The organism is Streptomyces sp. NPDC005803 (assembly GCF_040630435.1).
Classification (GTDB): domain Bacteria; phylum Actinomycetota; class Actinomycetes; order Streptomycetales; family Streptomycetaceae; genus Streptomyces.
Genome location: NZ_JBEXXO010000023.1, coordinates 758 through 57,818 on the forward strand (window position 1 = coordinate 758; position 57,061 = coordinate 57,818).

General features: G+C 72.4%; 51 protein-coding genes (1 of these 51 only partly in view). 40 read left to right on the forward strand and 11 right to left on the reverse strand.

The genetic code is table 11. The features are described from left to right. Positions 1 to 1,325, forward strand: a 1,325-nt coding sequence (locus ABZ454_RS28380) for a hypothetical protein (protein ID WP_359542123.1), incomplete at its 5' end; no start/stop codon positions are given. Then, entirely contained in the window at positions 1,325 to 2,065 is a 741-nt protein-coding gene (locus ABZ454_RS28385) for a tetratricopeptide repeat protein (protein ID WP_359542126.1), read from the forward strand. The genes ABZ454_RS28380 and ABZ454_RS28385, both read left to right, overlap by 1 nt. A gap of 61 nt (positions 2,066 to 2,126) precedes the next feature. On the opposite strand, the gene ABZ454_RS28390 is transcribed toward ABZ454_RS28385, so the two are convergent. Continuing rightward, on the reverse strand, positions 2,127 to 3,404 hold the full coding sequence (locus tag ABZ454_RS28390; RefSeq protein WP_356324729.1) for a DUF1015 domain-containing protein: 1,278 nt from the start codon (positions 3,402 to 3,404) through the stop codon (positions 2,127 to 2,129). 71 nt (positions 3,405 to 3,475) lie between these two features. Here ABZ454_RS28390 and ABZ454_RS28395 point away from each other — a divergent pair, with 71 nt between their 5' ends. From ABZ454_RS28395 to ABZ454_RS28410, 4 genes are all read left to right on the forward strand, one after another. Further along, positions 3,476 to 4,504, forward strand: coding sequence for an HAD hydrolase-like protein (locus ABZ454_RS28395; RefSeq protein ID WP_356324731.1), 1,029 nt, complete (start codon positions 3,476 to 3,478; stop codon positions 4,502 to 4,504). Between the two features lie 166 nt (positions 4,505 to 4,670). Then, entirely contained in the window at positions 4,671 to 5,693 is a 1,023-nt protein-coding gene (locus ABZ454_RS28400) for an iron chelate uptake ABC transporter family permease subunit (RefSeq protein ID WP_356324757.1), read from the forward strand. After that, entirely contained in the window at positions 5,693 to 6,772 is a 1,080-nt protein-coding gene (locus ABZ454_RS28405; protein ID WP_359542129.1) for an iron chelate uptake ABC transporter family permease subunit, read from the forward strand. The genes ABZ454_RS28400 and ABZ454_RS28405 overlap by 1 nt, the downstream gene beginning before the upstream one ends. A gap of 80 nt (positions 6,773 to 6,852) precedes the next feature. After that, entirely contained in the window at positions 6,853 to 7,665 is an 813-nt protein-coding gene (locus ABZ454_RS28410; RefSeq protein WP_359542131.1) for an ABC transporter ATP-binding protein, read from the forward strand. Positions 7,666 to 7,741: 76 nt separating this feature from the next. Here ABZ454_RS28410 and ABZ454_RS28415 read toward each other — a convergent pair whose 3' ends face one another. Beyond that, positions 7,742 to 8,089, reverse strand: a complete 348-nt coding sequence (locus tag ABZ454_RS28415; RefSeq protein WP_356324737.1) for an SCP2 sterol-binding domain-containing protein — start codon at positions 8,087 to 8,089, stop codon at positions 7,742 to 7,744. A 97-nt stretch (positions 8,090 to 8,186) separates the two neighbouring features. Between ABZ454_RS28415 and ABZ454_RS28420 the strand changes: the two genes are divergently transcribed. The 5 genes from ABZ454_RS28420 (at position 8,187) to ABZ454_RS28440 (ending at position 13,614) form a co-directional block, all read left to right on the forward strand. Next, positions 8,187 to 8,462, forward strand: a complete 276-nt coding sequence (locus tag ABZ454_RS28420) for a hypothetical protein (RefSeq protein WP_359542275.1) — start codon at positions 8,187 to 8,189, stop codon at positions 8,460 to 8,462. A 7-nt stretch (positions 8,463 to 8,469) separates the two neighbouring features. After that, complete coding sequence (locus tag ABZ454_RS28425; RefSeq protein ID WP_356324739.1) at positions 8,470 to 9,285, forward strand: TlyA family RNA methyltransferase; 816 nt, start codon at positions 8,470 to 8,472, stop codon at positions 9,283 to 9,285. Then, entirely contained in the window at positions 9,282 to 10,187 is a 906-nt protein-coding gene (locus ABZ454_RS28430) for an NAD kinase (protein WP_356324741.1), read from the forward strand. Before ABZ454_RS28425 ends, ABZ454_RS28430 begins: the two co-directional genes overlap by 4 nt. Positions 10,188 to 10,270: 83 nt before the next feature. Further along, entirely contained in the window at positions 10,271 to 12,016 is a 1,746-nt protein-coding gene (recN, locus tag ABZ454_RS28435; protein ID WP_359542134.1) for a DNA repair protein RecN, read from the forward strand. Between the two features lie 500 nt (positions 12,017 to 12,516). Further along, positions 12,517 to 13,614, forward strand: a complete 1,098-nt coding sequence (locus ABZ454_RS28440) for a glycosyltransferase family 4 protein (protein WP_359542137.1) — start codon at positions 12,517 to 12,519, stop codon at positions 13,612 to 13,614. Between the two features lie 44 nt (positions 13,615 to 13,658). Here ABZ454_RS28440 and ABZ454_RS28445 read toward each other — a convergent pair whose 3' ends face one another. Next, a complete protein-coding gene (locus tag ABZ454_RS28445) occupies positions 13,659 to 15,284 on the reverse strand; it encodes a PucR family transcriptional regulator (RefSeq protein WP_359542139.1) in 1,626 nt (541 codons plus the stop codon). Between the two features lie 295 nt (positions 15,285 to 15,579). Here ABZ454_RS28445 and ABZ454_RS28450 point away from each other — a divergent pair, with 295 nt between their 5' ends. Then, positions 15,580 to 16,410, forward strand: a complete 831-nt coding sequence (locus ABZ454_RS28450) for a sulfurtransferase (RefSeq protein ID WP_359542277.1) — start codon at positions 15,580 to 15,582, stop codon at positions 16,408 to 16,410. A gap of 213 nt (positions 16,411 to 16,623) precedes the next feature. Here ABZ454_RS28450 and ABZ454_RS28455 read toward each other — a convergent pair whose 3' ends face one another. Next, positions 16,624 to 17,751: an MFS transporter gene (locus ABZ454_RS28455; RefSeq protein WP_359542279.1), complete on the reverse strand. Its 1,128-nt coding sequence runs from the start codon at positions 17,749 to 17,751 to the stop codon at positions 16,624 to 16,626. Positions 17,752 to 18,117: 366 nt separating this feature from the next. Further along, positions 18,118 to 19,920, reverse strand: coding sequence for a glycoside hydrolase family 15 protein (locus ABZ454_RS28460; protein WP_356324766.1), 1,803 nt, complete (start codon positions 19,918 to 19,920; stop codon positions 18,118 to 18,120). A gap of 406 nt (positions 19,921 to 20,326) precedes the next feature. On the opposite strand from ABZ454_RS28460, the gene ABZ454_RS28465 reads away from it, so the two are divergent. The 14 genes from ABZ454_RS28465 to ABZ454_RS28530 all read left to right on the forward strand — a co-directional run bounded on the left by ABZ454_RS28465 (position 20,327) and on the right by ABZ454_RS28530 (position 35,899). Continuing rightward, on the forward strand, positions 20,327 to 21,988 hold the full coding sequence (locus ABZ454_RS28465) for a CTP synthase (protein ID WP_356324749.1): 1,662 nt from the start codon (positions 20,327 to 20,329) through the stop codon (positions 21,986 to 21,988). A gap of 88 nt (positions 21,989 to 22,076) precedes the next feature. Continuing rightward, positions 22,077 to 22,703, forward strand: a complete 627-nt coding sequence (locus ABZ454_RS28470; RefSeq protein ID WP_356324751.1) for an NUDIX hydrolase — start codon at positions 22,077 to 22,079, stop codon at positions 22,701 to 22,703. Between the two features lie 240 nt (positions 22,704 to 22,943). Next, complete coding sequence (locus tag ABZ454_RS28475) at positions 22,944 to 25,007, forward strand: tetratricopeptide repeat protein (RefSeq protein ID WP_359542143.1); 2,064 nt, start codon at positions 22,944 to 22,946, stop codon at positions 25,005 to 25,007. Between the two features lie 143 nt (positions 25,008 to 25,150). Further along, positions 25,151 to 26,266: an alanine dehydrogenase gene (gene ald / locus ABZ454_RS28480; RefSeq protein ID WP_356324768.1), complete on the forward strand. Its 1,116-nt coding sequence runs from the start codon at positions 25,151 to 25,153 to the stop codon at positions 26,264 to 26,266. 367 nt (positions 26,267 to 26,633) lie between these two features. Further along, the gene (locus ABZ454_RS28485; RefSeq protein WP_356322614.1) at positions 26,634 to 27,752 is read left to right on the forward strand and encodes a ParA family protein; all 1,119 of its coding nucleotides are present in this window, start codon (positions 26,634 to 26,636) and stop codon (positions 27,750 to 27,752) included. Further along, complete coding sequence (locus ABZ454_RS28490) at positions 27,749 to 28,348, forward strand: hypothetical protein (RefSeq protein WP_356322617.1); 600 nt, start codon at positions 27,749 to 27,751, stop codon at positions 28,346 to 28,348. The genes ABZ454_RS28485 and ABZ454_RS28490 overlap by 4 nt, the downstream gene beginning before the upstream one ends. Before the next feature lie 111 nt (positions 28,349 to 28,459). Next, on the forward strand, positions 28,460 to 29,671 hold the full coding sequence (locus ABZ454_RS28495; protein WP_359542148.1) for a segregation/condensation protein A: 1,212 nt from the start codon (positions 28,460 to 28,462) through the stop codon (positions 29,669 to 29,671). Continuing rightward, positions 29,668 to 30,315, forward strand: coding sequence for an SMC-Scp complex subunit ScpB (gene scpB, locus ABZ454_RS28500; protein ID WP_356322612.1), 648 nt, complete (start codon positions 29,668 to 29,670; stop codon positions 30,313 to 30,315). The genes ABZ454_RS28495 and scpB overlap by 4 nt, the downstream gene beginning before the upstream one ends. Then, positions 30,315 to 31,481: a pseudouridine synthase gene (locus ABZ454_RS28505; RefSeq protein ID WP_359542151.1), complete on the forward strand. Its 1,167-nt coding sequence runs from the start codon at positions 30,315 to 30,317 to the stop codon at positions 31,479 to 31,481. The genes scpB and ABZ454_RS28505 overlap by 1 nt, the downstream gene beginning before the upstream one ends. A 132-nt stretch (positions 31,482 to 31,613) precedes the next feature. Next, positions 31,614 to 32,267: a nicotinamide riboside transporter PnuC gene (gene pnuC, locus ABZ454_RS28510; protein ID WP_359542153.1), complete on the forward strand. Its 654-nt coding sequence runs from the start codon at positions 31,614 to 31,616 to the stop codon at positions 32,265 to 32,267. After that, positions 32,264 to 33,343, forward strand: coding sequence for an AAA family ATPase (locus tag ABZ454_RS28515; RefSeq protein ID WP_356322609.1), 1,080 nt, complete (start codon positions 32,264 to 32,266; stop codon positions 33,341 to 33,343). Before pnuC ends, ABZ454_RS28515 begins: the two co-directional genes overlap by 4 nt. Next, positions 33,340 to 34,074: an NUDIX domain-containing protein gene (locus tag ABZ454_RS28520; RefSeq protein ID WP_356322608.1), complete on the forward strand. Its 735-nt coding sequence runs from the start codon at positions 33,340 to 33,342 to the stop codon at positions 34,072 to 34,074. Before ABZ454_RS28515 ends, ABZ454_RS28520 begins: the two co-directional genes overlap by 4 nt. Next, positions 34,071 to 35,093: an ADP-ribosylglycohydrolase family protein gene (locus tag ABZ454_RS28525; RefSeq protein ID WP_356322607.1), complete on the forward strand. Its 1,023-nt coding sequence runs from the start codon at positions 34,071 to 34,073 to the stop codon at positions 35,091 to 35,093. Before ABZ454_RS28520 ends, ABZ454_RS28525 begins: the two co-directional genes overlap by 4 nt. A gap of 20 nt (positions 35,094 to 35,113) precedes the next feature. Then, a complete protein-coding gene (locus ABZ454_RS28530; protein ID WP_359542155.1) occupies positions 35,114 to 35,899 on the forward strand; it encodes a nucleotidyltransferase domain-containing protein in 786 nt (261 codons plus the stop codon). 21 nt (positions 35,900 to 35,920) lie between these two features. Here the strand turns inward: ABZ454_RS28530 and ABZ454_RS28535 are convergent, their stop codons facing one another. Then, positions 35,921 to 36,643 (reverse strand): nucleotidyltransferase domain-containing protein, encoded by a 723-nt coding sequence (locus ABZ454_RS28535; RefSeq protein ID WP_359542158.1) that lies wholly within the window; start codon positions 36,641 to 36,643, stop codon positions 35,921 to 35,923. A 172-nt stretch (positions 36,644 to 36,815) separates the two neighbouring features. Here ABZ454_RS28535 and aroH point away from each other — a divergent pair, with 172 nt between their 5' ends. From aroH to der, 5 genes are all read left to right on the forward strand, one after another. Then, on the forward strand, positions 36,816 to 37,178 hold the full coding sequence (gene aroH, locus ABZ454_RS28540) for a chorismate mutase (RefSeq protein ID WP_356322604.1): 363 nt from the start codon (positions 36,816 to 36,818) through the stop codon (positions 37,176 to 37,178). After that, a complete protein-coding gene (locus tag ABZ454_RS28545; protein ID WP_356322603.1) occupies positions 37,175 to 38,260 on the forward strand; it encodes a prephenate dehydrogenase in 1,086 nt (361 codons plus the stop codon). Before aroH ends, ABZ454_RS28545 begins: the two co-directional genes overlap by 4 nt. Before the next feature lie 151 nt (positions 38,261 to 38,411). After that, positions 38,412 to 39,128, forward strand: coding sequence for a (d)CMP kinase (cmk, locus tag ABZ454_RS28550; RefSeq protein WP_356322602.1), 717 nt, complete (start codon positions 38,412 to 38,414; stop codon positions 39,126 to 39,128). Beyond that, complete coding sequence (locus tag ABZ454_RS28555; RefSeq protein WP_356322601.1) at positions 39,125 to 39,787, forward strand: lysophospholipid acyltransferase family protein; 663 nt, start codon at positions 39,125 to 39,127, stop codon at positions 39,785 to 39,787. Before cmk ends, ABZ454_RS28555 begins: the two co-directional genes overlap by 4 nt. A gap of 65 nt (positions 39,788 to 39,852) precedes the next feature. Next, positions 39,853 to 41,322 carry a ribosome biogenesis GTPase Der gene (der, locus tag ABZ454_RS28560; protein ID WP_356322600.1) on the forward strand — a complete coding sequence of 490 codons (1,470 nt, stop codon included), beginning with the start codon at positions 39,853 to 39,855 and terminating at the stop codon, positions 41,320 to 41,322. Between the two features lie 237 nt (positions 41,323 to 41,559). On the opposite strand, the gene ABZ454_RS28565 is transcribed toward der, so the two are convergent. Together ABZ454_RS28565 and ABZ454_RS28570 are read right to left on the reverse strand one after the other, a co-directional pair. Continuing rightward, positions 41,560 to 41,907 (reverse strand): hypothetical protein, encoded by a 348-nt coding sequence (locus ABZ454_RS28565; RefSeq protein WP_356322599.1) that lies wholly within the window; start codon positions 41,905 to 41,907, stop codon positions 41,560 to 41,562. Between the two features lie 137 nt (positions 41,908 to 42,044). Beyond that, the gene (locus tag ABZ454_RS28570) at positions 42,045 to 42,827 is read right to left on the reverse strand and encodes a hypothetical protein (protein WP_356322598.1); all 783 of its coding nucleotides are present in this window, start codon (positions 42,825 to 42,827) and stop codon (positions 42,045 to 42,047) included. A 718-nt stretch (positions 42,828 to 43,545) separates the two neighbouring features. Here ABZ454_RS28570 and ABZ454_RS28575 point away from each other — a divergent pair. After that, positions 43,546 to 43,761 carry an I78 family peptidase inhibitor gene (locus ABZ454_RS28575; protein ID WP_356322597.1) on the forward strand — a complete coding sequence of 72 codons (216 nt, stop codon included), beginning with the start codon at positions 43,546 to 43,548 and terminating at the stop codon, positions 43,759 to 43,761. Positions 43,762 to 43,902: 141 nt separating this feature from the next. Here the strand turns inward: ABZ454_RS28575 and ABZ454_RS28580 are convergent, their stop codons facing one another. Continuing rightward, positions 43,903 to 44,940 carry a phosphatase PAP2 family protein gene (locus ABZ454_RS28580; RefSeq protein WP_356322596.1) on the reverse strand — a complete coding sequence of 346 codons (1,038 nt, stop codon included), beginning with the start codon at positions 44,938 to 44,940 and terminating at the stop codon, positions 43,903 to 43,905. A gap of 555 nt (positions 44,941 to 45,495) precedes the next feature. On the opposite strand from ABZ454_RS28580, the gene ABZ454_RS28585 reads away from it, so the two are divergent. Next, a complete protein-coding gene (locus ABZ454_RS28585) occupies positions 45,496 to 47,235 on the forward strand; it encodes an MFS transporter (protein ID WP_359542167.1) in 1,740 nt (579 codons plus the stop codon). A gap of 94 nt (positions 47,236 to 47,329) precedes the next feature. Next, a complete protein-coding gene (locus ABZ454_RS28590) occupies positions 47,330 to 48,541 on the forward strand; it encodes an acyl-CoA dehydrogenase family protein (RefSeq protein WP_359542170.1) in 1,212 nt (403 codons plus the stop codon). Positions 48,542 to 48,578: 37 nt separating this feature from the next. Here the strand turns inward: ABZ454_RS28590 and sepF are convergent, their stop codons facing one another. Further along, positions 48,579 to 49,022, reverse strand: a complete 444-nt coding sequence (gene sepF, locus ABZ454_RS28595; RefSeq protein ID WP_356322593.1) for a cell division protein SepF — start codon at positions 49,020 to 49,022, stop codon at positions 48,579 to 48,581. A gap of 307 nt (positions 49,023 to 49,329) precedes the next feature. Between sepF and ABZ454_RS28600 the strand changes: the two genes are divergently transcribed. The 4 genes from ABZ454_RS28600 (at position 49,330) to ABZ454_RS28615 (ending at position 53,612) form a co-directional block, all read left to right on the forward strand. Next, entirely contained in the window at positions 49,330 to 50,574 is a 1,245-nt protein-coding gene (locus tag ABZ454_RS28600) for a DUF5685 family protein (RefSeq protein WP_356322616.1), read from the forward strand. A gap of 365 nt (positions 50,575 to 50,939) precedes the next feature. Beyond that, positions 50,940 to 51,740, forward strand: a complete 801-nt coding sequence (locus tag ABZ454_RS28605) for a DUF1684 domain-containing protein (protein ID WP_359542173.1) — start codon at positions 50,940 to 50,942, stop codon at positions 51,738 to 51,740. 262 nt (positions 51,741 to 52,002) lie between these two features. Further along, positions 52,003 to 52,902 (forward strand): S1 family peptidase, encoded by a 900-nt coding sequence (locus ABZ454_RS28610; RefSeq protein ID WP_356322591.1) that lies wholly within the window; start codon positions 52,003 to 52,005, stop codon positions 52,900 to 52,902. Between the two features lie 230 nt (positions 52,903 to 53,132). Next, complete coding sequence (locus ABZ454_RS28615) at positions 53,133 to 53,612, forward strand: hypothetical protein (RefSeq protein WP_356322590.1); 480 nt, start codon at positions 53,133 to 53,135, stop codon at positions 53,610 to 53,612. A gap of 30 nt (positions 53,613 to 53,642) precedes the next feature. On the opposite strand, the gene ABZ454_RS28620 is transcribed toward ABZ454_RS28615, so the two are convergent. Then, the gene (locus ABZ454_RS28620; protein ID WP_359542177.1) at positions 53,643 to 54,569 is read right to left on the reverse strand and encodes a DUF4231 domain-containing protein; all 927 of its coding nucleotides are present in this window, start codon (positions 54,567 to 54,569) and stop codon (positions 53,643 to 53,645) included. A gap of 226 nt (positions 54,570 to 54,795) precedes the next feature. On the opposite strand from ABZ454_RS28620, the gene fxsA reads away from it, so the two are divergent. Both fxsA and fxsB read left to right on the forward strand, forming a co-directional pair. Continuing rightward, the gene (gene fxsA / locus ABZ454_RS28625; protein WP_356322588.1) at positions 54,796 to 54,963 is read left to right on the forward strand and encodes an FxSxx-COOH cyclophane-containing RiPP peptide; all 168 of its coding nucleotides are present in this window, start codon (positions 54,796 to 54,798) and stop codon (positions 54,961 to 54,963) included. Between the two features lie 74 nt (positions 54,964 to 55,037). Continuing rightward, a protein-coding gene (gene fxsB / locus ABZ454_RS28630) for a radical SAM/SPASM protein FxsB, inactivated metallohydrolase extension form (protein WP_359542180.1) crosses the window boundary here: on the forward strand, positions 55,038 to 57,061 show its 5' portion. It continues 223 nt past the right edge of the window; 2,024 of the gene's 2,247 nt are visible here — the first part of the coding sequence; the start codon lies at positions 55,038 to 55,040; the stop codon falls past the right edge of the window.

Consider the following 57,061-nt stretch of genomic DNA (forward strand, 5'->3'; position numbering starts at 1 on the left):
TCGTGACGACAGCCGTGGTGGTTCGTCCGGTGGTGGGTTCCGTCGTGACGACAGTCGTGGTGGTTCGTCCGGTGGTGGGTTCCGTCGTGACGACAGTCGTGGTGGTTCGTCCGGTGGTGGGTTCCGTCGTGACGACAACCGTGGCCCTTCCTCCGGCGGTGGGTTCCGTCGTGATGACCGGGCTCCGCGTCGGGATGATGACCGTGGTGGGCGTCCGGGTGGTGGCTTCGAGCGCCGCGACGACCGGCCGCGCGGGCCGCGTCGCGATGACGACAACCGCAGCGGTGGCTTCCGCCGTGACGACAGCCGTGGCGGTTCGTCCGGCGGCGGTTTCCGCCGTGACGACAGCCGTGGCGGTTCTGCCGGCGGTGGCTTCCGCCGTGATGACAGTCGTGGTGGTTCGTCGGGCGGTGGGTTCCGTCGTGACGACAACCGTGGCCCTTCCTCCGGCGGTGGGTTCCGTCGTGATGACCGGGCTCCGCGTCGGGATGATGACCGTGGTGGGCGTCCGGGTGGTGGCTTCGAGCGCCGCGACGACCGGCCGCGCGGGCCGCGTCGCGATGACGACAACCGCAGCGGTGGCTTCCGCCGTGACGACAGCCGTGGCGGTTCGTCCGGTGGTGGGTTCCGCCGTGACGACAGCCGTGGCGGTTCGTCCGGTGGTGGGTTCCGCCGTGACGACAGCCGTGGCGGTTCGTCCGGTGGTGGGTTCCGTCGTGATGACCGGGCTCCGCGTCGGGATGATGACCGTGGTGGGCGTCCGGGTGGTGGCTTCGAGCGCCGCGACGACCGGCCGCGCGGGCCGCGTCGCGATGACGACAACCGCAGCGGTGGCTTCCGTCGCGATGACAACCGTGGCGGTTCTGCCGGCGGTGGCTTCCGCCGTGACGACAACCGAGGCCCTTCCTCCGGCGGTGGGTTCCGTCGAGATGACCGGGCTCCGCGTCGGGATGATGACCGTGGTGGGCGTCCGGGTGGTGGCTTCGAGCGCCGCGACGACCGGCCGCGCGGCCCGCGTCGCGATGACGACAACCGCAGCGGTGGCTTCCGCCGTGACGACAGCCGTGGCGGTTCGTCGGGCGGTGGGTTCCGTCGCGATGACAGTCGTGGCGGTTCGTCCGGTGGTGGGTTCCGTCGTGACGACAGCCGTGGCGGTGGATTCCGTGGTCAGCGGGACGACCGGGACCGTGGTGGCTACCGTGGGCGCGACGACCGTGGTGGGTACGAGCGGCGGGACGACCGGGACCGTGAGCCCATCAAGCGGCTCCCCATCCCTGACGACGTCACCGGCCACGAGATCGACGGGGACGTCCGCCAGGAGCTGATGAGCCTCCCGAAGACTCTGGCCGAGGACGTCGCCAGGAACCTGGTCATGGTGGCGCGGCTCATCGACGAGGACCCCGAGCAGGCGTACGCGTACTCGCGCATCGCCCTGCGACTGGCCTCGCGTGTGGCCGCCGTGCGGGAGGCGGCGGGCTTCGCCGCCTACGCCACCCAGAAGTACGCGGAGGCCCTGGCGGAGTTCCGGGCGTCCCGGCGGATGACCGGTTCCGTGGAGCTGTGGCCCGTCATGGCCGACTGCGAGCGCGGACTGGGCCGGCCCGAGCGGGCCCTGGCCATGGCGGGCGAGCCCGAGGTGCAGAAGCTGGACAAGGCCGGTCAGGTCGAGATGCGTCTGGTGGCTGCCGGAGCCCGCCGGGACATGGGGCAGATCGACGCCGCCATCGTGACGCTGCAGAGCTCCGAGCTCGCGTCCAGTGCCGTGCACCCGTGGACGCCGCGTCTGCGTTACGCCTACGCGGACGCGCTGCTGGCCGCAGGGCGCGAGGACGAGGCGCGCGAGTGGTTCGGGAAGGCCCTGGAGGCCGACAAGGACGGTTCCACGGACGCGTCGGACCGCCTCGCCGAGCTGGACGGTGTCGAGTTCGTCGACGCCCTCGGTGACGACGAGGACGATGCCGTCACCACCGACGTGACGGCGCCGGTCGGGGATGACGCGGATGACGACATCGACGACGAGGACGACGACGATGACGACGAGGACGACGGTCCCGTCAAGGCGTAACGCGTAGGAAGAGGGCGGCACCCCACAGGGGGTGCCGCCCTCTTCCGCGTCCGGGGGCGGGTCAGCCGAGAGTCAGGCTGCGCAGGACCAGGCCCGTGGCCGGCTTGGGGCCGAAGGAGGTCGACTTACGTGGCATGGTCACGCCCTGCCGGGCCAGGTCACGGACGAGCTCTTCGCGCACCGGGTGCATCAGCACCGCCGTGGAGTCGTGGCGCTCGGCCTGCTCGACGGCTGCCTCCGTGTCGTGGATGTAAGCGATGTGGGCCGGGTCGTCGGGGATCTGCCAGACGTGGTCGAGCAGTGCCGAGTGCAGGACCGTCGCATCGAGGGTGCGCCAGGCGACCGGCCGGTCCGCGGGAACGGTACGGGCCAGCAGAGCCTCGTCCGGGCGGTCGACCAGGTGGAAGCCGCCGGTGCCCGCGAGCAGGAAGGCGTTGCCCTCGGCGGCCGCCTCGGCCAGGGTCTCCAGTGCCCGGGGGAGTGGCCCCTCGACGGCGCGGACGCGGAACAGGCCGTCCAGCGCGGCGAGCGCCTCGGCGACGGGCAGGCCGTGCAGCAGCCGGTGGATGGAGCGGACCCGGAGCGGGTAACGGGCCGTGTCGACCAGGAGGACCAGGCCGAAGTCCCAGGGGCCGGGCACCGTGTGTTCCTGCTGGAGCCGGAGGTAGGTGGCCCAGCGGTGGTGGCCGTCGGCGATCAGCGCCTGGTGACCGGCCAGGTCCGCTTCGATCTCCGCACGGTCGGCGGGGTCGGTGACCGCCCACAGCCGGTGGCCGTAGCCGTCCTCGGTGGTGGTGGCGAGCAGCGGCGGGCGGTGGATGGTCCGCTCGATGACCGCGGTCGCACCCGTGGGGCCGCCGTCGCTGCGGTAGGTCAGCAGCAGCGGTTCGAGGTGCGCCGCGGTGGTCCGCATCAAGTCGGCGCGGTCCTCGACCACATGGGCCATCACGTCCTCGTGCGGGAGCACGATGCCCTCGGCCGGGCCCGAGAGCGCCAGCGCGCCGATGACGCCGCGCTGCAGCATTTCGCCGTCGCGCTGCTCGTACACGTACAGCGTCGGCTCGGGATCGGGAGCGAGCACTCCCTCGGCCAGCCAGCGGTTCAGGGTCGCGGCGGCCTGCTCGTGCCGGGCGGTCGCGGAGTCGGCCTGCGGCAGGATCAGACGCACGATGTTGTGCGGATCCGCCGATTCCAGGTGGAGCAGCCCGTCGGGCCGTACGACGACGTCGTAGGGGGGTGAGGTCACCGCGGCGAGACTGCCGACCTGCTCAGGGACATAGCGCAGTCCACGGAACGGAGTCAGACGCAGTCCACGGTCCACCGGGCCTCGTGTTGTCATTTCTGCATCGTATGTGCGATCCAGGGATGCGCGATGATCGGGGGAGAAGCAGGCAACGAGGAGCGCGGGATATGAGCCAGACGAGCAGGACCAGGCCGAGCGGGAGCAGCACCGCGCTGAGCGAGGCGTACGACACGGCGCTGCTGGATCTCGACGGGGTGGTGTACGCGGGCGGCCTGGCGATCGACCATGCCGTCGAGGCGCTCGGCGCCGCGCGGAACGGCGGGATGCACCTGGCGTACGTCACCAACAACGCGCTGCGGACTCCGGCCGCGGTGGCGGACCACCTGACCGAGTTGGGGGTGCCCGCCGAGCCCGCCGATGTGATCACCTCGGCGCAGGCCGTGGCCCGGCTGATCGCCGATCAGTTGCCGTCCGGAGCACGGGTGTTGGTGATCGGCGGGGAAGGACTGCGGGTGGCGCTGCGTGAACGGGGGCTGGTGCCGGTGGAGTCGGCGGACGACGAACCGGTCGCCGTGGCGCAGGGATACGGCGGCCCGGACCTGGCGTGGGGCCGGTTCGCCGAGGCGTCGTACGCCATCAACGCCGGGCTGCCGTGGTTCGCGTCCAACACGGATCTGACGATTCCGGGCGCCCGGGGGATCGCGCCGGGCAACGGGGCGGCCGTGGAGGTCGTGCGGATCGCCACCGGGGCCGAGCCGCAGGTGGCCGGGAAGCCGCTGCCGCCGATGCACCGCGAGACGGTGCTGCGGACGGGCGCCGAGCGGCCGCTCGTGGTCGGGGACCGGCTCGACACGGACATCGAGGGGGCGTTCAACGGAGGTGTCGACTCCCTGCTGGTGCTCACCGGGGTGACGGACGCGGCGCAGTTGGTGGCCGCGGTGCCCGAGCACCGGCCGACGTACGTGGACGCCGACCTGCGCGGCCTGCTCACGGGGCAGCCCGAGGTCACGCGGACGGATGAGGCACACGCCTGTGGGGGCTGGACGGCATCCGTCCGCGGCGGGGCGCTGGTGCTGGAGGGCGACGGGGAGCCGCTCGACGGTCTGCGGGCGCTGTGCGGTGCGGCGTGGTCGCACGCCGGGGACGGTTCGTGCGAACTGGAGGCGGGGAAGGCGGTGGCCCGGCTCGGGCTGTAGGGCGAGCGTCGGGGCGGCGCCGGTCGGCTCGTACGTTTCGCGACGGAGCGGGCCGTGAGGAGCGGCTTCGAGCGGTCGGCGGGGGCGGCCCGATCGAGCCCATGGGAGGCTAGGCTAACCTAACCGCGTGTTGGTTGAGAGTCCTCCGAACCCGAGCGCAGGCCCCATGGCCGCGCCGGACAGCGCCGCGCCCCCCAGGCGCCATGCGGTACGCGCCGCAGGGCTTCTGGTGGCGGTGGCCGCCCTGGTGCTGGTGTGCCTGGCGAGTGTCGCGATCGGCGCCAAGGCGCTCCCGCTCTCCGATGTGTGGCACGGCCTGTTCCATGACGCGGGGAGCGGCGACGACGTCCTCGTACGGAAGGTGCGCATCCCCCGGACCGTGCTCGGGCTGATCGTCGGCGCCGCGCTCGGACTGGCCGGGGCCGTGATGCAGGCGCTGACCCGCAACCCGCTGGCCGAGCCCGGGCTGCTCGGGGTCAACGCGGGCGCGTCGGCGGCGGTCGTCTCCGCCATCAGCTTCTTCGGCGTCACCTCGCTGACCGGGTACGTCTGGTTCGCCTTCGCCGGAGCCGCGATCGTCTCGGTCGCCGTGTACCTGCTCGGCGGCAGCCGGTCCGCCAATCCCGTACGGCTCGCGCTGGCCGGGACGGCCGTCACCGCCGCGCTGTACGGCTACGTCAACGCCGTACAGCTGCTGGACTCGGCGGCGCTGGACCGGCTGCGGTTCTGGACCGTCGGCTCGCTGGCCTCCGCGAACATGGAGACCGTCGGCAAGGTGTGGCCGTTCATCGCGCTCGGCGTGCTCCTCACCCTGCTCATCGCGCGGCCGCTCAACGCCCTGGAGATGGGCGACGACACGGCGCGGGCGCTGGGCGCCCATCTGACCCGGACCCGGGTCCTCGCGATGCTCGCCGTCACCCTGCTGTGCGGGGCCGCGACGGCCGCCTGCGGGCCGATCGTCTTCATCGGGCTGATGATCCCGCACCTGGTGCGCGCGATCACCGGTCCCGACATGCGGTGGATCCTGCCGTACGCGGCCGTGCTCTCCCCGGTGCTCCTGCTCGGCGCGGACGTGGTCGGCCGGATCGTCGCGCGTCCGTCCGAACTCCAGGTGGGCATCGTCACCGCGCTGCTCGGCGGACCCGTCTTCATCCACCTCGTACGACGCAAGAGGATGTCCCAGCTGTGATGGCCACCCAGGAGGAGACGCCGGCCGAGGTCGCGGGGACGGCGCGTTCGGTGCGGGCCGTGCGGACGGCCGGCGGCTACTCGTTCCGGATCAACGTCCGGGCGTCCCTCGTCATCCTGTTGCTCGCCGTGGTGGCCGCGGGCACGGCCGTCGTCCTCATCGGCAGCGGCGACTTCGCGATGACGCCGGGCGAGGTCGTCACCACGCTCCTCGGACACGGCACCTTCCAGCAGGAGTTCATCGTCACGGACCTGCGCCTGCCGCGGGTGCTGGTCGGACTCCTCGTCGGGGCGACGCTCGGCGCCGGCGGCGCCGTGTTCCAGACCATCTCGCGCAACCCGCTCGGCAGTCCCGACGTACTCGGCTTCGGCCAGGGCGCGACCGTGGGCGCGCTGACCGTGATCGTGCTCTTCCAGGGCGGTGCGGCCGCCGTCGCGGGCGGTGCGGTGGCCGGTGGCCTGCTGACCGGGGTCGCCGTCTATCTGCTGGCGTGGAAGCGCGGAGTCCACGGGTTCCGGCTCGTCCTGGTCGGGATCGGCGCGGCGGCCATGCTCACCGCCGCTACCCAGTACCTGATCACCAAGGCGAATCTGGTCGACGCGACCCGTGCCGTCGTCTGGATGACCGGATCGCTCGACGGCCGGGACTGGGCCCAGGTCTGGCCCCTGCTCGTGGTGTGCGCCCTGCTGCTTCCGGTGGTGTACGGGCACGGGCCGGCCCTGCGGGTGATGGAGATGGGCGACGACGCCGCGTACGCGCTCGGCGTACGGGTCGAACGCACCCGGCTCGTCCTGATGGGCTCGGCCGTACTGCTCGTCGCCGTCGCCACGGCGGCCGCGGGGCCGATCGCGTTCGTCTCGCTGAGCGCCCCGCAGCTCGCCCGCCGGCTCACCCGCTCCACCGGCCCCAACCTGGTGGCCGCGACCTTCATGGGTGCGGCCCTCCTCCTCGTCGCCGACTGGGTCTCGATGGAGGCCTTCGGCGACCGCCAACTGCCCGTCGGGGTCGTCACCGGGGTGCTCGGCGGCTGCTATCTGCTGTGGCTCCTGGTGTCCGAGCGCAAGGCGGGCCGCATATGAAAGCCGGGGCGCGGCGGGCGCCCGGCACCGATTCCGCTTCCCGTCCCCTCACCGATCCGACGCACCCCCGGAGTACGACCATGCAGCGCCTCACCGCGGACTCGGTGACCCTCGGCTACGACCAGCGGGTCATCGCGGAGAACCTCTCGGTCGAGATCCCCGACCACTCGTTCACCGTGATCGTCGGCCCCAACGCCTGCGGGAAGTCCACGCTGCTGCGGGCGCTCTCCCGGATGCTGAAGCCCACCCGTGGCCGGGTGCTGCTGGACGGGGAGGCGATCCACGGCCTGCCCGCGAAGAAGGTCGCCAGGACGCTGGGGCTCCTGCCCCAGTCCTCGATCGCGCCGGAGGGCATCACGGTCGCGGATCTCGTGGCCCGCGGGCGCTACCCGCACCAGGGACTGCTGCGGCAGTGGTCACCCGAGGACGAACGCATTGTCGAGGAATCGATGGCGTCGACCGGCGTCGGCGCGCTGGCTGATCGCTATGTCGACGAATTGTCCGGCGGCCAGCGCCAGCGGGTCTGGATCGCGATGGCGCTCGCACAGCAGACACCGCTGCTGCTGCTGGACGAGCCGACGACGTACCTCGACATCCAGCACCAGATCGACGTGCTCGACCTGTGCGCGGAACTGCACGAGACGCAGGGGCGCACGCTGGTGGCGGTCCTGCACGACCTGAACCACGCCGCGCGCTACGCCACCCACCTCATCGCCATGCGGGAGGGCGAGATCATCGCCGAGGGCGCGCCCGGGGACATCGTCACCGCGGAGCTCGTGGAGCGGGTGTTCGGGCTGCGGTGCCAGGTGATCCCCGATCCTGAGACGGGGACGCCGCTGGTGGTGCCGGCCGCGCGGGTGCGCGGCCCGCGGGTCGCGGTCGCGGACGCGTGACAGGCGGCCACGCCGCGTCCTCGCGCGCCGGACGGGCTTGAGAGGCGCCCTGGAGCCCCGGACGGACGTGAGGCGGCTACAGCAGCGATCTCAGCTTCAGCAGGTCGCGGAAGCCGGCCTCCAGGCGGACGCGGCCCGAGCCCCACGCCTTGGCGAAGTTCAGCTCGCCGTCCACCATCGCCACCAGGTCGTCGCCGGTCATCGCGAGACGGATCTCGGCCTTCTCCCGGGGCGGCCCGCCGACCGTGTCCAGCACCTGGATCCGGCCGTCGGTGAGGCGTCCGGTGAACGTCACGTCGAGGTCCTTGATGTGGCAGCTGAGCGAACGGTCGAGCGCCGCCGCGCCGCGCACGTCGCCGTCCGCGCCCGCGAGGTTGTCGGAAAGTCTGTCGAGTGCGCTGCGGCACTCCGCCATGGTCGCCATCGTCCCCGACGGTACCTCAGCCCTTCGCGGTAGCGTTTCCCGCATGAGCGACTCGATGCCGGAGCCGGACCCCACCGCCGCGGCCGCGCCCGGGGAGATGCCGCAGGACGTACCGGGGGAGGCGTCCGCCGCGGCGTCCCACGAGCCTGCCGGACCGGCGCCGCTCGGCGTCGTACGCACGCCCACCGGCGACGCGGGCGTGGACGCGCACCTGGACCGGCTGGCCGATGCGGACCACCTCCCGGCGGACGGACACATCGAGGTGTACGAGGATGTACACCGTGGCCTGCGCGACGCGCTGACCGCGCTGGACGCCAGGCCCGCACCCGCACCGGTACCCGCACCGATGCCCTCGTACGACCACAGGAGCTGAACCGAACGTGGCAGGAGTGGCCCGTCGCCGCCTCGACGCCGAGCTGGTACGCCGAAAACTCGCCCGCTCACGCGAGCACGCCAGCCAGCTGATCGCCGCAGGACGGGTGACCGTCGGCGGCAACACCGCGACCAAACCGGCCACCCAGGTCGAGACGAGTGCCGCCCTCGTCGTCACCAAGGACGACAGCGACCCCGAGTACGTCTCGCGGGGCGGTCACAAGCTGGCGGGCGCCCTCGCCGCCTTCGTCCCCCTGGGGCTGGAGGTGGAGGGGCGGCGGGCACTGGACGCCGGGGCGTCGACCGGCGGGTTCACCGATGTGCTGCTGCGGGCCGGAGCGGCTCCGGTCGTGGCCGTGGACGTCGGCTACGGGCAGCTCGCCTGGTCGCTCCAGTCCGATGAACGCGTCATCGTCAAGGACCGTACCAACGTGCGGGAACTGACCCTGGACGCCATCGACGGCGAGGCGGTGGACCTGGTGGTGGGCGACCTGTCGTTCATCCCGCTCGGACTGGTGCTGCCCGCCCTGGCGCGCTGCGCCGCCCCCGACGCGGACCTGGTCCTCATGGTCAAGCCGCAGTTCGAGGTGGGCAAGGAACGCCTCGGCAGCGGCGGTGTGGTGCGCAGCCCCGAACTGCGCGCCGAAGCGGTACGGGAGGTGGCCCGCCGGGCCTGGGCGCTGGGCCTGGGCGTGCGGGGTGTGACGGCGAGCCCGCTGCCCGGGCCGTCGGGGAACGTCGAGTACTTTCTGTGGCTGCGGGCCGGAGCACCGGAACTGGATCCCGCAGATGTCGACCGTGCAGTGGCGGAGGGGCCTCGTTGACGACGAATGCGGCACGAACAGTCTTTCTCTTGGCACACACCGGCCGGCCGGCCGCGATCCGCAGTGCCGAGCTCGTCGTCCAGGGGCTGCTCCGCAGCGGCCTGGGCGTCCGGGTGCTCGCGACGGAGGCGGCCGATCTGCCGCTTCCGCCATCCGTCGAGACCGTCACGGACGCCACGCCCGAGGCGGTGAACGGCTGCGAGCTCCTGATCGTCCTCGGCGGCGACGGAACCCTCCTGCGGGGTGCGGAGCTCTCGCGCGCCTCGGGAGTCCCGATGCTCGGCGTCAACCTGGGCCGGGTCGGCTTCCTCGCCGAGGCCGAGCGCGACGACCTCGACAAGGTGGTCGACCGGGTCGTCACCCGGGCGTACACCGTCGAGGAGCGCATGACGCTCGACGTCCTCGTGCACAGCAACGGCGAGGTCGTCCACACCGACTGGGCGCTCAACGAGGCGGCCGTGCAGAAGGTGTCGCCCGAGCGGATGCTGGAGGTCGTGCTGGAGATCGACGGCCGGCCCGTCACCGGCTTCGGCTGCGACGGCATCGTGTGCGCGACGCCCACCGGCTCGACCGCGTACGCCTTCTCGGCCGGCGGCCCCGTCGTCTGGCCCGAGGTCGAGGCGCTGCTGATGGTCCCGATCAGCGCCCACGCGCTGTTCGCCAAACCGCTGGTGACCTCGCCGACGTCGGTGCTCGCCGTCGAGGTCCAGCCCCACACCCCGCACGGCGTCCTGTGGTGCGACGGGCGCAGGACCGTGGAGCTGCCCGCGGGCGCGCGCGTCGAGGTCCGGCGCGGCACCGTGCCCGTACGGCTGGCACGGCTGCACCAGGCGTCGTTCACGGACCGGCTGGTGGCCAAGTTCGCGCTGCCCGTGTCCGGGTGGCGGGGCGCACCGCACTGACCCCGAGCACACGCGTTCGGACCGCGGATCCGGCGCCGCCGCCGTGGCCCGTGTGCGCGCGGGCCACGAAACCTCGTATGGTCATGTGCGTGTTGGAGGAGATGCGGATACGGTCGCTCGGAGTCATCGACGACGCGGTGGTGGAACTGTCACCCGGTTTCACCGCGGTGACCGGTGAGACCGGCGCGGGCAAGACCATGGTCGTCACCAGCCTGGGGCTGCTGCTCGGCGGACGCGCCGATCCCGCCCTGGTGCGGATCGGCGCCAAGGCCGCCGTCGTCGAGGGCCGGATCACGGTGACCGAGGGTGACGCGGTGGCCTCGCGGGCCGAGGAGGCCGGGGCCGAGATCGAGGACGGTGCGCTGCTCATCAGCCGTACCGTCTCCGCGGAAGGGCGCTCCCGGGCCCATCTGGGCGGCAGGTCCGTGCCGGTCGGAGTGCTGGCCGAACTCGCCGACGAACTCGTCGCCGTGCACGGCCAGACCGACCAGCAGGGGCTGCTCAAGCCGGCCCGGCAGCGGCAGGCCCTGGACCGGTACGCGGGCGACGGCGTCGCCGTGCCCCGTGCCACGTACGCGGCGGCCTACCGGCGGCTGCGCGAGGTCGCCGGTGAGCTCGACGAGCTGACGACGCGCGCCCGCGAACGGGCCCAGGAAGCCGACCTGCTGCGCTTCGGGCTGAACGAGATCGCCGCCGTCGCACCGCTGCCCGGCGAGGACACCGAGCTCGCCGCCGAGGCCCAGCGCCTCGGCCACGCCGACGCGCTCGCCTCCGCCGCCGCGCTCGCGCACACCGCGCTGGCCGGAAACCCGGAGGACCCGGAGGCGCTCGACGCGACGACCGTCGTCGCGGCCGCCGGACAGGCCCTGGACGGGGTGCGCGCCCACGACCCGGCGCTCGCCGCGCTCGCCGACCGGGTCGGTGAGATCTCCATCCTGCTCGCCGACGTGTCGGGCGAACTGTCCGGGTACGCCGACCAGCTGGACTCCGACCCGCTACGGCTCGCCGCGGTCGAGGAGCGCCGGGCCTCGCTCACGGGGCTCACCCGCAAGTACGGCGTGGACATCGCCGCCGTGCTGGCCTGGGCCGAGGAGGGCGCCGCCCGGCTGACCGAGCTGGAGGGCGACGACGACCGGATCGGCGAACTGACCGCGGAGCGGGACGCGCTGCGCGCCGAACTCTCCCAGCTCGGCCAGGCGTTGACCGACGCGCGCACGGCGGCCGCCGCGCTCTTCGCCGAAGCGGTGACCGAGGAGCTGGCCTCCCTCGCGATGCCGCACGCCCGGGTCTCCTTCGACATCCGGCAGACCGAGGCGGCGGACGAGGCGTCCGGCATCGAGATCGGCGGCCGCAACGTGGCCTACGGGCCCTCCGGCGCCGACGAGGTCGAACTCCTGCTGGCCCCGCACCCCGGCGCCCAGCCCCGCCCCATCGCCAAGGGCGCGTCGGGCGGCGAACTGTCCCGGGTGATGCTCGCCGTCGAGGTGGTCTTCGCCGGCTCGGACCCCGTACCCACCTACCTCTTCGACGAGGTCGACGCGGGCGTCGGCGGCAAGGCGGCCGTCGAGGTCGGCAGGCGGCTGGCGAAGCTCGCCAGGTCGGCCCAGGTCGTGGTCGTCACCCACCTGCCCCAGGTGGCCGCGTTCGCCGACCGGCAGCTGCTGGTCGAGAAGACCGTGGACGGCTCGGTGACCAGGAGCGGTGTCACGGTCCTGGAGGGCGAGGACCGGGTACGCGAGCTCTCCCGGATGCTCGCCGGCCAGGAGGACTCCGAGACGGCCCGGGCGCACGCGGAGGAACTGCTCGCCACGGCACGGGCGGACGTCTGAGGGCTTCGTCGGATCCCGTGCGCGCGACGAGGGTCCGGCCGGCCTCGTTCGCCTGACGAGGTCCGGTCCGGCGTCGTTCGCGCGCTGAGGGCTTCGGCCGGCCCCGTTCGCAGGGAGACGGCTTCGCCCGGCCCGTTCGCGTGCGTGGGAGTGAGCGGGGTGCGGCAGGAGCCGCTGCCGCCGCCGGCGTGCTCGTTCCCGGGCTCCGGGGCCGGAGCGGGGGGCTCGCTCGTCGCCGTGCGGCGGGCGGCCGGCACGGCGGCCCGCGTCACGCGGCTCGCCGAGACGTCCGGCAGGCGCTGATCCGGCGTCCGGAAGTCCTGGGTTCACGGGGATTTCACCCGTGCGGGTGGTGCGCCACGCCCGGTTTGTCGCGGTGCGCACCGGCGTACCGGTTCCGTCGTGCCGGAACGTGCGTACGGGCTGGCATCCTTGGCGGTGTACTGACGGCCGTGGTGAGGCCGTTCGCCCCGACTCGGGAGTCCCGGGAGCCATTCGACGTGTCACAGCTGCGTACGGTCCAAGTGCTGGGCGGCGGCAGTGCGGGCAGCAGCGCCCATGTCGGTTCGCTGGCCGCCGGGCTGGTCGCGCGCGGGGTGCACGTCACCGTCTGCGCTCCGGCCGCCCTGGACCGCGCCTACGCTTTCTCCGCCACGGGGGCCTGCTTCGCCCCCGTGCCGCGACGCGGTGACCCGGCCGCCGTCGCCGCGCTGCGGGCCGCCTGCGCGGGCGCCGACGTCGTGCACGCGCACGGGCTGCACGCCGCCGTGCGGGCCGCCCTGGCGCTCGGCGGCCGTCGGGTCCCGCTGGTCTTCACCTGGCACGCCCGGGCCCACGCCGAGGGCGCGCGCCGCCGGCTGCTGCATCTGCTGGAGCGAAGAGCCGCCCGGGCGGCGTCGGTGGTGCTCGGTGCGTCATCGGACCTGGTCGACCGGGCCCGGAGCCGCGGTGCGCGCGACGCCCGCCTCGCGCCCGTAGCCGCTCCCGCACCACGTGTCCCCGCGCCGCTCCCCGATGACAAGGTCCGGGCCGAACTCGGAGCGGTCGAGCGGCCGTTGATCATGGCGGTGGGCAGTCTCGTGCCGCATCACGGGTACGACACTTTGCTCGACGCCGCACGGATGTGGCGACGGCTCGACCCCGTGCCCCTGCTCGTCATCGCGGGCGAAGGGCGGGAGCGGGCGGCGCTGCGGCGCCGCATCAAGGCCGAGGACCTGCCCGTCTCGCTGATCGGCAGCCGCACCGACGTCCCCGAACTCCTCGCCGCCGCCGACCTGGCCGTGCTGTCCAGCCGCTGGGAGGGGCGTTCGGTGCTGGCCCAGGAGGCGTTGCGGATCGGTGTGCCGCTCGTCGCGACCGCGGTCGGCGGAGTGCCCGAACTCGTGGGGGACGCGGCCGAACTCGTGCCGTACGCGAACGCGGAGGCGCTGGGGCGGGCCGTCGCCCGGCTGCTCGGCGATCCGGCCGGACGGGCCCGGCTGGCGGCCGCCGGCCCCCGGCAGGCGGCGACGTGGCCGACCGAGGACGACACGATCGCCCACGTGCTCAGCGTGTACGACGAGTTGGTCCAGCCCCTCGGGGCGCCCCGCACCCGCTGAGGCGGGGGCTCACGTCCGTGCCCGCCCGCAGGACCGGACGGGCTTCACGTCGCGTGGCGGCGGGCACGCAGGGCCAGGCTCAGTGCCAGGACGGCCTGCGGGTCGTCCAGATCGGTGCCGAGCAGTTCCCCGATGCGGGCCAGCCGGTTGTACAGCGTCTGACGGTTGAGATGCAGTTCGCGCGCCGTCTCCGCCTTGCGCCCCGCATGGGCCAGATACGTCTCCAGCGTGGGCAGCAGCGGCGGGCGCGAGGTGCGGTCGTGGTCGCGCAGCGGGCCGATCGCCCGCTCGACGAACGCCGCCAGATCCGGATGGTCCCGCAGCCGCCACAGCAGCAGATCGATGTCCAGGCGCCGGGCGTCGTACCAGGGGCGGTCGCCGAGCCCCTGCGCCGCGGTGGCCGTCTCCGCCGCGTGGCGCAGCCCCGCACCGGCCGCCGCCCAGCCGCCCGCCACCCCGACCACCACGACGGGGGGATGCGAGCCCGCCCGCTCCAGGCCGGCCCGCTCCACCCCGGCCCGCAGCGCCGCGGCGACCCGGTCGGCCACCGCCGTACGCTCCGTCTCCGTACGCAGTCCCAGCAGCAGCGGCACCCGGCCCTCCACCGGCCGCACCCCGAGGAGCACCGGCACCCCCACCGAGGACAGCTCCTCCAGGACCGCGCGCGCCAGCAGCGCCCAGTTGCCGGAGGGGGAGAGCTCCGGAGCCAGCCGCATCACCACGGGCAGCAGCGGCATCTCGCCCGGTTTGAAACCCAGCACGCGGGCCTGCGCCGGCGCGTCCTCGGGCGCGATCCGGCCCTCGGCGAGATCGGTGAGGAAGTCGCCCCGGCCGCGCGCCGCGAGCTCCTCCTCCTGGCGGGCCTGCATCAGCACCACCGCGAGGATGCCCGCCGCCCGCTCCGCCGCCATCCGGTGCACCGGCACCAGCGGCCCGTCCACCGCCAGCAGGACCAGCCTGGCGCGCACCGAGCCGGCCCCCGGACCACCACCCGGCACATCTACCAGCAACGCGCCGACCGGCGGCGACTCGCGGGCCGCCCGCCCGCCGCGCATGCCGTCCCAGATCTGGAGCGGATCGGCGACGGCCGGGCCCGACCCGTTGCCCGCCGCATACAGCAGCTGGCCGTCGGCCGTCTCCAGGAAGACCGGGTTGGCGGTGAAGTCCGCCAGGATGCCGAGGACCTGCGGCACCCCGCCGCCACCGAGCAGCGCCTGGGTGCAGCGCCGGTGGACCTCCTCGGCCTGCCGCAGGAGCGCGTAGTGGCCGTTGACGATCTCGGTGTGGATCTCCTCCGTCACCGCCACGAACGGCACCTCGCGGTGCAGCTGGACCAGAGGCAGCCCGGCCGCGCGGGCGGCGTCCACGATCGAGGACGGCAGCCTGCTGAAGCGCGGACCGAGCTCCACCACGAGCGCGGCGATGCCGCGGTCGGCGAGCCGGCGGACGAACGCGCGCTGCTCGGCGGGGCGGGTGCCGAGCCCCAGACCGGTGGTCAGGAGCAGCTCACCGCCCTTGAGCAGCGACGCGATGTTGGGGACCTCGCCCGCGTGCACCCAGCGCACGGTGCGGCCGAGCCGGTCGGCGCCGGTCACCACCTCGGGGAGCCCGCCGCGCAGCCCTGGCAGCTCGAGGGCCCGCCGCACGGTGATGCCGCCCTGGGTCTCCACTGACTCTGGCCTCGCGCTTCGCGTCGGTCGGACCGGGCGGCCGCACGGTCGCGGTCGCCCTGGTCAGGAAGGTACCGGCCCGGGACGCCGGAGGCCTCGCCGGGGCCGTGAGCCGTTGACAGGGACGGGGCCCGCTGCGATCTTGACAACCTTGTACCCCGACCGTGTACCCCGACCAGTGGGAGGAACCGTGGGCGACGAGGTGCCTCCGTACGGGGACCGGGCCGGTCACACCGCCGGAACGGGCCGCCCGGACGTGCCCGTGAGCGCGGCGGACGCCCCGCCCCGCTTGCCCCTGCCCGGCCCGCTGGTCGGCGCCGACTGGCTCGCGGGGCGGCTCGGGTCCCCGGGGCTGCTGGTGCTCGACGCCTCCGTCGGCGCGCACCGGGGGACCGCACGGCGGATCGTCGGGGCGCGGCCGTTCGACATCGACGGCGCGCTCTCCGACCACGCGGGGCCGCTGCCCCACACCATGCCGGACGCGGGCAGGTTCACCGAGGAGCTGCGCTCCCTCGGCCTCCACGACGGCGACACGGTCGTCGTCTACGACGCGGTCGGCATCTACTCCAGCGCCCGCGCCTGGTGGATGCTGCGGGCGATGGGCTTCGACCGGGTCGCGGTGCTCGACGGGGGCCTGCCCGGCTGGGCGGCCGCCGGACTGCCGACGGAGGACGGCGCGCCCGCGGCCCCCGCGGAACGCGGTGACTTCACGGCCCGGCCGCGCGCACACCTGCTCGTCGGCGCCGACGAGGTGGCGGCGGCGCTCGCCGATCCGGCGTCCGCCGTCTTCGACGCCCGGTCCCGTGAACGCTTTCGCGGTACGGCCCCCGAGCCGCGCGCGAGCCTGCGCGGCGGCCATATGCCCGGGGCGGTCAACCTGCCCTTCGGCGAGATCCAGCACGAGGGCCGGATGCGCCCGGCGGCGGAACTGCGCGCCGCGTTCAGCGCCCTGGCGCAGGACCGGGAGCGGCTGCTCTTCAGCTGCGGATCGGGCGTCACCGCCTGCGTCCTGACGCTGGGCGCCGCGCTGGCCGGGTACCGCGACCTGGCGGTGTACGACGGCTCCTGGAGCGAGTGGGGCCTGCCCTCGGAGCACCGCCCGGTCGCGACGGGCCCGGAGACGTAGGGCCGGCTGGAGACGACGGTGCCGCGGTGAGCCCTTCGGTCCACCGCGGCGCGGCCCGGCCCGTGCAGGTTCCGGTGAGTTGTGTCATCTGGAGACCGAAAAGACCTGTGTTTTCTCGGCTCGATTCCGTGGTCGTGTCGGCGGTGCGGTCCCGTCTTCGCGTCGTTTCCTCGGCGGACGAGAAGCAGCACCGGCCGCCCGGTGGCGATGGCTCTAACCGGCGGACTCCGGTCCGAAAACTCGCAGCAGCCGCCCGCCGAGCAGTACCGCGCAGGCCCCGGCGGTCAGTAGCCCGCCGACGAGGAAGGCGCCCCGCACGCCGGCGAGCGGCAGGACCAGTCCGCCGAGCGCGGCGCCCGCAGCGATACCGGCGTTGTAGGAGCCGGAGTTCGCCGCGAGTGCGATATCGGTGCGGCCCGGAGCGCAATGCAGCATCGCGTTCTGGGTGGTCATGAAGACCGGCCCGAGTGCACTGCCCATCAGCGCCAGGAACACCACCGCGGCCACCGGCTCGGTGCCGACGGCATACAGACCGAGCATGCCCACCGCCTGCGTAGCAACGGCAGTGGTCAGCGCGGCCTGCGGAAAGCGGTCCAGCAAAGCCCCGGTGATGCTCACTCCGGCCAGACACGCAACCCCGAAAGCCACGAACAGGGCACTGACCGCGTTCGCGGAGAACCCGCTCACGTCGCCCAGGAACGTGACGATGTAGGTGTATCCCGTGAAGGCCCCGGCAGCGGACAGGGTCCCGGCCGCCAGTACGATCCCGAACCGGCGGACGTCGGGACTGGTTCCGTAGGCGGCGTCCTCCCCTTCCGGACGGGAGGTGGGCAGCAGAACGGCGATGGTCACCAGAGAGACGAGCCCCAGAGCCGCGAGCAAGGCGATGGGCATGTGCCAGCCGCTCCGCCGGCCCAGCCAGGTCCCGGCGGGAACACCGAGCACGAGGGCGAGCGATCCGGCGACGGACAGTGCTCCGACCACCCGTCCACGGACCTCGGGAGTGAACAGGCCCACCGCGACCGGCCCCATCACGGCCCAGAACAACGCTTGGGCGAGCGCGGTCAGCAGCCGCGCGACGAGGAGCACCCAGTAGGAGGTGGCCAGTGCTGCGACCAGGCTGGACACGACCAGCGCGGCCAGCAGTCCGGTGAGCACATGGCGTCGGGGCACGGCCCGCATGACATAGGCGAGCGGTAATGACGCGACGGCCACTGCCACGCCGTAACCGGTGACCAGGAGACCGACCGCGGACACTGACACCCGGAGGCTTTCGGAGATGAGCTCCAGGAGGCCGATCGGCAGATTTTCCGCGGTGTTGAGGGTGAAGGCGGCCAGCATCAGGGCCGCAAGCACCGCCCACCTGTGCCACGCAGGCGGATGCGTCGTGACCTTGCGGCCTCTTCCTGACCCCGCCCGTCGCGCCTGGTCCGTGGCACCGTTCATGTAGGTAGCTCACCGGGCCGGCCGGTCCCGCCGCAACCGAATTCATCTGCCGTGCGGAGAGCTCGGAGGGTGACCGGCGGAGCGCGGGATCGTCCTGACCTGCAGTTTCACGTATCGATCCTGCCTCTACGGGAAGCTGCGCGGGACACGAGCCCGCGCAGCTTCCCGTAGACACCAGAACTCCTCGGAACCCGAGCGGTAGCAGACACGGCTACGACCTCCCCGCGCGGACTCCGACACGGGGAACGGGATCCCACACCGTCAGCCCACGTACGCCCCGCTCGCCGTCAGCCGCAGCGCCGTGTCGATCAGCGGCACGTGGCTGAACGCCTGCGGGAAGTTGCCCACCTGGCGCTGCAGCCGCGCGTCCCACTCCTCGGCCAGCAGGCCCAGGTCGTTGCGCAGGGACAGCAGGCGCTCGAAGAGCTGGCGGGCCTCGTCGACCCGGCCGATCATCGCCAGGTCGTCCGCCAGCCAGAACGAGCACGCCAGGAACGCGCCCTCGTCGCCCTCCAGGCCGTCCACCCCCGCGTTGTCACCCGAGGTGGGGTAGCGGAGCACGAAGCCGTCCTCGGTGGACAGCTCCCGCTGGATGGCCTCGATCGTGCCGATGACCCGCTTGTCGTCGGGCGGCAGGAACCCCATCTGCGGGATCAGCAGCAGGGAGGCGTCCAGCTCCTTCGACCCGTACGACTGGGTGAAGGTGTTGCGCTCCGGGTCGTAGCCCCGCTCGCAGACGTCGCGGTGGATGTCGTCGCGCAGCTCGCGCCACTTCTCCAGCGGCCCGTCCGTGTCGCCGGACTCGATCAGCTTGATGGTCCGGTCGACCGCCACCCAGGCCATCACCTTGGAGTGCACGAAGTGCCGGCGCGGACCGCGCACCTCCCAGATGCCCTCGTCCGGCTCGTCCCAGTGCTTCTCCAGGTACTCGATCAGCTTGAGCTGGAGACCGGTCGCGTAGTCGTTACGGGTCAGCCCCGTCATGTGCGCGAGGTGCAGGGCCTCGGTGACCTCGCCGTACACGTCCAGCTGGAGCTGGCCCGCGGCACCGTTGCCCACCCGGACCGGGCCGGAGTTCTCGTAACCGGGCAGCCACTCCAGCTCGGCCTCGCCCAGTTCCCGCTCGCCCGCGATCCCGTACATGATCTGGAGGTTCTCGGGATCGCCCGCGACCGCCCGCAGCAGCCACTCGCGCCAGGCGCGGGCCTCCTCGCGGTAGCCGGTGCGCAGCAGCGAGGAGAGGGTGATCGCGGCGTCGCGCAGCCAGGTGTAGCGGTAGTCCCAGTTGCGCGAGCCGCCGATGTCCTCCGGCAGGGAGGTGGTCGGCGCGGCGACGATGCCGCCGGTCGGCGCGTACGTCAGGGCCTTCAGGGTGATCAGCGAGCGGACCACGGCCTCGCGGTAGGGGCCGTGGTACGTGCACTGCTCGACCCACTCGCGCCAGAAGTCCGCGGTGGCCTCCAGCGAGCCCTCCGGGTCCGGGAGCGCGGGCGGCTCGCGGTGCGAGGGCTGCCAGCTGATGGTGAACGCGATCCGGTCACCGGGGGCGACGGTGAAGTCGGAGTACGTCGTCAGGTTCTCGCCGTACGTCTCCACGGGGGTGTCGTACCAGACCGAGTCGGGGCCCGCGACGGCGACCGTGCGGCCGTCCACCTTGTGCACCCAGGGGGTGACGCGGCCGTAGCTGAACCGCATCCTCAGCTCCGAGCGCATCGGCACCCGGCCGCTGACCCCCTCCACGATCCGGATCAGCTGGGGCGCGCCGTCTCGCGGCGGCATGAAGTCGGTCACTCTGACCGTGCCGCGTGGCGTGTCCCACTCCGATTCCAGGATCAGTGAGTCGCCGCGGTAGCGGCGGCGGTCCGCCGCCGCCGGTTCCGCGCCCTCCGCGCGGGCCGGTCCCAGGCGCCAGAAGCCGTGCTCCTCGGTACCCAGCAGTCCCGCGAAGACGGCGTGTGAATCGAAGCGGGGCAGGCACAGCCAGTCGGCTGTGCCGTCCCGGCAGACCAGGGCGGCGGTCTGCATGTCTCCGATGAGTGCGTAATCCTCGATGCGCCCGGCCACGTGCATCTCCAGTCGAACGGCCATGTCGCCCCGTGGGGCGCTTACTACGGGTCAAGAGGTCGTTGCAAGGGGTTGATGTGGGGGGACCTGCGAGCTCCTACCTCGCCCGGAGCGAGTGTCCGAGCAGGATACGACGCGTCCGGGTGATCCGCGCGACGCTCCTGACAACCGAGATGAGCCGAACGGGTGGGGTGTGAACGACCTGAGGTGATCCAGTGTGCCGGGTGTGCCGGGAGTGGCCGGAAGCAGGCTCCCCGCGTCGCTGTTACCCTGGTAGCCCGTGGACCGGTGGTCGTCGGCGACAGCAGACGAGGCCCCCGAACCGCAGCGACGGCACCTCCGGATTCTCCGGACGGCATCGCCGGCACGCACCTCATGATCGCGACCACGGGAGCCCCCTTTGGCTATGCAGCCCACATCCACGACGACCAAGCACATCTTCGTCACCGGGGGTGTCGCCTCTTCCCTCGGCAAGGGTCTGACTGCCTCCAGCCTCGGTGCCCTGCTCAAGGCGCGCGGCCTCCGGGTCACCATGCAGAAGCTCGACCCGTACCTGAACGTCGACCCGGGCACGATGAACCCGTTCCAGCACGGTGAGGTGTTCGTCACCAACGACGGCGCCGAGACCGACCTGGACATCGGCCACTACGAGCGCTTCCTCGACGTGGACCTCGACGGCTCCGCCAACGTCACCACCGGCCAGGTCTACTCGCAGGTCATCGCCAAGGAGCGGCGCGGAGAGTACCTCGGGGACACCGTGCAGGTCATCCCGCACATCACCAACGAGATCAAGCACCGCATCCGCCGCATGGCCACGGACGACGTCGACGTCGTCATCACCGAGGTCGGCGGCACGGTCGGTGACATCGAGTCGCTGCCGTTCCTGGAGACCGTCCGCCAGGTCCGCCACGAGGTCGGCCGGGACAACGTCTTCGTCGTGCACATCTCGCTGCTGCCCTACATCGGCCCGTCCGGCGAGCTCAAGACCAAGCCCACCCAGCACTCGGTCGCCGCCCTGCGCAACATCGGTATCCAGCCGGACGCCATCGTGCTCCGCGCCGACCGCGACGTACCGACCGCGATCAAGCGCAAGATCTCGCTGATGTGCGACGTCGACGAAGCCGCCGTGGTGGCCTGCCCCGACGCGAAGTCGATCTACGACATCCCGAAGGTGCTGCACTCCGAGGGCCTGGACGCCTACGTCGTGCGCAAGCTCGACCTGCCGTTCCGCGACGTCGACTGGACCACCTGGGGCGACCTGCTGGACCGCGTCCACAACCCCGACCACGAGGTCACCGTCGCGCTGGTCGGCAAGTACATCGACCTGCCCGACGCCTACCTCTCGGTCACCGAGGCCATCCGGGCCGGCGGTTTCGCCAACAAGGCCCGTGTCAAGGTCAAGTGGGTCGCCTCCGACGACTGCAAGACCCCGGCCGGAGCCAAGAAGCAGCTCGGCGACGTCGACGCCATCTGCATCCCCGGCGGCTTCGGCGAGCGCGGTGTCATCGGCAAGGTCGGCGCCATCCGGTACGCCCGCGAGAACAAGGTGCCGCTGCTCGGCCTGTGCCTGGGTCTGCAGTGCATCGTGATCGAGGCGGCGCGCAACCTCGCCGAGATCCCCGACGCCAACTCCACCGAGTTCGACGCCGCCACCGCCCACCCCGTCATCTCGACGATGGAGGAGCAGCTGGCGTACGTCGAGGGCGCGGGCGACCTGGGCGGCACGATGCGCCTCGGCCTGTACCCGGCGAAGCTCGCCGAGGGCTCGCTGGTCCGTGAGGCCTACGGCGACCAGCCGTACGTGGACGAGCGCCACCGTCACCGCTACGAGGTCAACAACGCCTACCGCGCCGAGCTGGAGAAGAAGGCCGGTCTGGTCTTCTCCGGCACGTCCCCGGACAACAAGCTCGTCGAGTACGTCGAGTACCCGCGCGAGGTCCACCCGTACCTGGTCGCCACCCAGGCGCACCCGGAACTGCGCTCCCGCCCGACCCGCCCGCACCCGCTCTTCGCGGGCCTGGTGAAGGCGGCCGTCGCGCGCAAAACGGGCGCCACGCCGAGCAAGTAACGCGCCGCCCGCAGGCGTTACGGTTGACCGGGGTACGAGTCCTTCGAGGACGCGTACCCCGGTCACTGTTTTTTGTGGGAGGACGTAGATGGGTTTCCAGGACACGCCCGAGGAATGGCCGGTCACCGCGACCGAGACGCCGTTCCGGGGCAACAAGACCAGCGTCCGCACCGACGACGTGGAGATGCCCGACGGCACGATCGCGCGCCGCGACTACCAGGTCCACCCCGGCTCGGTCGCCGTGCTCGCGCTCGACGACGAGGACCGCGTCCTCGTCCTGCGCCAGTACCGCCACCCGGTGCGCCACAAGCTGTGGGAGATCCCGGCCGGACTCCTCGACGTGCCCGGCGAGAACCCGCTGCACGCCGCGCAGCGGGAGCTCTACGAGGAGGCGTACGTCAAGGCCGAGGACTGGCGGGTGCTGACCGACGTCTACACGACGCCCGGCGGCTGCGACGAAGCCGTACGCATCTTCCTCGCCCGCGACATCTCCGAGGCGGACGGTGAGCGCTTCGCCGTCTCCGAGGAGGAGGCCGACATGGAGCTGGCCCGGGTGCCGCTCCAGGACCTCGTGCGGGGCGTCCTCGCCGGGGACCTGCACAACAACTGCCTGGTGGTGGGCGTGCTCTCGCTCGCGGCGGTGCTCGCGGGCGACGGTCCCGACTCGCTGCGAGCCGCGGAGGCCCCCTGGCCCGCCCGGCCGTTCGAGGCCTGAGCGGCCTGAGCGGCCTGAGCGGCCCGGCTGCCTGAGCGGCCCGACGGAGCCGTCCACGCTCGCGTTCGCGCCGCTCACTGCTGACGCACGCTCACCTCCCCCGGTCGGAAAAGATGCTGATCCGATCGGGGGACCCCTCGTCGCGCTCCACCCGGTTCGTCCACCCGCCTGAACTACGCTCTGAATGCCCTGACCGGACTTCCGGCGGGGCGACGCGTGCAGCGAAGTGGAGCGTGGCCCGTGACGGATCAGGCGGTGGACACCAGCGGCCCGGCCGAGGCAGCGGGGACCGAGGAGCCGGCTGCCGTCGAACCACCCCGATTCTTCGGCCGTGAGCGCGAGTTGAAGGAACTGCGGGCCGATATCGAGAGGGCCGGTCTGGACACCATGGCCGGTCGCAAGAGCGGCCGGGCCCGGGTCCTGCTGATCGCCGGACGCCCCGGTTCCGGCCGTACCGCACTGGCCGGTGAACTCACCCGCCGGCTGCTCGCCACCGGCGACTATCCCGACGGACTGCTCCGCGTCCGGCTCACCGAACCGGGCGGTACCCCCGTCCCCGCCGAGCGGGCCGCCCGCGAGCTCCTGCGCGGACTGGGAGTGACCGGGCCGCCCGGCGCGGACGCGGACGAACTGTCCGAGATGGTCCGCGAGGCGCTCGCCGTGCGCCGCGGCATCCTCCTGCTCGACGACGCCCCCGACGCCGAACAGGTCGACCCGCTGCTGCCGGACAACCCGGACTGTCTCGTCATCGCCACCGCGCAGGGCCCGCTGACCGGCATCCCCGGCGTCCGGCCCTGCACCATCGGCGGCCTGGACGCGGGGTCCGCCGTCGAACTGCTCGCCCGTGCGATCGGCCAGGTCAGGATCACCGTCGACCCGCTGACGGCCGAGACCCTGGCGCAGGAGTGCGGCGGGCAGCCGGCCGCCCTGATCATGATCGGAGGCTGGCTGGCCGACCGTCCGACGGCCTCGGTCGCCGACGTCACCAAGCGGCTGCGGGAACTGCCGGACGACATCGGGCAGCCGGCCGGCGCCCGCCCCCTGGCACGCGCGTTCCGGCTGGTCCACGACTCACTGCCGCCGACCGCCGCCCGGATACTGCGTCTGCTCTCCCTCGCTCCGGCCGGGCTCGCCGACGCGCACACCGCGTCGGCGCTGGCCGGATGTTCCGTCTCGGCCGCCCGGACCACCCTCGACGACTTCGTACGGCTGGGGCTGCTGCGCGGCGACGGGGCCGGGCAGCAGCAGTACGAGGTGCCCGGCTGCCTCGCCGGGATGCTGAGGGCGCTGCTGGAGGACCTGGACCGCCCGGCCGAGATCCAGCTCGCCCGGGCCCGGATGCTGGAGCGCACCGTGCGCCTGCTCCAGTCCTGCCGGGCGGTCACCGAACCGGAGGGGGCCCCGGCCAGGCGCAAGCTCGCCGGGCTGCCGCGCTCCTTGCGGTTCCCCGGCCCCGACGCGGCCGCCGCCTGGCTGCGAAGCCGCAGGCCCGCGCTGCTCGCCTCCGCCCGGATCGCCGTCGAGGACGGTGAACTCGACACCCTGGCACGGCGGTTGGTGGCCGCGCTGGTGCGGGCGCTGGCGGCGCACGAGGGCACCCAGGCGGCCGCGCCCGAGCTCTACGGACTGCACGGTCTGGTGCTGGCGGTCGCGGAGCGGCGCGATCTGCCCCGGGAGCGGGCGGCCGCCCTGCTCAACCTCGCCGATCTGGACGCCGGGACCGGCCGGACGCGGGAGGCGCTGGCCCGCTACCGGGCCGCCCTGGACGCCGGACGGGCCGCGAAGGATCCGTACGCCACCGGCCGCGCCATGGAATCCGTGGGCGGCGCCTACGTGGAGCTGGGTGACTTCCACCGGGCCGCCGACTGGTACGGACGGGCGCTCGCCCAGCGGCTCACCCAGGGTGAGCGGGCCGACGAGGCGCGGCTCTACGGGCGCCTCGGCACCGTCCACACCTACGCGGGACGGTACGGCGAGGCGCTGCGGAACTGGCGGGCGGCGGCGGCCGGCTACCGCAGGCTCGGCGATCTGCCCGCCCAGGCGCGGGCGGTCAGCGAGGTGGCCCGGGTCCAGGAGTACGCGGGCCGTCCGCAGGAGTCGCTGCAGACGTGCCGGGAAGCCGTGGAGTGGGCGCGCCAGGCCAAGGACGTGCGGCTGCAGGCCGCGCTGGAGCTCCGGCTGGCCGACACCCTCGACCGCCTCGGCGACCCCGCAGCCGCCGGTCTGCACAGGGGGGCGGCCGAGAGATTGCTGGGCGAGGAGAGCGCAGCCTACGAAATCCGTAGTGTTGCGACAGAAAATTAATGCTTTGTAAGGCTAGACAGCGCGAAGCCCTTCATTAGACTGGCTTTGCCGCGGGTGTTCGCGGTGTCTCCATTTACGCTGCGTCTATCCGGGTATGTATAGCTATGCCCGGGTAACCATCTGAGCCAAGGACCGTGATCGACGTGAAGGTCGGCATCCCCCGCGAAGTCAAGAACAACGAGTTCCGCGTGGCGATCACGCCTGCCGGTGTGCACGAGCTCGTCCGCCACGGCCACCAGGTCGTCGTCGAGGAGAACGCCGGGGCCGGCTCCTCCATCCCGGACGAGGAGTACGTCGCCGCCGGGGCTCAGATCCTGCCCACCGCCGACGAGGTGTGGGCCACCGCGGACCTGCTGCTGAAGGTCAAGGAGCCGGTCGCCGAGGAGTACCACCGCCTCCGCAAGGACCAGACCCTCTTCACGTACCTGCACCTCGCCGCCTCCCGCGCGTGCACGGACGCGCTGCTGGAGTCCGGCACCACCGCCATCGCCTACGAGACCGTCGAGACCGCGAACCGCGCGCTGCCGCTGCTCGCCCCGATGTCCGAGGTCGCGGGCCGGCTGGCCCCGCAGGTCGGCGCGTACCACCTGATGCGTTCGGTCGGCGGCCGCGGTGTGCTGCCCGGCGGCGTCCCCGGCACGGCGGCCGCCAAGGCCGTCGTCATCGGCGGTGGCGTCTCCGGCTGGAACGCCACGCAGATCGCGGTCGGTCTCGGCTTCCACGTCACGCTGCTCGACAAGGACATCAACAAGCTCCGCGAGGCCGACAAGATCTTCGGCACCAAGGTGCAGACCGTCGTCTCCAACGCCTTCGAGCTGGAGAAGGCCGTCGTCGAGGCCGACCTGGTCGTCGGCGCCGTGCTGATCCCCGGCGCGAAGGCCCCGAAGCTGGTCAGCAACGAGCTCGTCGCCAAGATGAAGCCCGGAAGTGTACTTGTCGACATTGCAATTGATCAGGGTGGCTGCTTCGAGGACTCGCACCCCACGACGCACGCCGAGCCGACCTTCATGGTTCACGACTCGGTCTTCTACTGCGTCGCCAACATGCCGGGCGCGGTCCCGAACACCTCGACGTACGCCCTCACCAACGCGACGCTGCCCTACATCGTGGAGCTCGCGAACCGCGGCTGGGCCGAGGCGCTGCGCCGGGACGCCGCGCTCGCCAAGGGTCTCAACACCCATGACGGACAGGTCGTTTACCGCGAGGTGGCCGAGGCGCACGGCCTCGACCACGTCGAGCTGAGCACGCTGCTGGGCTGAGGGTCAACGCTTCCCGTCAACCTCACGCGTGCGGCCGGACCTTGCTCAGCAAGGTCCGGCCGCACGCGTGAGGGGCCTGTCCGGGGCCCCGTGCAACTCGCCTCGAACGTAACCCTTTAACCGATTCGTGCCCCCGTGAAAAGTGTGCCCGAGGGACTGCGCGCCCTTGACAGCGGGGTGTTCGATTGCCGACACATCGGGCCGGGTCCGGCGGATTGTGTTGCTGCGGACCGGTGACACGCCATAGAGTCGCCAATCGTCGGCATGGTGCCACGCTGACCTATCGATAAGTTTCCTGGTCACGTCCAAGGAGGTAAGACGACTTGTGAATGAGTCGACATTTACTCCCGGGGGTGTTCATCCAGGGATGCCTGCACGGGGCCAGGGCCCGAACGGGCTGGAGGCTGTCGGCTCCGTCGCTGTCCGCACCTTCGCCACCCACCAGCACATGACGACAGCCCCCCAGATGATGGACGGCCTACACGTGAACGCCATGGCCGGCAACGAGAGCGGCCGGGACACCGCCCGCCTCGCCGACTTCGACGAAGCGCCCCAGGGGCACTTCTACGACCCCGATGCCGAGTACGAGCCCGATCCGGAGTACGCGGCCACCCTCGCGCCCGACGCCGCCCGGCAGCGCCGCGAGCGGATCGGCCCGACCGGCCGGCCCCTGCCCTACTTCCCGATCCCCGGCCCGCTGACCGATCACGGCCCCGCGAAGATCATCGCGATGTGCAACCAGAAGGGCGGCGTCGGCAAGACCACGTCGACCATCAACCTGGGCGCCGCGCTCGCCGAGTACGGCCGGCGCGTCCTGCTCGTCGACTTCGACCCGCAGGGAGCCCTGTCGGTCGGCCTCGGCGTGAACCCGATGGAGCTCGACCTCACCGTCTACAACCTGCTCATGGAGCGGGGCATGGCGGCCGACGAGGTCCTCCTGAAGACCGCCGTGCCCAACATGGACCTGCTGCCGAGCAACATCGACCTGTCGGCCGCCGAGGTCCAGCTGGTCAGCGAGGTCGCCCGCGAGTCCACGCTCCAGCGCGCCCTGAAGCCGCTCATGGCCGACTACGACTACATCGTGATCGACTGTCAGCCCTCGCTCGGCCTGCTCACCGTGAACGCCCTGACGGCGGCGCACAAGGTGATAGTCCCGCTCGAGTGCGAGTTCTTCGCGCTGCGCGGTGTGGCACTGCTCACCGAGACCATCGAGAAGGTCCAGGAGCGGCTCAACCCCGAGCTGGAGCTGGACGGCATCCTCGCCACCATGTACGACTCCCGCACGGTGCACAGCCGTGAGGTCCTCGCGCGCGTCGTCGAGGCCTTCGACGATCACGTCTACCACACGGTCATCGGGCGCACGGTCCGCTTCCCGGAGACCACGGTCGCCGGCGAGCCCATCACCACGTACGCCTCCAACTCGGTCGGTGCCGCCGCCTATCGCCAGCTCGCCAGGGAGGTGCTCGCCCGGTGTCACGCCGAGTGAGTCTGCCCGGGGCCGACGAACTGTTCCGTACCACAGGGGGGATGGGGCTGCAGTCCTCGTCCCCCGCGGAGCGGCGGCGCAAGGCGAACGGCGAGACCCGGGTGCCGGCTCCGGCCGGCGACGGGGATTCCGGGGACGGCACGGCGGGGGAGGGCTCCGAGGCCTCCGCGGGCACGGCCCCCTCCTCGCAGGAGGAGCACCACGCCACGGCGGACGCCGACGCCGGAGACTCGCGCAGCCGCGGCGGTGAGAACGACCGCGTCGCGGTGGCCGCACAGGCCGGACGCCGCCCCCAGCCGCCGTCCTCGCAGGAACCGGTTCCCGCCCCCGTCGTGCAGCAGCAGCGCAGACGGGGCGGCGGACGCGGGGCGAACCGACGGCCCAGCGGCCGGGAGCGCCACGACGAGAAGATCACGGTCTACGTCTCCGCCGAAGAACTGATGGACCTCGAACACGCGCGGCTCGTGCTGCGCGGCGAGCACGGACTGGCCGTCGACCGCGGACGGATCGTCCGTGAGGCCGTCGCCGTGGTCCTGGCGGACCTGGAGTCGCGGGGCGACGCGAGCATCCTCGTACGGCGCCTGCGCGGCCGCTGACCGGTGCGACGCCGGTAGCCTGCCCGGGAGGGCGGCCGCCCGCCGGGCGGCGCGCCCCGTCCCGTACGGGCCGCCGCCCGCCGCCCGTGTCCCGCCGCACCCTGGATCTCCATGCCGACACCCGACCAGCCCGCCCGCACCACCCGCCGCCCCCTGGGCCGCGGGCCGGGCGGCGGGCCCGTGCCCGGGAGCGGGCGGGTCGTGGAGGACGTCCTCCCGGCTTCTGAGGCGGTCGCGGAGCCGGCCCCGGAAGTGGCTCCCGAGCCGGTCGCGGAGCCGGCTCCTGAAACGGCTCCGGAGCCGGTCGCGGAGCCGGCCGTGGAGGCTGTCCCGTCGTCGGCCGTGGCAGACGCCGCCGCCGAAGCTTCCGCTGACGGCGTTTCTGCCGCGCGGCCACCTGCCCCTGCCCCTGCCCCTGCCCCTGCCCCCGCCTCCCCTCCCGACGACGGGCGCTTCACCGTCCGGCTGGCGAACTTCGAAGGTCCGTTCGACCTGCTGCTCCAGCTCATCTCCAAGCACAAGCTGGATGTGACCGAGGTCGCCCTGTCCAAGGTCACCGACGAGTTCATGGCCCACATCCGGGCCATGGGACCGGACTGGGACCTCGACCAGACCACCGAGTTCCTGGTCGTCGCGGCGACCCTGCTCGACCTGAAGGCCGCCCGGCTGCTGCCCGCCGCGGAGGTGGAGGACGAGGGCGACCTGGCCCTCCTGGAGGCCAGGGACCTGCTCTTCGCGCGGCTGCTGCAGTACCGCGCGTACAAGCGCATCGCCGAGATCTTCAGCGCCCGTCTCGTATCGGAGGGCCGGCGCTATCCCCGTACCGTCGGGCTGGAGCCGCACCACGCCGAACTGCTGCCCGACGTCGTCATCAGCATCGGGGCCGAGGGCTTCGCCCGGCTCGCCGTGAAGGCGATGCAGCCGAAGCCCCGACCGCAGGTCTACGTCGACCACATCCACGCCCACCTGGTCAGCGTGCGCGAACAGGCCGCGATCGTGGTGGAGCGGCTGCGGGAGGCGGGGGAGATCAGTTTCCGGGAGCTGACCGAGGACGCCACGGACACCCTCACGGTCGTCGCGCGGTTCCTCGCCCTGCTGGAGCTCTACCGGGAGAAGGCCGTCGCGCTGGACCAGGACGAGGCGCTCGGCGAGCTCATGGTGCGCTGGGCCGGGGGAGAGGGGGCCGGGCCCACCGTGACGGACGAGTTCGACCAGGAGGCACAGAGCGTGCACGACGTGCGGCAGGACGTGAAGGCGAGCGAGCGGGACGTGAAGGCGAGCGAACGGGACGGTATGAGCGAGCGGCAGGACGGGACGGTATGACGGAGCAGGACATCACCGGCTCCGCCGTCGCGGACCTGGATCTCAAGCCGGCCCTCGAAGCCGTCCTCATGGTCGTCGACGAGCCCGCGACCGAGGAGCACCTGGCCAAGGTGCTGGAGCGGCCCCGGCGGGCCGTCGCCGACGCGCTGCGGGAGCTGGCCGACGAGTACACCGTCCAGCGCCGCGGTTTCGACCTCCGGCTGGTCGCGGGCGGCTGGCGCTTCTACACGCGCCCGGAGTACGCGCCGGCCGTCGAGGGCTTCGTCCTGGACGGCCAGCACGCCCGTCTGACGCAGGCGGCGCTGGAGACGCTGGCGGTCGTCGCGTACCGCCAGCCGGTGAGCCGGTCGAGGGTCTCCGCGGTGCGCGGCGTGAACTGTGACGGGGTCATGCGGACCCTGTTGCAGAGGGGGCTGGTCGAGGAAGCGGGCGCGGAACCCGAAACAGGTGCGATCCTGTACAGGACGACGAACTACTTTCTGGAGCGGATGGGCCTGCGTGGCCTGGATGAGCTCCCGGAGCTCGCGCCCTTCCTCCCCGAGGCGGACGCGATCGAGGCCGAGACGCTAGAGGGTGTGCCGTCGTTCGATCCGGACGCACCGGACACCCCGGATACTCACGCAGACGACAAGACGGACTTTTGATGCGAAGCAGTGGCAGGAACAGCGGCAGCAGCAGCGGCAGCGGCGGCGGCAGGAGCGGTGGCGGCAGGAGCGGCGCCCCCAGGAACACCAGCGGCACCGGCCGGAACAGCAACCCGAACCCCCGGGTCTCCGGCTCCGAGCGCGACGACAAGCAGGAGCAGCGCCCCCGCCGCCCCCGTCCCGAGGAGCGGCGCTACGACGTGGGCAACGACAAGCCCGGCGGCGACGGCGGCACCCGCAAGGGCCGCGGCGCGGCGGCCCGCGGCGGCGCCAAGGGCGGCCCGAAGGCCGCGACGAGCGGCTCCAAGAGCGGCGGCCGTCGTGCTCCGTACGGCGCCCCGGCCCGCCCGCGCGAGCTCGACGCCAAGATCGAGCAGCGCAACCGCGACAGGTACGCGGACAAGCCCGAGATCAAGACGCCCAAGACGCACCCGGGCGCCGAGCAGGAGGGCGAGCGGCTGCAGAAGGTCCTCGCCCGGGCCGGCATGGGCTCGCGCCGCGCGTGCGAGGAGCTCATCGAGCAGTCCCGCGTCGAGGTGAACGGCCAGATCGTCGTCGAGCAGGGCATGCGCGTCGACGTGCACAAGGACGAGATCAAGGTGGACGGCCTGACCGTCGCCACCCAGTCGTACCTCTTCTTCGCGCTGAACAAGCCGGCCGGTGTCGTCTCCTCCATGGAGGACCCGGACGGCCGTCAGTGCCTCGGTGACTACGTCACCAACCGTGAGACGCGTCTCTTCCACGTCGGCCGGCTGGACACCGAGACCGAGGGCATCATCATGCTCACCAACCACGGCGAGCTGGCCCACCGCCTCACCCACCCGAAGTACGGCGTGAAGAAGACCTATCTCGCCGCCATCCAGGGCCCGCTCCCGCGCGACCTGGGCAAGCGGCTCAAGGACGGCATCCAGCTGGAGGACGGGTACGCCCGCGCCGACCACTTCCGCGTCGTCGAGAACACCGGCAAGAACTACCTCGTCGAGGTCACCCTCCACGAGGGCCGCAAGCACATCGTCCGCCGGATGCTGGCCGAGGCCGGCTTCCCCGTCGAGCGGCTCGTGCGCACGTCGTTCGGGCCGATCCCGCTGGGCGACCAGAAGTCGGGCTGGCTGCGCCGGCTCACCAACACCGAAGTGGGCATGCTGATGCGCGAGGTCGGTCTGTAGACCGCCCCGCACACCGCTCACGGCCCGCGGCCGGTTCCCGGATTTCGATTTCCGGACAGGAACCGGCCGCGGGCCTTTTGCTGCCCCCGATTCCCCTTTATAGTCAGAGTGACTATTAAGAAGGAGGCGGGCGTGAGTCTCGCGGACGTACTCGATCCCCTGCGGCAACCCCTGGTGACGGTCCTGGACACGCCGGTCAGCTGGACCGAGGTGCTGGGCTTCGGCAGCGGGGCGCTGTGCGTCTGGCTCGTGGCCCGCCAGCACCTCGCCAACTGGCCCATCGGCATCGCCAACAACGTCTTCTTCATCCTGCTGTTCGCCCAGTCCGGTCTGTACGCGGACACGGGCCTCCAGATCGTCTTCATCGCCCTTGCCGCGTACGGCTGGTGGACCTGGACCCACGGGGGTGGACCAGGGACGGACGGCCTGCCGGTGCGGCGCACCAGCCGCACCGAATGGGCCGGGCTGCTCGCGGCAGGGGCGGTGGGGACCCTCGCGCTGACCGTCCTGCTCGACCGGGCCACCGACTCGACCGTGCCCTTCTGGGACGCCCTGACGACCGCCCTGTCGCTGGCGGCGACCTACGGGCAGTGCAGGAAGCTCGTCGAGTCGTGGTGGCTGTGGATCGCCGCCGACGTGGTCTACATCCCGCTGTACGCGTACAAGGATCTCTACCTGACCTCGCTGCTGTACGCCGGCTTCCTGACGCTGTGCCTGATCGGCCTGCGTAACTGGAAACGGGACCTCACCGCCCACGCCCCCAAGACCGTGGAGGCCGTGGCATGAAGCGCTTCGCACACGGGCTGGTGCTCGGGAAGTTCTACCCGCCGCACGCCGGCCACCACCACCTCGTCCGCACCGCCCGGGACCGCTGCGAGCGGCTGACCGTGCTGGTCTGCGCCGCCTCGGTGGAATCCGTGCCGCTGGCGGACCGGGTCGCCTGGATGCGGGAGGTGCACCCCGACGTGACGGTGGTGGGGGCCGTCGACGACACCCGGATGGATCTCCACGACCCGGCGATCTGGGACGCCCACATGGCCGTCTTCACCGGGGCCGTGCCGGAACGCGTGGACGCCGTCTTCACCTCGGAGTCGTACGGGGACGAACTGGCCCGCCGCTTCGGCGCCGAGTCCGTCTGCGTGGACCCCGGCCGCACGGTCTTCCCGGTCTCCGGCACCGCCGTCCGGGCGGACCCGGCCGGCTGCTGGGACTTCCTCGAACCGCCGGTCAGAGCGGCGCTCACCCGCCGGGTCGTCGTCCTCGGCGCCGAGTCCACCGGCACCACCACCCTGGCCCGCGACCTCACGGGCCACTACCGGCGGCGCGGCGGCATCTGGGCGCACACCGGTTACGTCGCCGAGTACGGACGCGAGTTCAGCGAGCGGAAACTCGCCGAGCTGCGCGCCCGGTGGCCCGACGCCCAGTGGGAGGACGTCTCCTTCACCACCCACGACTTCCCCCTCATCGCCGAGACCCAGAACGCCCGGGAGGAGGCCGCGGCCCGCACCGGCTCCCCGCTGCTCGTCTGCGACACGGACTCCTTCGCCACGACCGTGTGGCACGAGCGGTACGTCGGCGGCCGCAACCCCCTCGTCGAGCGGACGGCCGACCGGGTCACCCATCACCTGTGGCTGCTCACCGACCACGAGGGCGTCGCCTTCGAGGACGACGGACTGCGCGACGGCGAGGAGCTGCGGCCCTGGATGACCGACCGCTTCCGGGCCGAACTCACCCGTACCGGACGGACGTTCATCGAGGTCACCGGCAGCCGGCAGGAACGGCTGGCCGCGGCCGTCACGGCCGTCGACACCCTGCTCGCCGACGGCTGGGACTTCGCCGCACCCCTCCCGGAACGGCGATGAACGCCGGCGCCCCCGAGGGCTACGACCCGCACGCCTTCGAGCCGTTCGCCGTCACCGTCGACCTCGCCGTCTTCACCGTCCGCGAGTCCCGGCTGAACGTCCTGCTCGTCGAACGCGGCGAGGATCCGTACCAGGGCCACTGGGCGCTGCCCGGCGGCTTCGTGCTGCCCCGCGAGTCCGCCGGGACCGCGGCCCGCCGGGAGCTGGCCGAGGAGACCGGGCTGACCGAGGAGACCGTCCCGTCCCTCCACCTGGAACAGCTGCGCACCTACAGCGATCCGGACCGCGACCCGAGGATGCGGGTCGTCTCCGTCGCCTACGCCGCCCTCGTACCCGATCTGCCCGAACCACGCGGCGGCGGCGACGCGGCCAGCGCCCGGTGGTGGGACGCCGGGCGGCTCGGCACGCTCGCCTTCGACCACGACCGCATCCTCACCGACGCCCGCGCCAGGATCGGCGCCAAGCTCGAGTACACCTGCCTGGCCACCGCGTTCTGCCCGCCCGAATTCACCCTGGGAGAGCTCCAGCAGGTGTACGAGACGGTCTGGGGCGTCGAGCTGGACCGGCCCAACTTCCGGCGCAAGGTCCTCGCCACGCCCGGCTTCGTCCAGGCCGCGGAGGGATCACCGCGCCGGACGGGCGGACGGGGGAAACCGGCCGCCCTGTACCGGGCGGGCGCCGCCACCGCCCTGCACCCCCCACTCCTGCGACCGGAAGGAAGAAGCACATGATCGTGACCAGGACCCTCACCAAACAGGCCGCCACCGGCGCGCTCACCGGACTCGCGCTCGGCGACGCGCTGGGCTTCCCGACCGAGTTCAACAACGTGCCGGCGATCCTCGCCACGTGCGGGCCGTGGCGCCAGATGCGGCTGCCCAAGCCGGCGATCGTCACCGACGACACCCAGATGACCCTGGCCCTCGGGCGCGGCATCCGCACCGCCATGGACCGGGGCCTGCTCACCCCGCTGCGGCTGGTGGGACCGGTGCGCGACGAGTTCGTCGACTGGTACCACTCGCCCGACAACAACCGAGCCCCCGGCCGCACCTGCATGACCGCCTGCCGGATGCTCGACAGCGACCGCCTCTGGCAGGAGGCCAGCCAGACCGGCTCCAAGGGGTGCGGCGCCAACATGCGCGTGGCACCCGTCGGACTCGTCCCCGGCCTGAGCGAGGAACAGCGCGCCGGCGCCGCCCAGCTCCAGGCCGCCCTCACCCACGGCCACCCGACCGCTCTCGCCGCGTCCGACCTGACGGCCCGCGCGGTGTACCTGCTGGCGCAGGGCGCGGAGCCGATGGGGCTGATCGGACAGCTGCGCAGCTACGCGTACGAGAACAGCAACCGCTACCTCACCCGCTGGCTCGGCGACCTCTGGCGTCACGCGGGCGACGCCTCCCCGGAGCTGTACATCCAGCGCGGCTGGGACGAGTGCCTCACCGCCCTGGCCCGGGTCCAGGACGCCCTGCGCCACCCGTCCCCGGAGACCGACCCCTGCGAGAGCACCGGCGACGGCTGGACAGCCGAAGAGGCGCTCGCCACGGCCCTGCACTGCTTCCTGCTCTTCCCCGAAGAGCCCGTCACCGCCCTGCGCCGCGCGGCCTGCACCCGGGGCGACTCGGACTCGCTCGGCTGTCTGACCGGTGCGCTGGCCGGGGCGCACCTGGGCTCTGCGGCCTGGCCCAAGGAGTGGTCGGAGCGGATCGAGTACCGCAGCGACCTGCTGTCCCTGGGGGCGCTCTGGGATGCCTGACACTCTGCAATGCTTGGGCCATGCGCGTGGACACCACTCTCCTCCAGGACGCCGGACTGCCGGTCACCGACCTCGGCCCGGTCCTCGCAGGGGAGCGCCATCCGCTGCTGTTCGCCACGGTCTCCGGGGCGCACCTGTACGGGTTCCCGTCCCGGGACTCGGATGTGGACCTGCGGGGGGTCCACGTCCTGCCGGCCGAGGACCTCGTCGGGCTCCGGGAGCCCGAGGAGACCTGCTCGCGGATGTGGGACGGCGACGGGGTGGAGATGGACCTCGTCACCCACGACCTGCGTAAGTTCGTCCGGCTGATGCTGAAGCCCAACGGCTACGTCCTGGAGCAGCTCCTCTCGCCCCTGGTCGTGCACACGACGGCCCTCCACGCGGAACTGGTGGCCCTCGCGCCCCACGTCCTCACCCGCAACCACGCCCACCACTACCGGGGCTTCGCGAACACCCAGTGGCGGCTCTTCGAGAGGACCGGCGAACTGAAGCCGCTCCTCTACACGTTCCGGGCGCTGCTCACCGGCGTCCACCTGATGCGCAGCGGCGAGGTGCTGGCGCACTTGCCGACGCTGCTCACCCGGGTCCCGGCGCCCTCCTACGTCCCCGCGCTGATCACGGCCAAGGCCGCGGCCGAGCACGGGGGCGCGGACGGGGTGGACCGGGCCGCGGCGGCCCGGGACATCGGGTCGCTGCACCGGACGCTCGACGAGGCGCAGGCGGAATCGGGCCTCCCGGACACGGCGAGCGGGTTCGACGCCCTGCACGACCTGGTGGTGCGGGCGCGGCTGCGCCCGGCCGGCTGAGCCGCCCCGCCTCTCCCGGCCTCAGCCGGCCGAACCCTCCCCGGCCGGCCGCGCGGCCAGGGCGGACGCCCGCCGGGCCCGCACCAGGAAGTCCTCGACCCGCGCCCGGTCGGGCTCCGCCGGCAGCGGGGAGACGGCGGCCGCCGCGTCGTTCTCCTCGGCCAGTCCCGCCATGCGCCGCTCCACCTCCGGCCAGGCGACCTCGCCCCGCCGGATCGCCAGCAGTTCCTCCCGGGCCGCGCCCACGTCGATCGTGAGCTCTCCCGTGCGCAGCAGATCCCGGCAGCTCGCCAGCAGCCGCAGCAGATGCATCGCGTGCTTCCAGCGCGGCGCCCCGTACTGCCGGACGTCCGCCTCCAGCTTCCGGCGCTGCCCCAGCGCATACCGGACGAAGGTCTGATGAGCCTGGCGGGACAGGAACGCCCCGCGCAGCGACAGGAGTTCACGGCCGGTCGCGTCGAGCCGCTCCACCAGCGGCGAGTGCAGGCACTCCAGCACATTGGGGTTGGCCCGCAGCGCCAGTTCGCAGAACCGTTCCAGCTCCCAGGAGAACTGCTCCTCGGCCGGCCCGTCGACATGCGTCGGAGGCTTGTCGAACCGCCAGAACAACGGGGTCGGGGCGAGGAACACCCCGCGCCGGTCGGTGTCGCTGCCGTCCGTGGCGAGCCCGAAGGCGCGCGAGCCCATCACACAGGAGTAGACCGTGTGATCGCGGACCAGAGCCTCGTCGCCGGGGGAGATCATGCGGGGAGGGTACGCGAGGGCCGTGCGCCCCGCCCGGGCGGCAGCGCCTGAGTCCCGGCCGCGCGGAGCCACCGCCGCGTCTCACGGACAGGGCGCCCCGGCACGGGACGGCGCCGCCCCTCTAGGCTGAAACGCAAGCGCAGACGCGGCAGGCACAGGCAAGGAGCACGACGTGGCGGTACGAGCGGTCCGCGGAGCCGTCCAGCTGGAACGGGACGAGGCCGGGCACATGGACGAGCGGGTCAGCGCCCTGCTCACCACCGTCCTGGAGCGCAACAGCCTGGTCGCGGACGATCTGATCAGCATCTGGTTCACGGCCACACCCGATCTGCACTGCGACTTCCCGGCCGCCGCGGCGCGCGGCATCGGTATCGTCGACGTACCGCTGATCTGCGCCCAGGAGCTGGACATCGCAGGAGCCATGCCCCGGGTCGTGCGGATCCTCGCCCATGTCGAGACGTATCTCGCCAAGTCCGAGATTGCCCACGTCTACCTCGGCGCCACCGCCTCCCTTCGCAAGGACATCGCCCAGTGAGAACCGCCGTCGTCATCGGAACGGGCCTCGTCGGCACCTCCGCGGCCCTCGCCCTCGCCGGGCGCGGCATCACGGTCCACCTCGTCGACCACGACCCGGAGTCGGCCCGCACGGCGGCCGCCCTCGGAGCCGGTACGGACGAGCCGCCCGAGGGCCGCGTCGACCTGGCGGTCGTCGCCGTACCGCCGGCCCACACCGCGACCGTGCTCGCCACCGCCATGGGCGGCGGCGTCGCCCGCGGCTACCTCGACGTGGCCAGCGTCAAGGGCGGACCGCGCCGCGAGCTGGAAGCCCTCGGCGTCGACCTCACCCCGTACATCGGTACGCACCCCATGGCCGGCAAGGAGCGCTCCGGCCCGCTCGCCGCCACCGCCGACCTGTTCGAGGGCCGCCCCTGGGTCCTGACGCCCACGCGCGACACCGACACCGAGGTCCTCAACCTCGCGCTGGAGCTGGTGGCGCTCTGCCGCGCGGTCCCCGTCGTCATGGACGCCGACGCCCACGACCGGGCCGTCGCCCTCGTCTCCCACACCCCGCAGCTGATCTCGTCGATGGTCGCCGCCCGTCTGGAGGAGGCCGACGAGACCGCGGTGCGCCTGTGCGGCCAGGGCATCAGGGACGTCACCAGGATCGCGGCCTCCGACCCCCGGATGTGGGTGGAGATCCTGTCCGCCAACCCCGGCCCCGTCGCCGACGTCCTCGCCGGGGTCGCCGCCGACCTCGACGAGACCGTCGCCGCGCTGCGCGGGCTCCAGTCCCGCGACGAGGACGAGCGGCGCAAGGGCACCGAAGGCATCGAGGACGTCCTGCGCCGCGGCAACGCCGGCCGGGTCAGGGTGCCGGGCAAGCACGGCGCCGCCCCCTCCTCGTACGAGGTCGTGGCCGTGCTCATCAGCGACCGCCCCGGCGAGCTGGCCGGGATCTTCGCGGACGCGGGCCGGGCCGGGATCAACGTGGAGGACGTACGGATCGAGCACGCCACCGGCCAGCAGGCCGGCCTGGTCCAGCTGATGGTCGAACCGAGCGCCGCCCCGGCCCTCGCCGCCGCACTGCGCGAGCGGGGCTGGTCGATCCGGCAGTAGCCGGAGCGGCACCGGCCGGTCTCCCGGGCCCCCGGGAACGCGGGCCGGGAGGCACTTGTCCACAGGGGTGGTCGGGCCCGCCCCGGCACTCGGTAACCTTGTGCGGGGCGGGTTCACGCGTCCCGTCCCGCCCGCCCCGTGTACCAGGAAGGTGTCCACCACCGTGGAAACCGCAAGCGCCGCCGCCCGGACCGCCCCGGCCGCAGTGATCGTCGCCATCGACGGCCCCTCCGGCACCGGCAAGTCCAGCACGTCCAAGGCCGTCGCCGCCCAGCTCGGCCTGAGCTACCTGGACACCGGTGCCCAGTACCGGGCGATCACCTGGTGGATGCTGAACAACGGCGTCGACGTGCACGACGCGATGGCGGTGGCGACCGCGGCCGCCAAGCCGGTCATCGTCTCCGGCACCGACCCCACCGGCCCGACGATCACCGTCGACGGCGAGGACGCCTCCGGCCCGATCCGTACGCAGGAGGTCACCTCCAAGGTCAGCGCCGTCAGCGCCGTCCCCGAGGTGCGCGCCCGGATCACCGAGCTGCAGCGCACCATCGCGGCCGGAGCGGAGCAGGGCATCGTGGTCGAGGGCCGCGACATCGGCACCACCGTGCTGCCCGGCGCCGACATAAAGATCTTCCTGACCGCGTCGCCCGAGGCCCGCGCGGCCCGCCGCAGCGGCGAGGTCAAGGGCTCCGACCTGGCCGCCACCAAAGAGGCGCTGATCAAGCGGGACGCCGCCGACTCCGGCCGCAAGACCTCGCCGCTCGCCAAGGCGGACGACGCGGTCGAGGTGGACACCACCGAGCTGACCCTCCAGCAGGTCATCGAGTGCGTCGTCACCCTCGTCGGGGAGAAGCAGGCCGCGAAGTGACACCTGCCACGGGCGCGCCCACGCTGCGCGGAGCGGCGGTCGGACGCGGCATCGGCATCGGGCTGATGTACGGGCTCTTCAAGCCCCGCGTCCTCGGCGCGTGGCGGGTCCCGGCCTCCGGACCCGTCATACTCGCGGTGAACCACTCGCACAACATCGACGGGCCGATGCTGATGGGCACCGCGCCCCGGCCCGTCCACTTCCTGATCAAGAAAGAGGCGTTCGTCGGCCCCCTGGACCCGTTCCTGCGCGGAATCGGTCAGCTGAAGGTGGACCGCACGACCGTCGACCGCACCGCCATCACCCACGCCCTCGGCGTGCTGGGCGACGGCGGGGTGCTCGGCATCTTCCCCGAGGGCACCAGGGGCGAAGGAGACTTCGCCTCGCTGCGCGCCGGACTCGCGTACTTCGCGGTACGCAGCGGGGCGCCGATCGTGCCCGTGGCCGTCCTGGGAAGCACCGAGCGCAGCGGACGGTTGATATCGGTACTGCCGCCGCTGCGCAGCCGGGTCGACGTCGTCTTCGGCGAAGCGTTCGACGCGGGCGACGGCAGCGGCCGGCGGACGCGTAAGGCGCTGGACGAGGCGACGTCGCGGATCCAGGAGCGGCTGACCGGCCACCTGGAGCAGGCCAGGCGCCTCACCGGGCGCACCGAGTAAGACGATGAGTAGTGGACCGCGCGCTGCGTGGTCCATCGATGATGATGCAAAGAGGAACGGACTTCATGAACGACCAGATTCACTCCGGCGGCTCGGACCACGAGCACGGAGCACTTGGCGATGCCGAGTACGCGGAGTTCATGGAGCTCGCCGCGCAGGAGGGGTTCGACCCCGAGGACGTCGAGGGCGCCATCGGTGAGGCCGGTCACGGCCCCCTCCCCGCTCTCGCCGTCGTCGGCCGACCCAACGTCGGCAAGTCGACGCTGGTGAACCGGATCATCGGCCGCCGTGAGGCCGTGGTCCAGGACAAGCCCGGCGTCACGCGTGACCGCGTCAGCTACGAGGCCGAGTGGGCCGGCCGCCGCTTCAAGGTCGTCGACACCGGCGGCTGGGAGCAGGACGTGCTCGGGCTGGACGCCTCCGTCGCGGCCCAGGCCGAGTACGCGATCGAGATGGCCGACGCGGTCGTCTTCGTGGTCGACTCCACCGTCGGCGCCACCGACACCGACGAGGCCGTCGTCAAGCTGCTGCGCCGGTCCGGCAAGCCGGTCGTGCTCTGCGCCAACAAGGTCGACGGACAGAGCGGCGAGGCGGACGCCACCGCGCTCTGGTCGCTCGGCCTCGGCCAGCCGCACCCGGTCTCCTCGCTGCACGGCCGCGGCACCGGCGACATGCTGGACGCCGTGCTGGAGGCGCTTCCCGAGGCTCCGGCCCAGTCGTTCGGCGCCGCGGTCGGCGGCCCGCGCCGCATCGCGCTGATCGGCCGTCCGAACGTCGGCAAGTCCTCGCTGCTGAACAAGGTGGCCAACGAGGACCGCGTGGTCGTCAACGAACTGGCCGGCACCACCCGTGACCCGGTCGACGAGCTGATCAACCTCGGTGGCATCACCTGGAAGTTCATCGACACGGCCGGTATCCGCCGCCGGGTCCACCTCCAGGAGGGCGCGGACTACTACGCCTCGCTGCGTACCGCGGCCGCCGTGGAGAAGGCCGAGGTCGCCGTGATCCTGATCGACTCCAGCGAGTCGATCAGTGTCCAGGACCAGCGCATCGTCACCATGGCCGTCGAGGCCGGGCGCGCGATCGTGCTCGCCTTCAACAAGTGGGACACCCTCGACGAGGAGCGCCGCTACTACCTGGAGCGTGAGATCGAGACGGAGCTCGCGCAGGTCGCGTGGGCCCCGCGCGTCAACGTCTCGGCCCTCACCGGCCGCCACATGGAAAAGCTGGTTCCGGCGATCGAGACCGCGCTGGACGGCTGGGAGACCCGCGTCCCGACGGGCCGGCTGAACGCGTTCCTCGGCGAGATCGTCGCCTCCCACCCGCACCCCGTCCGCGGGGGCAAGCAGCCTCGCATCCTCTTCGGCACCCAGGCGGGCACCAGGCCGCCCCGCTTCGTGCTCTTCGCCTCCGGCTTCCTGGAGCACGGTTACCGCCGCTTCGTCGAGCGCCGGCTGCGTGAGGAGTTCGGCTTCGAGGGCACGCCGATCCACATCTCGGTGCGGGTCCGCGAGAAGCGCGGCCGCAACAAGTAGACGGCCCCCGCGACGCCGTCCTGCCCGTGAGGCGCCAGGACGGCGTGCCGCCGCCCCCCAGGGGAACCTGGAGGGGTTGCGGTGCCCGCAGGCCGCCCCTGAGGGCCCTGAAGGCCCGTCCACGCACCACCCCGAGCGCACCGGACGCGCGGCCGGAGCCGCGGACCGCGTGACGAAGCCCCGTATCACTCGTCCAGCGAGCGGTCCGGGGCTTCGTCACGCGGTGCCGTCGTGGGGTCAGGCTCCCCGTGTGCCCGGCGGCAGCGCCGCGGGCTGGACCCGTCCCGCGTGCCGCCCGACCCGCTGCCAGGAGCTGAGGCTCCCGGCGTGGCTGCTCGGGCCGCTGCCGTGCCCGCCCGTACCGCCGGCCGAGCTTCCCGCTCCGCCGAGTCCGGAGTGCGCCGAGTGGATGCTCAGAGAGGTGCGGGAGCCGAAGAGCCCGGCACCGAAGGCCGGCAGCCCCAGACCCTCCTCGCCACTCCGGTCACCCGGCAGCGCCCTGAACGACCTGCGGTACTCGGAGTACAGCGCGTCGTAGATCGGGGTGTCGGACGGGCGGCCCGATGGGTCCTGCGCGGGACGCATGGCAGGGATCGGGCTCGGACGCTGGCGGGAGGGGTCGTATGAGTGCACGTATGTGCCAACGACCCCGCCGCCCGTCGGATGCGGGCCCGCGGGAGAAATAGCTGTTCGCCGCGGGTGTGCGGGGTGCACAGCCATGATCAGGTTCCGGCCAGCGGCATCGCGGCCGCGACCAGGAGGCCGCCCGCCGCGGCCTTCTCCAGGGCGTCGCGCAGCAGGTCCTCGCGGGGCTGCTGGCCGATCGAACCGGCCGGGGCGGCATAGACCAGCACGGTCTGCGACTTGTTGGCGGCGGTCCGCCAGCCCTCGGTGACCTGAAGAGGCGAGTGCGCCTGCCACCAGGCCACGGGGGCGCCGCCGTCGGTGCCGGGCTGGAGCACCGCGTGCAGCTGCCCCATGGCGAGCAGGATCGACCAGCCGTGCAGCACCCCGGGGACCTGGTCCATCCGGTGGACCGGCTGGAAGTTCTGCTCCAGCAGCAGCTGGAGGAACTCGTCGCCGGCACTGCCGTCGGTGCCCGGGCGGGCGATCGCCCCGGTCGGCTCGACGACCAGCGCGGGGTGCAGTTCGTCGTCGATCAGGACGAGGCCGCTGGTGACGCCGAGCACCGCCTGCTCGGGCGACAGCCGGCCCGGAAGGTCCTGTTCGCTGCTGGTGATGCTGCGTACGGCCCCCTGCAACTGCTCCTCGGCGACCTGGACCACCTGCGAGGGGATGCAGGTCGCGTGGGCGAAGGCGAGGACGGCGGTCTCCTCGCCGACGAACAGCACCGTGCTGGTGCGCTCCTGCTCGCAGTCGCCGGGGGTGCGGCAGGAGGTGCAGTCATAACTGCCGGGGGCGTTGTCGCCGACGAGCAGCCGGTCGGCTTCGGCATCGCCGATCTCGGCGCGTACGTCCTCGCTGACGTCGAGCATGCGCGGCACGGGTGGCTCCTCGGACTCGGTACGTGCGCCGGGTGGTTCCCGGCTCATGAAGAAGACAACGGGTGAGCCGCTGCCGGGGTCACGCGAGAAGGGGAACGGAATCGAACCGTGCAGGACATCTGATCGGTGATAGCCGCACAAATGCTGACATGGGGAAACGTGCCCTGTGCAGGTCGGCCACCCGGCGGACCGCTGGAGGGGGCGGCGCGGTGGCGATGCGGGCGGCCCCCGCCGGGAGCGCGGCACGGCCGGGAGCGCGGCGGGGCCGGGGTGCGCGCCCGGTCGCCCGCCCCGGCCGCGCGGGGCCGGAATGCGGATGTCCCGGGTGTCCGCTATACGGGCGGGAGGGCCCGCTGGCGGCGTGGTGGCGGGATGGTGTGGATATCTTCACCTCCGCATAAGGGTGCGATAAGGAAGGGTGAATACCTGGTGGTGTGTTTATTTACGGGTGGTCGTCCCGGAGGGAAAACGACGTCGCCCGGCCGTGGTTGCCGCATTTGTTTTCGGGGTCATTCCGGACCGCTTCGGTGAGCGCATTCTCCGCTGTGCGATTACTGTGCGTCCGCTGCTGAACCGTACGTCCGAACGAATGACGCGGACGAGAACGTGTGTGGTGATCCTGTGACACAAGTGTGACCGGCGAGGTACGTGAGGATGCGGTGCGAGCAGGTGGCGCCCCCGCTTCCGCCCTGGTCCGAGGCCGCCTACGGTGAGGGGTATGGCACCCGTACCGACTCCTCCCGTCCAGCCCGACGACGCCCCCGGCGCCTATGTCGGCCTCGCCGCGGAGGCCGCCGAACGGCGGGCTCGCGAGCGCGGCTGGACCACGGTCAGAGCCCTCCCGCCGGGCACCGTCATCACCATGGAGTTCCAGAGCGGCCGGATCAACTTCGAGGTCGAGGCAGGCGTCGTCAGGCGCTGCTGGAAGGGCTGAGGGTCCTGGCCGCCGTTCGCCGCACGGCCGAGCGGCTCGTCCTCGCGGGCGCGGCCGCATGACGGAAGGCCCCGACCGTGGAGTCGGGGCCTTCCGTCATGTGCGGGGTGGGCGTGCGCACCGTTCCCGCCGTTCCTCGGGTCAGCCGCCTGCCACCGGCCGGGCCGGGGCGGTGCCGCCGCGTGGTGCGCGGTCCGCGTGCGGCGGGCGGCGGCTGCCGGCCGGGGTGACCGGGGTCCGCTCGGAACGCCCGGGGTGGCCCGGGTGCGGGGACGGCGCGGTGTGGGCCCGGGGGCGACTGCCGGGAGCCGTGCCCACGGCCGCCTGGTACCCGCCCGCCGGTGCCGCCTCGCGGGCCGGGCGCTTGGCCGCCTCGCCCACGGCGGGCGGGCCGGCCGGAGCGGGCCGGAAGGCGCCTGCCGGGACGGGCGACGGTGCGGCGGTGCGGCCGCGGGCGCCCAGCCGTTCGCGAGCCGCGAAGATCCAGTTCTCGGCCCGGGTGATCAGTGGCTCGACCCAGGGCAGGCCCAGGAGGATCAGGAGCCCCGCCGCCCAGCCGAGGACCACGTCGCTGAGCCAGTGCGTACCGAGGTAGACCGTGGTGAGGCCGACCCCGAGGGAGACGATCGCGGACATGGCCGACAGATAGCGCCTGGCTCGGGGGGTGGCGGCGAGGTAGGCGAGGATTCCCCAGGTCACGACCGCGTTGGCGGTGTGGCCGGAGGGAAATATATCGCCGCCGGCGAAGAGCTCCGCCGATCCGATCTGGGTCGCGTAGTGCGGGCCGAGCCGGCCGAGGCCGATCTTGACCGCACCGACCGTGACGTTGAGCAGCAGGAGCGAGGCGCCCAGCGTCAGCAGGGGCCGCAGCGTGTGCTGCCGCCACGAGCGCCAGCCCAGCCAGCAGGCGACCATGACCGCCGTCGGCCCGCGCTGGCCGAGGACCACGTAGTAGTCCAGGAAGGCGTGGATGCCGGGCCACTGCTGGTACGGCCGGAAGAGCATGACCTTCCAGTCCAGGGTCACCAGCCAGGACGACATGAGCACGGCAATGACGATGGCCAGATAGAACGCCAACGTCCCGCCGAAGAGAGCGATGCGGTGGGGGCTCATCCGCGGTGTCTCTATCTTCGGCGGCTCCGGCTCCCGGTCCAGACGGGCAAAGATGTCGGTACGCACCCAATCGACGTTACAGCGAGTGAGTGGGTGACCCGGTCGATCCGGCCGCTTTGTGATGACGATGTGATGTGGACTATGTCTCAGTCCAGCCCGATTTTCTGAGTTTCCGGATAGTCCGGGGCTTCATTCCTCACCCTTCTCCGACAGATGTTTCATAAACGCATTCGGCTATGGAAAAAAAGCGCACCGGATGACGGAGCCGATGTGTTCCGCGGGTCCGGGGGGCCGAACGGACGGTGTCGGTCCGGTTACGGGGCGCCTTCGGGCGGCGTGCTCCGTGGGGTCCGTGTGACCTCCGGCACCCGGTGGGCCGTGCCGCGGACGGCCGGTTGTCGCAGGTCGCGGGGACAGCCCGGAGGGGCCGGGGTGGGCAGCCGGGGTGGCGTACGCCACACTCGACGGCGCCGGCCGGTATGAGATGGGCCACGTGGGGCGCCGCCGAACTCGCGTACGCTGACGGATCACTCGCCCGTCGATGCCGGGCCCGGAGGGACAGCGGACGCTGCATCCCCGGGGGGCCTGCCGAGCGTGAGGGACCTTTTGGGAGGTAGACGCATGTCCGGGACGACCGCAGCCCGCATCCGCTTGTGCGCAGCCGCCGACGGAGCCAATCGATGGGTCGTCCTGGTCGTCCTCTGCCTCAGTCTGCTGCTCGTGGCACTCGACGCGACCGTGCTGCACGTGGCCGTCCCCGCCGTCACCGAGGACCTGCGGCCCAGCGCCGTGGGGCTGCTGTGGATCGTGGACGTCTATCCGCTGGTCTGCGCGTCCCTGCTGATCCTCTTCGGCACACTCGGCGACCGCGTCGGACGCCGGCGCATACTGCTGCTGGGCTACGCGCTCTTCGGGGTGGCCTCCGCCGTCGCGGCCCTGGCGGACAGCGCGGGCGTGCTCATAGCGGCGCGGGCCCTGCTCGGCGTCGGCGGCGCGATGATCATGCCGGCGACGCTGTCGATCCTCCGGCAGGTCTTTCCCGACCGCCGCGAGCGGGCCGTGGCCATCGGGGTGTGGACCGCCGTCGCCGCCGTCGGCGCCGCCACGGGCCCGGTCATCGGCGGCTTCCTCGTCGAGCACTTCTGGTGGGGCTCGGTCTTCCTGATCAACGTCCCGCTCATGGCCCTGGTCCTGCCGGTCGGCCGGCTGCTGCTCCCGGAGTCGCGCGGCAGCAGCGACGGGCCCTGGGACGTGTTCGGCGCGCTGATGGCCGCCGCCGGCGTCCTCGGCGTCGTCCTCGGGGTGAAGCGCGCCGGGACCGGCGAGGGGCTGTTCCAGCCGGGCACGCTCGTGCCGCTGCTGGCCGGGGTCGCGCTGCTGGCCGCGTTCGTCCGCCGCCAGAAGCGCCGCGCGCATCCGCTGATCGACATCGGGATGTTCGCCAGGCCCGCCTTCAGCACCGCGGTGGGCTGCATCGTCCTCGCCATGCTGGCCCTGGTCGGCCTGGAGCTGATCGCCGTCCAGTACCTCCAGCTCGTCCTGGACCTCAGCCCGCTGGAGACGGGTCTGCGGCTGCTGCCCCTCACCTTCGCCGCCATGGCCGCGGGCGCCACCGGCTCGTACACCCTGCGCCGGGTCGGGCCGCGCCGGATGGTCGGCTGGGGCTTCGTGCTGACGGCCGCGGCGGTGCTGATGCTGACCGCGATGGGGCAGCACGACCGGCCCGGCCTGCTGACCGTGGCGTTCGTGGTGCTGGGCTTCGGCCTGCAGTCCACCCTCTTCGGAGCGTACGAGTCCATGCTCAGCGAAGTGCCCGCCGACCGGGCCGGCGGGGCCGCCGCGATAGGGGAGACCTCCTACCAGCTGGGCGCCGGCATGGGCATCGCCCTGCTCGGCAGCGTGATGAACGCCGCGTACGCCCCCGGCCTGGACCGGCTCCCCGAGGAGGGGGTCCCGGCCTCCGCTGGGGCGGCCGCCGCGCGCTCGCTCGGCGAGGCCTACCAGGTCGCCTCGCAGCTGGGCGGCCCGCTCGGCGCCGTCCTGCGCTCCACCGCCCGGGACGCCTTCGTCAGCGGGCTGCACCTCACCCTGCTGGTCAGCGCGGGGCTGCTGCTGCTCGGGGCGCTCGCCGCACTCAAGCTGCCCCGCGTGATGGAGTGCCTTCCGGAGCTCGGTGAACCGCGCGGTCCCGGGGATGGCCATGAGGCGCCCGCCGCCCGTGACGCCCAGCAGCCCCCCGCCCCCGACGGGCTGCCGGGCCCGCGGGAGCTGCCGGCCCAGGAACGGCCCGACGTGCTGCTGCGGCTGCCCGCGCGGCGCAGGCCTGCCGAGGCGACGGGCTCTGGACGCGCGGCACACTGAGTCGTAACGTCGGCACGACGCCGTAACTAACACTGCTAGTTTTCGGCGTCCCCACCGACATCGTTACCGTGCGAGCCGCCGGAGGCGCCCCCTCATGTCCACTGCCCCGTCCTCCAAACTCCCGCCCTTCGACCCCCGTGACCCGATCGGCATCGACGACCTCCTGGGTCCCGAGGACCTCGCGATCCGCGACACCGTCCGGGTCTGGGCCGCCGACCGGGTCCTGCCGCACATCGCCGAGTGGTACGAGAACGGCGAACTGCCCGGCATCCGCGAGCTGGCCCGCGAACTCGGATCGCTCGGGGCCCTGGGCATGTCCCTCCAGGGGTACGGCTGCGCCGGCGCCACCGCGGTCCAGTACGGGCTGGCCTGCCTGGAACTGGAGGCCGCCGACTCCGGGATCCGCTCGCTCGTCTCCGTACAGGGCTCCCTCGCCATGTACGCCATCCACCGCTTCGGGTCCGAGGAGCAGAAGCGGCAGTGGCTGCCCGGCATGGCGGCAGGGGAGATCATCGGCTGCTTCGGGCTCACCGAACCGGACCACGGCTCCGACCCCGCGGGCATGCGGACCTACGCCAAGCGCGACGGGGAGGACTGGGTCCTCAGCGGCCGCAAGATGTGGATCACCAACGGTTCGGTCGCCGGGGTCGCCGTGGTCTGGGCGCAGACCGACGAGGGCGGCACGGGCGGCGGTGTCCGCGGATTCGTGGTGCCCACCGACGCCCCCGGCTTCTGCGCCCCGGAGATCAGGCACAAGTGGTCCCTGCGCGCGTCGGTCACCAGCGAGCTGATCCTCGACGAGGTACGGCTGCCGGGCGACGCCGTGCTGCCGGGCGTCACCGGCCTGCGCGGCCCGCTCAGCTGTCTCAGCCACGCCCGCTACGGCATCGTCTGGGGAGCCATGGGCGCCGCCCGGTCCAGCTTCGAGGCGGCCGTCGACTACGCGAGGACGCGTGAGCAGTTCGGGAAGCCGATCGGCGGCTTCCAGCTCACCCAGGCCAAGCTCGCCGACATGGCCGTCGAGCTGCACAAGGGCATCCTGCTCGCCCACCACCTCGGCCGTCGGATGGACGCGGGCAGGCTCCGTCCGGAGCAGGTCAGTTTCGGAAAGCTGAACAACGTGCGGGAGGCCATCGAGATCTGCCGCACCTCGCGCACGATCCTCGGCGCCAACGGGATCTCGCTGGAGTACCCGGTGATGCGCCACGCGACGAATCTGGAGTCGGTGCTCACCTACGAAGGAACCGTGGAGATGCACCAGCTGGTGCTGGGCAAGGCGCTCACCGGTCTCGACGCGTTCCGGTAGGGCCGGACGGCCGGGACCGATCCGGTGAGCGCCCCGCTCAGCTCTGGTTGAAGAAGCCGTCCGCCGGCCGGCCGGCGGCTTCGCCGTTGAGGACCTGGGTGTCGGCGGGGGTCAGCAGGAAGACCCGGGTGGCCACGCGGTCGATCGAACCGCGCAGGCCGAAGATCAGTCCGGCGGCGAAGTCCACCACGCGCTTGGCGTCGGCGGAGTCCATGGACGTGAGGTTCATGATCACCGGGACGCCGTCCCGGAAGAGCTCTCCGATGCTCCGGGCGTCCCGGAAGCTGTCCGGGGTCACCGTGGCGATCCGGCGGCCCGTCTCCTCGGCCGTCTCCGAGGCCACCCGCACCCGCGGATCGGTGACCCAGGCCTGTCCGGTCCCGGTCCGTGCACCTTCGGCGTACTCGTCGTCGTCGTAGTACCGCTCGTCGTTGTCCTCTACGAGGCCAAGCCAGGCACTCGCCTTGCGCACCGATCCCATGGACGCCTCCTCTCACCGCGGTTCCTTGGTGTTCCGCATCTCTTTCGTATCCCTATGGTCGTCCATCATGCGGATCGTGCGCCAAGGGGATAGGCGGCGCGCAGGGCTTTCGTGACGGTACTGGTGCAGAAGATGTGGCGATTCGTCAAGGTTCCTCCTGCATAAGGGCCCTGAAGGTAAGAAAATATGCTGCTCCGGTCCGTATGGGTGACATGGGGGACGTACGGGTGAACGGGTCACTCGATACGATGCACGTCGCGCACGCGCCCGACGCGGCGCACAGCTGAACGACTCCCGGGGGATGGCCGTGTTCGGAATCGTCAGGCCCTGCACTCATCGCTTGTCGGAGGGGCTCAAGGCCGAGTGGATGGCCCATCTCTGCGGGCTCTGTCTGGCACTTCGCTCCGACCACGGGCAATTCGCCCGGATCGTCACGAACTATGACGGTCTGATCGTCTCGGTCCTGACGGAGGCTCAGGCCGAACGCACCCCCGGACAGCGGCGCACGGCCGGCCCTTGCCCGCTGCGCGCCATGCGCACCGCCCCGGTCGCGCGCGGTGAGGGCGCCCGGCTCGCGGCCGCCGTCTCGCTGGTGCTGGCCTCCGCCAAGGTGCGGGACCACGTGGCCGACCGGGACGGCCTGTTGGCGCGCCGCCCGGTGGCCGCTGCCGCACGCAGAGTGGCCGCGGGCTGGGACAGGGCCGGGGCGCGCACCGGCGCACAGCTCGGCTTCGACACCTCGCTGCTCGTCGACGCCGTCGACCGGCAGACCGGGATCGAGCTGCTCGCGGGGCCCGGAACGCCGCTGCTGACGGTCACCGAACCCACCGAGACCGCCACCGCCGCGGCCTTCGCGCACACCGCCGTACTCGCGGGCAAGCCGCAGAACGCCGAGCCGCTCGCGGAGGCCGGGCGCCTCTTCGGGCGCCTCGCGCATCTGCTGGACGCCGTGGAGGACCAGGAAGCTGACGCCGCGTCGGGTGCCTGGAACCCGCTCACGGCCACCGGCACCTCGCGCGCCGAGGCCCGGCGGCTGTGCGACGACGCGCTGCGCGGCGTACGGCTGGCGCTGCGCGACGCGGAGTTCGCCGACGACAAGCTCGCCCATGTGCTGCTGGCGCACGAACTGCGGCGGTCGGTGGACCGGGCGTTCGCCACGGACGTCTGCTCCCATCAGGCGGGCGGCCTGCTCACCGGGCGGCCGGGAGCGGCCGGCCATCCGTCAGGAGTGGGGCACACGGCGGCGTTCGGGCCTCCGCCGGGCAATCCTTACGCCCCCACGGGCCCGTCGGGACCCTTCGGTCCGCCGCAGCCGCCGGAGCCCCCGCGCGACCGGCGCGGGCTCGTCATGGGATGCCTCGTGTGGGCGGGTCTCGCCTGCACCTGCCAGATGTGCTGCGGCACCTTCGACGACCCCTGGAGCCGCCAGCGTCGCGAGGGGCTGTGCAGTCAGTGCGACTGCGGCGACTGCTGCGACGCCTGCGACTGCTGCAGCAACTGTGGAGACTGCTGCGACGGGTGCGACTGCTGCGGATGCGACTGCAGCTGCTGACTGCGCGTCACATCGACCGGGGTGTCCGCACCACTGCCCGCGCCCCGCGCCGTACGGCGGCCGGGCACCCACCGCGTCGGCCCCACCCCGTCCGGCGGCGACCCGCGTGCCCTGTCCGCCCGTGAACCCCGCATCGTCCGGGGGCTCCGCGCTCGCGTCCCTCTGTCCGACGGCGTCCGACGGCGCCGTGGCCGGCTGGAACCGAAGGAGCACGGCGGCGGCCGCCCGGACGGACCTTTCCGGTCCCGGACGGACGCCCCGCCCTCCGGCCCCCACGAGCCCGGGCCCGCCCCGCACCGCGTACGCCCGTTGCGGGCGGCGGTCGGATCGCGGGGCCGCCGGGCCGGTATGGAAAGGTTGCCCCCATGAGCACGGACGCACAGCAGCAGGCAGCGCGGGACTGGGACCACTGGCACCAGGAGCGGACCGCCACGGTCGCCGCACCGTACGGGCCGCTCTCCCTCACCGGTACCCACTGGCTCTCCGACCACCCGGAAGGTCGAATTCCGGCCGTCCCGGGCCACTGGCGGGAGGACGGCGACGGCGTGGTGCTCACCGCCGCCGCCGAAGACGGGCTGAGGGTCGACGGGAAGCCCTTCACCGGCCAGGTCCGGCTGGGCGCCGACCGCGGTCCGATCGAAGGTTCCCGGGTGGCGCACGGTGAGCGCCGTCTCGTCGTGCTGAGCCGCGAAGGCCTCTGGGCCGTCCGCGACTTCGATCCGGACTCCGCGGCACGGCGCGCCTTCCGCGCCATCGAGGCCACACCGTACGACCCGCGCTGGGCCGTGCCGGGACGCTTCCGTCCGTACGCCACCTCACGCACCGTCCGGGTCGAGAACGCCGACGGTGTCGAGCGGGGGCTGGGGCTCGCCGGGGAGGTCGCCTTCGAGCTGGACGGCGTCGGGCGCACCCTCCAGGTCGCGGTGGAGCCCGACGGCTCGCTCTGGGCGGTCTTCGCCGACGCCACCAGCGGGGACACCAGTTACCGCTTCCGGTTCCTGCGGCCCGCCGCCCCGGCCGGCGACGGCTCGGTGACGGTCGACCTCAACCGTGCGCTGCTGCCGCCCTGCGCCTTCGCGGACCACTTCATCTGCCCCTTCCCGCCGCCCGGCAACACCCTCCCCGTTTCCGTCGAAGCCGGGGAGCGCCGCCGGACCGACGGCTGAAGAAGCGGCTCCTCCGCCCGCGTCCAGGCCCCGGCCGGCCGTCGTCCGCCGGGGCCTGACGCATGCGTGGGCGGGGCGATCCGCCACGACCTCAGGCCAAAAGGCGCCCTTGCGCATGAAGTTGACGCCTTGAATACTCCCGAGCAGCGCTTGTCAGGGGCACGGCATATCCGGAATGCGGACGACGGCCGTGCTCATGACTGCGCCTCACGGGTCAGGCCACCCCACAGGCGGACCCCCGACTCCCCTCGGGAGGAAACAAGTGAGGAACAAGCGCACCACCCCCCTCAGCGGCAGCACGAGACGCGGCAAGGCCATCGGCATCGCCGCAGGTCTCGTGGCGGTCGCCGCACTCACCGTCCCCAGCGCCCAGGCGAGCTCCACCGGAACGTACAGCGCGAGCCGGCTCTCCGCCGCGAGCGACGCCGTCCTCGGCGCCGACGTGGCCGGTACGGCCTGGAACGTCGACCCCGTGACGAAGAAGCTCGTGGTCACGGTCGACAGCACGGTCTCCGCAGCGGAGATCCAGCAGATCAAGGACGCCGCGGGCGCCGACGCGGGCGCCCTGCGCATCGAGCACACCTCCGGGAAGTTCAGCAAGCTGCTCTCCGGCGGGGACGCCATCTACGCCCCCGGCTGGCGCTGCTCCCTCGGGTTCAACGTCCGCAGCGGCAGCACCTACTACTTCCTGACCGCCGGTCACTGCACCGACGGCAACCCGCCCTGGTACACCAACTCGTCGAACAGCACGAGCATCGGCCCGACGGTAGGGTCCAGCTTCCCGACCAACGACTACGGTCTGGTCCGGTACGACAACGCCTCCGTCGCGCACGCCGGCACCGTCGGCAGCGTCGACATCACCAGTGCGGCCAACGCCACGGTCGGGATGTCCGTCACCCGCCGGGGCTCCACCACCGGCATCCACAGCGGCACCGTCTCCGCCCTCAACGCCACGGTCAACTACGGCGGCGGCGACATCGTCTACGGCATGATCAAGACGAACGTGTGCGCGGAGCCGGGCGACTCCGGCGGCCCGCTCTACTCCGGGTCCCGGGCGATCGGACTCACCTCGGGCGGCAGCGGCAACTGCAGCTCGGGCGGTACGACGTTCTTCCAGCCGGTCACCGAAGCGCTCAGCGCGTACGGCGTCAGCGTCTACTGACCCGCCGGGTGGCCGGTTCTGTGCCCCGGAACCGGCCAGTCCCTCGAAAGCGCACGTCGAACAGGCCGAGCCCCCGCCCGAATTGTGGGCGGGGGCTCCCGCTGACCCCGCGGCTTTTGAGAGGATGTGACACAGGACGGTCACGCAGGAGCATCGGGGGCGGATGCTGTGCCTCCCGGAGGGACGCCCTCCGGGAACCCCCGGCAGACACCCCAGGGGGTTCCAGGTCCGTGAAACGCATCGGAGTGACCGGTCATCGCAGCATCCCGCGGGAGGTCCGCGACCATGTGCTGGCGTCGATGCGAGCGGCGTTCCGCGGGTTCGGCGGCTCCGTGGAGGCGCTGTCCAGCCTGGCCGTCGGGGCGGACCAGCTCTTCGCCGACCTCGCGCTCGCCCACGGCGCCCAGCTGACCGTGGTCATCCCCAGCGGCGACTACGAGGCATGCTTCGCCGACGAGGCGGAACTGGCCCGCTACCGCGCCCTCAAGGCCCGCGCCGTGCGGGAGGTCAGGCTGGACTACCCGCACTCCACCGACGAGGCGTACTACGCGGCCGGCGCCTACATCGCCGACCACTGCGACCGGCTGATCGCCGTATGGGACGGCCGTCCCGCCCGGGGCCTCGGCGGCACGGGGGACATCGTGACGTACGCCCGCGGGCTCGGCCGCCCGGTGACGGTGATCTGGCGCGACGGGGTGGAACGCGCCTGAGGCGCCGTCACCGGCCGGGCCCCGGGGCCGTCACATCTGGTGCCGGGCGAGCCAGTCGGTGTGCTGGGGGGAGACGATGCGCTCGGTCTCGAAGACCGCCCGCGGCCACTGGCGCTCGTTCAGCGTGGTCTCCATCGCTATCTGCATCGACTCCAGATCCTTCTCCACGAGGGAGTGGGCCGAGATCAGCGGGTGGTGGCGGCGCATCTCGCTCCAGGCGAGACACGCGGCGGCCGCGGCCGAGAGCACCCCGGTCAGCGCGAAGGACTGGCCCACCGAGAAGGCCCTGAGCAGGGCGAGGAGCAGGGCGAGCGCCGTCAGCGCGGCGATGGTGGTCGCCCAGACCAGGGTGGCCCGCCGGGACACCTCCTGACGCCTGCGGTACCAGCTGCGCTGTTCGATCAGCCGGTCGCGCACATAAGTCTCCTTGCGCACGGTGAATGCCTTGTCCCGTAATGCGCGCATGGAATCGGTGATGAGCCCGCCGGAATCGGCCGTCCGGTCCCGGGGGTCGGACCAGCCCACCTTGCGCAGCTCCTGCAGGCCCTCTTCGAGCCGGTTGGCGAACACCGCTTCGGGGTGCTGTGTACCGGTATCGAAAGGTGAGCCATGCACCGAGTAACGCCAGCACATCGATTTGATGAACTCTGCCGCCGAGCGATTGAGTTGCCAATGCGACTTTGCTTTCCGCCGGGAGGTGAGGTAGGTGGTGACCAGGACGCCGAGGTAGGCCAACGCGGCCGCGCAATCGGTGAGTTGGAGCGTGCCCGCGACCTCCGCGTGCCAGGGGAGCGCGGCCGGCACGGTGCCCGCGACCAGCAGGATCAGCTGCCAGCGGGTGGTATTCACCGCCTCCCGCTGGCGGGCGACCGCAATGGCGTCCGTGTGGTGAAAGAGCTCCGGCAGATCAGCGTTCCTGAAGACCATGCTCTGCAGTGGTCCGGGAATCGCCGTCATGTTCACTCCCGTCTGCGGTTATGTCGTCACCCTGATGGCGGAATCTTTCGTTCCGCTCGATCGGGGCCGGTCCCGTGTGACGCTCTCGTTCCAAGTGGGCGTCCTCAGTTGCCAACCGAGGCCATGAGAGTAAAGTCGTGCCGCCGGACACTGCAATGGTGCAGGTACCACCGCTGGTTTCCTGTCCGGAACCATTCCATCGGAACGAATCCCCTCAAGGACGGCCGTGAAGACCACTGAATCCTCCCTCTCCTTCGCCGTTGCGAAGAAGAGCCGTGTGCCACTCGCCGCGATCGACGCGGGTGGTGGCGAAGCAGCCAGGAAGCTCGGTCGGGTGCACGTCGCTTCCGCCGGTCGCCCCAGCCAGGCATCCACCTTCAACTCCTCCCTCTGATCCCCGATTACGGATCGCTCCACCAGGACGGACGGTCTGCCGGATCACCCTTCCGGGCTGGCTAGACTGGTGGAATGACAGGACCCCTGGTCCCTTTCCGTGAAGTAGTCCTCAAGGTTCACAGCAGGTGCGATCTTGCCTGTGACCATTGCTATGTCTACGAACATGCCGATCAGAGCTGGCGAACCCGTCCGAAAACAATCTCTGACGAAGTCATTTTCCGGACTGCTCAGCGCCTGGCTGAGCATGCCAAGACACACGCACTGCCCTCCGTGTCAGTAATCCTGCACGGAGGGGAGCCTCTGCTGGCGGGCCCCGCCCGGCTGCGGCGCATCTGCGAAGAGCTGACCACCGCCTTCGACGGCATCGCCGCCCTCGATCTCCGGATCCACACCAACGGCCTGCAGCTCAGCCCGCGCTATCTCGACCTCTTCAGCGAGTACGACGTCAAGGTGGGCATCTCCCTGGACGGCGACCGCGCGGCCAACGACCGGCACCGCCGCTTCGCGGACGGGCGCAGCAGCCACCCCCTGGTGCTCAAGGCCGTCGAACTGCTCCGGCAGGAGCGCTACCGCCACCTCAACCTCGGCCTCCTGTGCACCATCGACATCGAGAACGACCCGGTCGCGGTCCTCGACGCGCTCACGGAGCTCGAACCGCCACTCATCGACTTCCTGCTTCCCCACGCCACCTGGGACGACCCGCCGCCGCGACCGGACGGATCGCCCACCGCCTACGCCGACTGGCTCCTCGCGGTCTTCGACCGCTGGCAGGAGCGGGGGCGCCCGGTGCCGGTGCGGATCTTCTCGTCGGTCGCCTCCACGCTGGGCGGCGGCCCCAGCCTCACCGAGTCCCTGGGCCTCGCGCCGACCGACCTCGTCGTCGTCGAGACCGACGGCCGGCTGGAGCAGGTCGATTCGCTGAAGAGCGCCTACGAGGGCGCGGCCGCCACCGGGTTCGACGTCTTCGCGCACGCCTTCGACGAGGTCGCGGCGCACCCCGGGGTGCGGGCCAGGCAGCTCGGCCTGGAAGGCGTCAGCGAGACATGCCGCCGCTGCCCCGTCGTACGTTCGTGCGGGGGAGGTCTGTACACCCACCGCTACCGCTCGGGGGGCACGGGCGAGGGGTTCGACAACCCGTCCGTGTACTGCCATGACCTGGCCGCCCTGGTACGCGGCATCGAGGCCCGCACACCCGCGGACACCGTGGCGCCCGAGGTGGCCGGTCCGGCGGAGCTGCTCGCGGCCCAGGAGGACCTCACCCGCACCCTGCTGGCCCGGCTGCACGCGGACCTGGACGGCAGGGGCGGCGAGCGGTGGGCGCGGGCGTGGGAGCTGGCGGCCGTGCTGGAGGGTTCGCAGGACGGGGTCCGGGGGCTGGACGGCGTCCTGGCCCACCCGTACACGCGTACCTGGCTGCTCGACGCGCTGAACGCCCTGCACGAGGACCGGGCGGAAGCGGCTTCCGGGGCCGCGGACGGGCTGCAGACCCTGCTCGCCGCCGCCACCGTGCGGGCCGGCCTCGATCTGCGGGTGCCGGCGCCCTACCGGGACGGCGCGCTCGTCCTGCCCACCCTGGGCCGGCTGACGGTCGCCGGGCCGGGGGAGCGCGGAACCGTGCTGGTGCGCGCCGCCGGGGACGGATTCCTGGCCGGGTCCGCCGCCGGACCGTCCGAGCGGCGGATCCGGCGGTCCGCCGCGGCCGGGCCGGGCTGGCTGCCGGTGCGCCGGTTCCCCCTGCCGGGCAGCCCGTCCCCGGACCACGGCTTCGTGATCGACGACCTCGACCCGTACCGGGACTGCTTCGGCGCCCCCGCCGCGGCCACGCTCGACGGGGCGGGCGCCACCCGTCTGGGCGACGCGCTCACCGAGGCCTGGGCGCTGATCGAGGAACGGGCTCCCGCCTACGGCGTGCGGTCCACCGACGGCCCGCTCACCTTCACCCCGCTCGACGGCGTGGCGCCGGGCGAGCCCTCGGTGGGGCGGCACGGGTACGGCGCACTCGGCATCGGGGCGGACGAGAACGCCGGCACGCTGGCGCTCACGCTGCTGCGCGGAGTGCGGCGGGCGAGATTCCGGGCACTTGTGGACGTCGCGGA

Excerpts from the sequence above, each read along its gene's own strand:
- ABZ454_RS28385 (WP_359542126.1), top strand. The coding sequence starts at position 1,325 with ATGAGCCTCCCGAAGACTCTGGCCGAGGACGTCGCCAGGAACCTGGTC.
- ABZ454_RS28390 (WP_356324729.1), bottom strand. The coding sequence starts at position 3,404 with ATGACAACACGAGGCCCGGTGGACCGTGGACTGCGTCTGACTCCGTTC.
- ABZ454_RS28395 (WP_356324731.1), top strand. The coding sequence starts at position 3,476 with ATGAGCCAGACGAGCAGGACCAGGCCGAGCGGGAGCAGCACCGCGCTG.
- ABZ454_RS28400 (WP_356324757.1), top strand. The coding sequence starts at position 4,671 with ATGGCCGCGCCGGACAGCGCCGCGCCCCCCAGGCGCCATGCGGTACGC.
- ABZ454_RS28405 (WP_359542129.1), top strand. The coding sequence starts at position 5,693 with ATGGCCACCCAGGAGGAGACGCCGGCCGAGGTCGCGGGGACGGCGCGT.
- ABZ454_RS28410 (WP_359542131.1), top strand. The coding sequence starts at position 6,853 with ATGCAGCGCCTCACCGCGGACTCGGTGACCCTCGGCTACGACCAGCGG.
- ABZ454_RS28415 (WP_356324737.1), bottom strand. The coding sequence starts at position 8,089 with ATGGCGACCATGGCGGAGTGCCGCAGCGCACTCGACAGACTTTCCGAC.
- ABZ454_RS28420 (WP_359542275.1), top strand. The coding sequence starts at position 8,187 with ATGCCGCAGGACGTACCGGGGGAGGCGTCCGCCGCGGCGTCCCACGAG.
- recN (WP_359542134.1), top strand. The coding sequence starts at position 10,271 with ATGTGCGTGTTGGAGGAGATGCGGATACGGTCGCTCGGAGTCATCGAC.
- ABZ454_RS28455 (WP_359542279.1), bottom strand. The coding sequence starts at position 17,751 with ATGCTGGCCGCCTTCACCCTCAACACCGCGGAAAATCTGCCGATCGGC.
- ABZ454_RS28465 (WP_356324749.1), top strand. The coding sequence starts at position 20,327 with ATGCAGCCCACATCCACGACGACCAAGCACATCTTCGTCACCGGGGGT.
- ABZ454_RS28470 (WP_356324751.1), top strand. The coding sequence starts at position 22,077 with ATGGGTTTCCAGGACACGCCCGAGGAATGGCCGGTCACCGCGACCGAG.
- ABZ454_RS28485 (WP_356322614.1), top strand. The coding sequence starts at position 26,634 with ATGCCTGCACGGGGCCAGGGCCCGAACGGGCTGGAGGCTGTCGGCTCC.
- ABZ454_RS28495 (WP_359542148.1), top strand. The coding sequence starts at position 28,460 with ATGCCGACACCCGACCAGCCCGCCCGCACCACCCGCCGCCCCCTGGGC.
- scpB (WP_356322612.1), top strand. The coding sequence starts at position 29,668 with ATGACGGAGCAGGACATCACCGGCTCCGCCGTCGCGGACCTGGATCTC.
- ABZ454_RS28505 (WP_359542151.1), top strand. The coding sequence starts at position 30,315 with ATGCGAAGCAGTGGCAGGAACAGCGGCAGCAGCAGCGGCAGCGGCGGC.
- ABZ454_RS28515 (WP_356322609.1), top strand. The coding sequence starts at position 32,264 with ATGAAGCGCTTCGCACACGGGCTGGTGCTCGGGAAGTTCTACCCGCCG.
- ABZ454_RS28520 (WP_356322608.1), top strand. The coding sequence starts at position 33,340 with ATGAACGCCGGCGCCCCCGAGGGCTACGACCCGCACGCCTTCGAGCCG.
- ABZ454_RS28525 (WP_356322607.1), top strand. The coding sequence starts at position 34,071 with ATGATCGTGACCAGGACCCTCACCAAACAGGCCGCCACCGGCGCGCTC.
- ABZ454_RS28530 (WP_359542155.1), top strand. The coding sequence starts at position 35,114 with ATGCGCGTGGACACCACTCTCCTCCAGGACGCCGGACTGCCGGTCACC.
- ABZ454_RS28535 (WP_359542158.1), bottom strand. The coding sequence starts at position 36,643 with ATGATCTCCCCCGGCGACGAGGCTCTGGTCCGCGATCACACGGTCTAC.
- der (WP_356322600.1), top strand. The coding sequence starts at position 39,853 with ATGAACGACCAGATTCACTCCGGCGGCTCGGACCACGAGCACGGAGCA.
- ABZ454_RS28565 (WP_356322599.1), bottom strand. The coding sequence starts at position 41,907 with ATGCGTCCCGCGCAGGACCCATCGGGCCGCCCGTCCGACACCCCGATC.
- ABZ454_RS28575 (WP_356322597.1), top strand. The coding sequence starts at position 43,546 with ATGGCACCCGTACCGACTCCTCCCGTCCAGCCCGACGACGCCCCCGGC.
- ABZ454_RS28585 (WP_359542167.1), top strand. The coding sequence starts at position 45,496 with ATGTCCGGGACGACCGCAGCCCGCATCCGCTTGTGCGCAGCCGCCGAC.
- ABZ454_RS28590 (WP_359542170.1), top strand. The coding sequence starts at position 47,330 with ATGTCCACTGCCCCGTCCTCCAAACTCCCGCCCTTCGACCCCCGTGAC.
- sepF (WP_356322593.1), bottom strand. The coding sequence starts at position 49,022 with ATGGGATCGGTGCGCAAGGCGAGTGCCTGGCTTGGCCTCGTAGAGGAC.
- ABZ454_RS28605 (WP_359542173.1), top strand. The coding sequence starts at position 50,940 with ATGAGCACGGACGCACAGCAGCAGGCAGCGCGGGACTGGGACCACTGG.
- ABZ454_RS28620 (WP_359542177.1), bottom strand. The coding sequence starts at position 54,569 with ATGACGGCGATTCCCGGACCACTGCAGAGCATGGTCTTCAGGAACGCT.